Below are 52,736 nucleotides of genomic sequence, written 5' to 3' on the forward strand. Positions count from 1 at the left end.
AGCACTACTCGACGCGGCCTGCGTCGATTCCGCGGCCGCCGTCGTCGTGCTCGGCGAACCGGTGGGCGACGCGGACTCGGCCGGCTCCCCACCCCCGCCCCAGCAGGCGGTCACCGTGAGCGCCAGGCCGGCCGTCAGGGCCGCCGCCTTCACCCGCCGCTCCACAGGAGCGTTCTTCTCCGACAGTGTCATCAGCTTCCCCCTCAAGGAGACGTCCTGAACCGGAAGCACCACCCTGCAGCTGATCACACAGCTCTTCCCGTTCGCAGGAACGTGAGCGGCACCGTGACTCAGAGTCTACGCACACGCCCGCAGGTGTCCATACGTTCTCCACAGGCCGGCATCGCACCACCCCCGCACCCCAGCCCACCGCCCCCGCACCACACCCCACCCTCACAGCTCCCGAACCTGCCCACCCTCCACCTGCCAGCGGCGGTCCAGGCGCACGGCGTCCAGCATGCGGCGGTCGTGGGTCACCAGCAGCAGGGCGCCGTCGTAGGTCTCCAGGGCCTGCTCGAGCTGCTCGATGGCCTCCAGGTCCAGGTGATTGGTGGGCTCGTCGAGCACCAGCACGTTCACCCCGCGGGCCTGCAGCAGCGCCAGCGACGCGCGGGTGCGCTCGCCCGGTGAGAGCTCGCCGGCCGGCCGGGTCACGTGGTCCGCCTTGAGCCCGAACTTCGCCAGCAGGGTGCGCACGTCCCCGGAGCTCATCTCGGGCACCTGCGCCTCGAACACCTCGGCGAGCGGCCGGTCGCCGGTCAGCTGCCCGCGCGCCTGGTCGATCTCCCCCACGGCGACGGACACACCCAGGTGCGCGGCGCCGTCGTCGGGGGCCTGGTGGCCGAGCAGGCCCCGCAGCAGGGTGGACTTGCCGGCCCCGTTCGGACCCGTGATGCCGATCCGCTCCCCCGCGTTGACCTGCACGGACACCGGCCCGAGGGTGAACCCGCCCTGCCGGAACACGGCGTCGTTGAGGGTGGCCACCACCGAGGACGACCGCGGCGCCGCCCCGATGGTGAACTCGAGCCGCCACTCCTTGCGGGGCTCCTCCACCTCCTCGAGCCGGGCGATGCGGGACTCCATCTGGCGGACCTTCTGCGCCTGCTTCTCGGAGGACTCGCTGTTGGCCCGGGCGCGGAGCTTGTCGTTGTCAGGGGCCTTGCGGATGGCGTTGCGGGCCCCCTTGCTGGACCACTCCCGCTGAGTGCGGGCCCGGGAGACGAGGTCCGCCTTCTGCTCGGCGAACTCCTCGTACTTCTCACGGGCCTGGCGGCGCAGGGTGGCGCGCTCCTCCAGGTAGGCCTCGTAGCCGCCGCCGTACACGCGGTTGGAGTGCTGGGCGAGGTCCAGCTCGAGCACGCGGGTGACGGTGCGGGCCAGGAATTCGCGGTCGTGGGACACCAGCACGACGCCGCCGCGCAGCTCCCGCACGAAGGTCTCCAGACGCTCGAGGCCGTCGAGGTCGAGGTCGTTGGTGGGCTCGTCCAGAAGGACGATGTCGAAGCGGGAGAGCAGCAGCGCGGCCAGGCCCACCCGGGCGGCTTGGCCGCCGGAGAGGGAGGTCATGGCGGTGGCGTCCGGGCCAGCGGGCAGGTCCAGGCCGAGGTCGGCGAGGACGGCGGGCACACGCTCGTCGAGGTCTGCGGCACCGGAGGCGAGCCAGCGGTTCAGGGCGGTGTTGTAGCGGTCCGCGGCGGCGTCCGGGTCGGCCGGGTCGGCGAGGTCCTCGGCGGCGGCGTCCATCTCCGCCTGGGCTGCGGCGCAGCCGGTGCGGCGGCCGATGTACGCGGTGACGCTCTCCCCCGGCACGCGCTCGTGCTCCTGCGGGAGCCAGCCGACGAACGCGTCCGCCGGGGCGAGGCTGACCGTGCCCGCCTGGGGCGCGAGGTCCCCGCCGAGGATGCGCAGCAGGGTGGACTTGCCCGCCCCGTTGGCCCCGACGACGCCGACGACGTCCCCCGGCGCGACCGTGAGGTCCAGGCCCTCGAAGAGGGTGCGGTGGCCGTGCCCGCCGGCGAGGTGCGCGGCGACGAGGGTGGCGGTCATGAGGGGCTCCTGTTCGGAGAGGAGGTGACGGGTGCAGGCGGGCGGAGGGCCGGCGTCGTGGGGCTCAGGCGGCGGCTCCGTCACGCCTGGGGAAGCAGGTACGCCCTGGGCGCCGAGCATAACGCCACGCGTCAATAACGCTCCCCGTCATGCGCCGCCCCGACCCCCGTCGAGATCCGGGTGCGTGAACCTTCTACGATGAGAGCGACGACGCCGGCCCCCGCCGGCAGCCCGTCCACCCACCGGACGCCACGTCCCGGACGACGACCCGAGAGGATCCCCATGAGCACCCCGAACGCCGAGTCCCCGCAGGCCGCCCTCAAGAAGGGCCGGGCGAACATGCAGCGCGGCCTGGAGACCGCCGGCGGCCACCTGGAGCTGTTCGCGGACCGGCTCGTGTTCACCCCGCACAGCTTCAATGTGCAGTCCGACGCCGTGGAGGTGCCGCTGCGCGAGGTCCAGGGCACCCGCCCGGTGTGGACGAAGTTCCTCAATCTGATCCCGTTGGGCCCGAACTCCCTGGCCGTGGATCTGGCCGACGGCTCGGTGCGCTCGTTCGTGCTGCCGCGCCGCCTGGAGTGGAAGTCCGCCATCGACGACGCCGTCGCCGCCCTGCGCTGACCGGACGGTTCCGTCAGGGACTACTCAAGAGGGCGACTGCCTGCGGTCCAGCACAAAGCCGAGTTGATCAGCCATGGACGGCAGGTGCCGAGTGACAACCGACCACACAATGGCCTGGTCAATCACGCCATACTCGTGGGCAAGAATGTTGCGCATACCGATCGCCTGATCCACACCGTCGATGAGTTGCGCCGTCGCCAGGTCATCGCGGCGCAATCGGTTGAGGGCTTCGCCGAGGATCTCCAGCTGTCGCTCGACCGCTGAGCGGTGCAACGCACTCGCGTTGAACTCTTCCTGCGTCAGAGATCCGACGAAGGCGAGGGCCGCGAGACACGCCTCTCTCGCATCCCAGAGGTGCCCCTCAATCCTGCTGAACATAGACGTCCTCAGCCTGGCTCTCCACGTTCGCGCGGAAGTACGGGTTGCGGATGGCGCGACGGACGACGAGGTCCACCGGGCGCGCCATGATCCGGCTGAGTTCAGCATGCAGCGCCGTGTAGTCCTCGAAGGCGTCTGGACGACCGGGCAGGAAGTCCACCAGGAAGTCGACGTCGCTGTCGGGGCGAAGGTCTCCTGTCACGGCGGACCCGAAGATCTGCAGCCGCTCCACGCCATGGCGTCGCGCCGCGCGGGCGACCGCCGCGTGATCGAGCCTCACCATCGTCGTCATGGGCCAAGTATCGCAGGGCGGCCTCCAGGGCGCCCAAGTATCCACCGCCGCCGTCAGGGCGCGAGGATCCCGGCAGTCTCCCCCACGGCCCGGTACTCGGCGGCGAGCGCGTCCACGGTGGCGTGGGCGTTGAGCCCGCTCGGGTTGGAGGCGACGAACAGCCGGGTGCCCGGCCAGGGTGAGTCTTGCTCCCCCAGGCGCGCCTTCGGCTGCGCGAAGGCCTGCCGGTAGGCGGTCACTCCGAGGACGGCGACGACGGCGGGCGCGTGAGTGGCGACGAGCGCGTCCAGGCGCGCGGGGGCGGAGGCGAGTTCGGCCCGGGTGAGCTCGTCGGCGCGGGCGGTGGCCCGGGGCACGAGGTTGGAGATGCCGATGCCGCGCTCGTGCAGCTCGGCGAGGTCCTCGGGACGGTAGCCGGCGGAGGCATCGAAGGGGTGGGAGATGAGCCCGGCGCGGTGCAGGGCCGGGTAGAAGCGGTTACCGGGGCGGGCGAAGTGCGCCCCCGTGGCGGCGGTCCACAGGCTCGGGTTGATGCCGATGAAGAGCAGGCGGAGCGGGTGCGGCAGCAGGTCCGGGACGGTGCGGTCGCGGAACTGCTGGAGCTCGTCCCGGGTGAAGCGCATGAGGTGAGAGTACGGGGCGACGGGGCCCTGGCCGAGCGGCCCCGTTAGCGCTCGTTCATGAAGTGGACGGGGCAGACCGGGTGGTCAGCGGGACCGTCGGAAGGCCGGATGTCCGGAGGTTCTACCTACAGGTGCGCCCCGGATCGCAGCTGATGAGCGTCGGCCTCGAGAAGCAACAGGCTGACCTGATGGCGGAGACGATCGACGAGATGGACCAGCTCCCCCGAGCCGGAGTCCGAGGCGGTGCTGGTCCGGATGCCGGTGGGCGCCGCCCGAGCGTTCACGCGGCGCACCCGGGAGGTGGTGGACGCCGGACGACCGATCTGCTCGGACTGCGGCCACCCCATGGACCCTGACGGGCACGCCTGCACCCCGCCCGAGCTCCGATGACCGCGGAGGATGCGGTGAGCGAGGAGCCGCTGAGCGCCGAGCTGACGAGCGGTGATCTGAAACTGACCGGCCGCATCACGACGGCGTCCAACGCCACGTTCCTCGGCAGCATCGGGGACACCGTGGTGGTCTACAAGCCGGTGGCGGGCGAGGCGCCGCTGTGGGACTTCCCCGCCGGGACCCTGGCCCGGCGTGAGGTGGCCGCGTATCTGGTCTCCGAGGCCCTCGGCTGGGACCTCGTGCCGCGCACGTGGCTGCGTGACGGCCCGTTCGGCGAGGGCATGGTGCAGCTCTGGCAGGAGCAGGATCCAGCTCAGCAGGCGGTGGACCTGTTCCCGGCGGAGGAGATACCGGAGTCGGGCTGGCTGCCTGTGCTGGAGGGTGAGGACGAGGACGGGCGACGCGTGGTGCTGGCCCACGAGGACACGCCCGCGCTGCGCCGGATGGCCGTGTTCGACGTCATCGTGAACAACGCCGACCGCAAGGGCGCCCACATCCTCGCCATGCCCGCCGGGCACCGCCACGGCGTAGACCACGGGCTCACCTTCCATGTGGAGGACAAGCTGCGCACGGTGCTGTGGGGGTGGCTGGGTGAGGAGCTGAACGCCGAGGAGCGCGACGGCGTCGGGCGGGTGCTCGAGGAGATCGGCGGCCGACTCGGCCGGCAGCTCGGGGAGCTGCTCAGTGCCGAGGAGATCGGCGCTCTCGTCGCGCGGTGCGCGCGCCTGCTCGACGACGGGCGCTATCCGACGCCCAGCGGTCAGGGGCCCGCGCTGCCCTGGCCGCTCTGGTGATCCTCGAGAAGACTCGGGCGTCGCTGCGGTTCTACGCCCCACCGGGGGACGTGCGCACCCTCGATCGTCGACGGTGCGGGTGATGCCTCAATCGTCCGGAACCACCACGGTGAGTCCGACAGCCTGGGCGGCACCGGCGAGACGGTGGTCGTAGGTGAGCATCGCATCGACGTCCAGCCGCAGAGCGGTCTCGAGGTGAAGAGCGTCGAGCGAACGCAGGCCGGGGATGGGGAGCATTCCGGCACCCCGATAGACGGCGCGGTCGAGTGCTGCGAGGGCCACGCCGTCGAGGAGGCGTGTGACGCGAGCCTGGTCGATCCCCTCGCGTACAGCCAGACGCCGCAGTTCGGTCTCCAACAGGTCCCCGCTGACCAGCTCGGCGTCGGTGCCGTCGAGCCAGGAGATCACGGCGGCTCGGTGCGGCTCGTCGAGCAGCAGGGCCGCCAGGGCCGAGGTGTCCACGTAGACCCGTCTGCCGCTCACAGGCGCTCCGCGCGCAGCTCATCGAGCACCTCCGACGCCCGACGAGCCGATCTGTGGGCCTCGCCGGCCGCTTCGGCTCAACCTCCGGTCCGCCGCGCCGGCCGCACCGTCAACGAGTTCGCACCCGTCCCCTCGACGGGAATGAGGCGTCCGACGGGCGTGCCCGCGTTGGTGACCACGAAGGAGCGGCCGGCGGCGACGTCGCGCAGGACGCGCCCGGACTCGTTGCGCAGCTCGCGCTGGGTCAGGCTCCCCTCGATGCTCGTGGTCATGTCGACGAGCGTAGCACCCGTGCTACGCGCCGCGAGCGGACGGCGAGCGCCTCAGACGTTGAACCGGAGCTCCACCGGGTTCAGGCACGTACCAACCTCTAGGACGCACGCCCGCAGGCACGGATTCGCCGGCTTCGGCGTGGCTTGCTCTCCGATTGATAGCGTCGAGACATGATCACCGCCGCACTCCGACAGCTTATGGAGACCGCCGCTGCCCATGCGCAGCGGTGCAACGATGACAACGACCACACAGTCGCCGCCGCCTTGCTGACAAGGTCAGGTCAGACCGTACTTGGCTTGAACGCCTTCCATTTCCTCGGCGGTCCATGCGGCGAAATCTCCGCACTGGCCAACCACGCGGCCACATGCCCCGATGACCCCATTGTCACCGTGGTCGCGGTATACGGCCCGACAGGCCAAGTGATTTCTCCGTGCGGAAAGTGTCGTCAAGTGCTGTTCGATATCGACCCCGCCATCCAGTGCATTGTCCGCGGCAGCAACGGGCTCGAAGCGCTGTGCGTCTCCGATCTGCTTCCTCACGCCTATGACTGGCGCGCCATGGAACTCCCACAAAAGGTCTTCATGTGGGAAGGCTACGAGCCGGCCATCAGAGATGGGTCCAAGCGCCAGACCATCCGCGTCGACGATCCCTTCCAACCTGGGCCAGCACAGCTCGTCTTCGAAAAGGAGAGCGGCGAGGTCACTACCGTCGACGCGAAGGTCACCTCCGTGATTTCCACACGCCGTTGCGACCTCACCGAGGAACAAGCACAGCGTGACGGCTTCGCCTCATTGACCGAACTGCACAAAGCCCTCGACACGCACTATCCCGGTCTCGAAATGGAAGACAGCATCGACGTCGTGACTTTCGAATTGAGCAGTGCCGCAGAATGCGAATCCAACCCCAGAGGTTAGTTATTGAAGCGGAATTCGACCACGTCACCATGTGGATAACCGTCTGGGCTGCGACCTCAGTCGGGTGCATTTGCGCTGGTCGGATCGACATAGAGCGTTCAGAGGTCGCTTGATGCGTTCTCTTCGTCGAAGAGACCTTCAGGCAGGACGTCGCCGTGCCGCTCCCTCAGTCAACACCTGAGCAACATCCTCCGCCTACACCTTCGGCCGCTTCCCCGTCCTGGACGCTAGCCACATTGTGTGCTCACGACTGATGGCCTCCTCGGCATCAGCAACCACGCTCGGCCAGTCCTGCTCAGAGACAGACTCCAACTTGTCTGTCTGTATCGCCAGCTCCATCGCGGCCATAGAGTAGGCAGCCACTAGCGGCGAGAACTGTTTCACGCCCACCCATGCTGCGCCTGCCGCGATGAGAGCCGCCATGAGGCCTGCAAGGTCCACACGCCACCCTCCAACCGCGCGCAGGGAAGCGAGCACAAGGGCGACCACCTCGGCGCTCACGAGCGCAATCCGCCAGCCCGTAGCGTGCTTTCGATTGTCATTGGCCTTGGTCGCGTACCAACTCTGCTGATCCTTGGTACGGCCATTCAAGTAGGCCTCGCGACGCTCATGAAAGGGCGCGTCGCGCAAGGCCTGCATCCCCGAGGTTACGAGCGGCCCAGGCGCGGTGACCGTAACTCGTTCCGATACCTCCTCAGCGATCTTGGCCAGACGCTCGCGCAGCAGGTCCTTCGCCGCAGACTGGTCCAAAGAGACGGGGAATGGGTCGGCCCCCACAGCGTATCGCCATGCCAGTGTCTTGGCGGACTCAGCGAGCGCCCGACCGTCGTACCAACGTTCCGCCGGCTTGTGGGCCCATGCAGCGAGTTCGGCAATGAGCGCCACCATGAAACCAAGCAGGATCACCGATGCCGCCAGATCTACGCGCCCCACGGGGAGTGAGAATGCCGCCCCGAGGGCTGCCCCGATGCTCCCTCCCAGCCGCAGGCGCTCGTACCGCAGAGTCCACTTCTGCCCGCTCTGGGATGCAGCATCAGCATTCCGCCAGAACTCCGGCAGGTCCGCTTCGGTCAGTGGGCCAGGCATCAGCAGGAGGAGTTATAGGACCGAAGGTCACGGTTGTTGTCAACAAGGTGGGCCCGCGACGTGCGCGCGTCATAGGCTGTCTCGATGAGGTTCGCGAGGCTACTGGCGCTGCTGGGATATTTCCACCAGCGGGCGTATCCATCTTCACCACTGGCACCCATGATGTTGTCCCGCACACGTGCAGGCAACTTCTTGTCGTAGTAGTCAGCCGCCGAGGGTAGCGTGATAGCCAGCAGCCCACTCCGGCTGGCAGTTGAGGTGTTTCGCAATGAAGCAGCAACCTCCCAGTCCACGAACTTGCGAGCCCACGTGCATCTGCCCACAAGAACGATGGTCACGGTCGTATCGCGCAGGTACTTCTCGCGAATCCTCGCCTTGATGTAGTCCTCGTTGGTGCTATTGATGATGTCTCCGGCCATGCTCGCGCCGATGCCCCGCGCAATGAGGACGTCTTGGTCATGATCGAAGTCTTGAATGAACTGTTGCACCTCGTACTCATCATCGTGGTGATAGGAGATGAAGCACTTCCGTCGCGTGTGTTGCCCAAGTTCCATGAACGTTCCTCCTCTGGACCTGCCGCGGTGCAGACCCCTGCGCTAAGGATACGGATCTCCAGAGTTTCGATCGCCTGCGACCCACCGGCAGCACCGAGCGGAAGCTAGGGTCTCCACACCTCTCTGTCGACTTGGTCGCGCACGGAGTTCTGACTTGCCGCGAAGGGCCTCTCGGACGCTTTCCGGGCAGCCCCAATTCATGCAGAACGTTCACGGCGTGACTCGGCAGCGCCTCTACACGTTAGACGGCGAAACGAAAACTCACCACGTCACCGTCGCGCATGACGTAGTCCTTGCCCTCCATGCGCACCTTGCCGGCAGCCTTGGCCTCGGCCATGGAGCCGGCGGCCACAAGGTCGTCGAAGCTCACGATCTCCGCCTTGATGAAGCCGCGCTGGAAGTCGGTGTGGATCACGCCGGCGGCCTCGGGCGCCGTCGCACCGACCGGGATGGTCCAGGCGCGCGTCTCCTTCGGGCCCGCCGTCAGGTAGGTCTGCAACCCCAGAGTGGAGAAGCCCACACGCGCCAGCTGGTCCAGACCGGACTCGGTCTGACCGGCCATCTCGAGCATCTCGCGGGCCTCCTCCTCGTCCAGCTCCACGAGGTCGGACTCGAGCTTGGCGTCCAGGAACACGGCCTGGGCGGGGGCGACGAGTTCACGCAGCTCGGCCTGCTTGGCCTCGTCCTGCAGCACGCCCTCGTCCGAGTTGAACACGTAGATGAACGGCTTGGCCGTGAGCAGGTTCAGCTCCTTGAGCCGGTCCATGTCCAGCTTGTCCGTGTCCATGGCAGCGAAGATCGTGTCCCCGCGCTCCAGCACGGCCTGGGCCGCTTTCAGCGCCTCGAGGTCCGCGGGCTCCTTCTTCTTGCCCTTGACCTCCTTCTCGACGCGCGGCAGCGCCTTCTCCACGGTCTGCAGGTCCGCGATGATCAGCTCGGTGTTGATGGTCTCCATGTCCGAGGCGGGGTTCACGCGCCCGTCCACGTGGACGACGTCGCCGTCCTCGAACGCGCGCACCACCTGGGCGATCGCGTGCGCCTCACGGATGTTCGCGAGGAACTGGTTGCCCAGACCCTCCCCCTCGGAGGCGCCCTTCACGATGCCCGCGATGTCCACGAAGCTCACCGTGGCCGGCAGGATCCGCTCGGAGCCGAAGATCTTCGCCAGCTTCGGCAGGCGCTCGTCGGGCAGGTTCACCACGCCCACGTTCGGCTCGATCGTCGCGAACGGGTAGTTCGCGGCGAGCACGGTCTGGCGCGTCAGCGCGTTGAACAGGGTCGACTTGCCCACATTGGGCAGTCCCACGAATCCGATAGTCAAAGCCACGGGCCGAGTCTACCGGGGCGCCCACGGCCCCGGACGCAGACGAAGGGCCCGCGGCGGCCGTCTCCCGGTCGGGGGAGGCGACCGCCGCGGGCCCCAGCACGGGCGTCTCAGCCCTCCGTGCCCACGGCCTCGCCGGAGATCTGCCGGTCGGCCCCGCCGACCTTCACCTCGATCTTCCGCGGCTTGGCCTGCTCGGCCACCGGGATGGTCAGGGTAAGGACGCCGTCCTGGTAGTCGGCCTCGATCCTGTCCAGGGCGAGCCCCTGGCCGAGGGTCAGCTGGCGGGCGAAGGTGCCGGCGGAGCGCTCACGGGCGAGCCAGCGGCGGTCCTCGGCGGCGGGCTTCTCGCGGCGCTCAGCGCGGATGGTGAGGGTGCGCTCCTCGACGTCCACGTCGATCGTGGACGGGTCGACGCCGGGCAGCTCCACCTCGGCGACGAACACGTCGCCCTCGCGGTAGAGGTTCATCGGCATGGAGCCGGTCCCCGCCGCGGTCCGGGCGAAACCGTTCATGAAGCGCTCCATCTCGCGGAACGGGTCCACAACGTTGCGTGCCATTCTCGATCACTCCTTCAGTGACTCCTCGTCGTTCACCTCGAACGGCGTCTGACTCCTGCAACGCGGCCCGGCCGCGCCCTATTCCGCGAAGTTGAGTCAGTTCCGCTCAACTGACTCCAGGGCATCCCGGAACGCCTGCTCGGCGGCAGCGCCGAAGGGCACGAACAGCACCTCCTGGACGACGTCGCCCACCTCCTCGCGCATCGCCGCGCAGGTCTCGACGGCGATCCGCGCCGCATCCTCCATCGGCCACCCGTACACCCCGGCGGACACCGCCGGGAACGCGACCGTGCGCGCCCCGAGCCCGTGCGCCACCCGCAGGGACTCGCGGTAGCAGGAGGCGAGGATGTCCGACTTGTCGATGGTCTTCGCCCACACCGGCCCCACCGTGTGGATGACCCAGTGGGCGGGCAGTTCCCCGGCGGTGGTCGCCACCGCCTGCCCCTGCGGCAGCCCGTCCGGCAGGGTGGTCTCCCGCAGTCGCCGGCACTCGGCCAGGATCTGCTTGCCACCCCGGCGGTGGATGGCGCCGTCCACTCCCCCGCCGCCGAGCAGCGTGGAGTTGGCGGCGTTGACGATCGCGTCGGCCTGCGTGGCGGTGATGTCCCCGGGGGCGATGGTGAGCTTCATGCCCGCCACGCTAGGACGACGCCGGCCCCCGCCGACAGCCTCGGCGCCCGCCGTCCTGCCGGCACGGCGCCCTCATCCGTCCTGCCCATGACATCCGTCATGCCCACATGCTGACGTCTGCCGCATCCGCTCGCAGCCCCGACTCGGAAGACTCGAGGCATGAGCCTTCCTCCCAGCCCCGTCCCCACAGCCGACGCCGCTGAAGCCACCGACACCACCGAGGCGGCCGTCGTCGCCCGCGGAGTCCACCGCAGTTTCGGCCCGGTCCGCGCGGTGGACGGCGTGGACCTCGTGATCCCCCGTGGCACCGTCGTGGCCCTGCTCGGCCCGAACGGGGCCGGCAAGACCACCCTCCTGGACATGATGCTCGGCTTCACCCGCCCCACCTCCGGCACGCTCAGCGTGTTCGGCACGGACCCGCACACCGCCGTCGCCCACGGACGGGTGGGGGCGGTGCTGCAGACCGGCGGCCTGCTGGACAACCTCACCGTGGCCCAGACCATGGCCTACGTGGCCGGCTGCCACCGCCGGCACCTGCCGGTGGCCGAGGTCATGGATCGGGCCGGGCTGCTGCCCCTGGCGAACCGGCGGGTGCGCGCCTGCTCCGGAGGAGAACGCCAGCGCCTGCGCTTCGGTCTGGCCCTGCTGACCGACCCGGAGCTGCTGATCCTGGACGAGCCCACCGCCGGCATGGACGTCGGTGCCCGCGCCCGGTTCTGGGAGACCATGCACGCCGAGGCCGACCGCGGCCGCACCGTGGTGTTCGCCACCCACTACCTGGAGGAGGCCTCGGACGCCGCGGACCGGATCGTTCTGCTCCAGGACGGCCGCATCCGCGCCGACGGCACCGTCCGCGAGCTCACCGCGGCCGCCCCGCGCACCGTGGAGGCCACCTGGACCTCCGCACTGGACCCCGCCGCCGTGGCCGCCGAGCACGGCCTCCCGCACGACGCCGTCGCCCGCCACGGCGAGCGCGTCGCCTTCACCTTCACCGGGGCCGCGCAGGTCTCGGACCGGCTGATCGCGGACCTGCTGCACCGCGGTCTCGCCCGGGACATGGCCGCCCACCAGGCCACGCTCGACCATGTGTTCCTCGACCTCACCCGCTGAAAGGACCCGCACCATGAGCCTCACTCCCAGCCTCTCCTCCCCCTCCCTGGGGCCGGCCCGCCCGTGGGCCCGCCGCCTGGGCGCGTTCGTGGGCCGTGACCTGCTGCGCCAGCTGCGCATGGGCTCGTCTCTGTTCTTCATCGCGGTGCTGCCCACCGCCCTGTTCCTGATGTTCGGCACGCTGGGCGAGTGGAACGGGTTCCCCCTCGGCCACGGCAACGTGATGGCCAGCACCATGACCTCCATGGCCCTGTACGGGGCGGTCACCGCCACCACCGGTCTGGCCGGCACCGCTGCGGCGGAGCGTCAGGCCGGGTGGGGCCGTCAGCTCGCCCTGACCGCGCTGACCCCGCGGGACCACATGATCGGCAAGGCCCTGGTGGCCCTGGCCGTGGCGGTGCTGCCCGTGGCGCTGGTCTGCACGGTGGGGGCGCTCACCGGCGCGGAGCTGGACGGGCTCGGGCGGTGGGTGGCCACGGCGGCCCTCGCGCTGGTGGGCTCGCTGCCGTTCGCCCTCTACGGCCTGGCCGCCGCCCTGCTCTTCCGCTCGGAGACGGCCGTCTCCGCCGCCTCCGGCCTGCTGGTGGTGTTCGCGTTCTTCGGCAACCTGTTCATCCCGCTCTCCGGGGTGGTCCTGGACATCGCCCGCTTCACCCCGCTCTACGGTGCCGGGGTCCTGGCCCGCTGGCCGCAGATGGAGGGTACGGTCGTCTCCATGGACGCCACCGCCCGCACGGATTCCCTCGGCCTGGCCGTGGTGAACCTCCTGACCTGGACGGCCGTGTTCGCGGCGCTCGTGCTGCTGGCCCGCCGCCGGGGGACCGCCCGATGAGCGCACCACCGTGCCCGCGCCGCACCCTGCCGCGGGAGGAGTGGCCCCTGGCCCTCGGGTACTCCGGGGTGTGGCTGGTCTTCCTCCTGGCCGGCAAGGGATTCGCCCTCGCCGAGCTGACTGCCGCCGGCCGCCCGGGGACGGCGTGGGCACTGGCCGCCCTCACGGCGGCGTTCTGCATCGTGTACCTGACCGCGTTCGTGGCGCCCGCCCCGGTGCGCGCGCTCTCCGCCGTCGGGAACACCGTGGCCTACACGGCGGCCCTGGTGCTGATCGCCGTGGGGATGTCCGCCCTCCTCCCGCTCGCCGGGCCCATGACCACCCCGTATCTGGCCGCCGTGTGGCTGTTCACCCACCGGGGCCGCTGGCCGCTGCTGGTGGGGGCGGGCATCGGCCTGACCGGGCTGGCCGCCATCGGACTGCTGACCCCGGCCGGGCAGGGCACCGGGGCGCTCGCCGGCATCGGCCTGGCCCTGGCGATCATCATGATCGTCCGCACCACCACGGCCCGGGAGGACTCGCTGCGCCAGGCCCACGGCGAGCTCGCCCTGGCCCGCCAGCGCGAACAGGTGGCCCGGGACGTGCACGACGTCCTCGGGCACTCCCTCACCGCCGTCCACGTGAAGGCCCAGCTGCTGCACCGGCTCATCGACGCCGACCCGGCCCGCGCCCGGCGGGAGGCCGAGGAGATCATCACGCTCACCCGCAGCGCCATCGCGGAGGTCCGCAGCACCGTCGACGGGCTCTCCGCCCCCGAGCTCGGCCCCGAGCTGGCCCGGGCCCGCCGCGCCCTCGCGGACGCCGGCCTGCGCCTGGACGCCCCCTCCCCCGACGTCGTCGCCGAGGTCCCGCCCGCGCAGGCCGCCCTGTTCGCCTGGGTGCTGCGGGAGGCCGTCACCAATGTGCTGCGCCACGCGCACGCCCACACGGTGCGGGTCCGTCTGGCCCCGGGCCGGCTGAGCGTGACCGACGACGGCGTGGGCCCCTCCGCCTCCCGGTCCGCCTCCGCCGGGGCGCGCACCGGCCAGGGCCTGGCGGGCATGCGCGCCCGCGTGGAGCGCGCCGGCGGCACCGTGCACCTAGCCGAGGCCGAGCCCGGCCGACCCCGCCCCGGCACCCTGCTGGAGGTCACCGTCCCCGAGGAGACCCGATGAGCACCGCCCACCCCGCTGACCCGGCCCACCCCGCCGACCCGGCGCAGCCGCTGCGCCTGCTGCTCGCCGACGACCAGGCGCTCGTGCGCGGCGGCCTGGCCGCCCTGCTGGACCTCGAACCGGATTTGGAGGTCGTGGCCCAGGTGGGGGCGGGCACCGAGGTGGCCGCCGCCGTCGTCGAGCACCGGGTGGACGTGGCCCTGCTGGACATCGAGATGCCCGGCCTGGACGGGATCGAGGCCACCGTCGCCCTGCGCGAACAGGGCCTGGACTGCGCCGTGCTGATCGTCACCACCTTCGGCCGCCCCGGCTACCTCCAGCGGGCCCTCGCCGCCGGAGCCCAGGGGTTCGTGGTGAAGGACACCCCCGCCGAGCAGCTCGCCGACGCCGTGCGCCGTGTGGCCCGGGGCGAGCGCGTGGTGGACCCCTCCCTGGCCGTGGACACCCTCGCCGCCGGGTCCTCTCCGCTCACCCCGCGTGAGGCCGAGGTGCTGCGCGAGGCACTCACCGGGGCGACCGTCCGGCAGATCGCCGACCGGCTCTTCCTCTCCCCCGGCACCGTGCGCAACCACCTCTCCTCCGCGATCGGCAAGACCGGCACCGCCACCCGCGCCGAGGCCGCCGTGGTGGCCCGCGACCGCGGCTGGCTGTGACCGGCTCCGCCCGGCCCGGACGGGCCGCGCCCGGTAGCCTCGGCGCATGACCGAGCAGCCCTCCAGTCACGACGCCGCCCCCGCCCCGCCCAGCCACGAGATGCTCCCGCTGATCACGCTCGCGGTGGAGCACGTGTTCGACACGCTCACCCGGGAGCCCGCCTTCACTCCCACCCTGCTGGCCGTCACCGCGGACGACCAGCGCGGCATGTGGCCGATCCCCGAGCTCACCCCCGAGAACGCCGCCGAGGCCGTGGGGGCGATCTCCCCGACGCCGGCCCGCGCCGTGGCCGTGTTCGACGGCGAGGTCCAGACCCCTCTGGGCCCCCGCCTGGCCATCGCGATCGAGGCGTTCGACGCCTCCCGTCCCCGCTCCACCCGCCTGGTGGTGGAATACGCCCGGGCCGTGCCCGGCACCGACCTCGGCCCCCGCCTGACCGGTGAGCCCCAGGTGGTGGCCGAGGGCCCGAACCCGCTGGCGCCCCCGCCCCGCCGCCGCTACCGCCAGGAGGCCCGCGCCGCCCGAGCCGCCGCCGCGGCGAAGGCCCAGGCCGAGGCTGCGGCCGGGGCCGGGGCCCCGCAGCCTCGCCAGGAGCGGTGACAGCATGAGCCCGGTGACCACCCTGCTGGCCCTACTCCTCGGCCTCGTGGCCGGAGCCATCCTCGGCGCCTGGCTCATGTGGCGGCGCGGCACCGCCACCGGGGACGGCGCCGCCGTCGCCCAGCTGGAGGCCCTGCGCACCGAGCACGCCGGCGTCCGCGAGGAACTCGCCGCCGCCCGCGCCGAAACCCGCGCCCTCACCCAGCAGCGCGCCGAGGACGCCCGCCGCGGGGAAGCCGAGTCCCGCGTGCTGCAGACCCTCGCCCCCCTGGGCCACCAACTCGCCGCCCTGCAGAAACAGGTGGGCGTGCTCGAACGCGACCGCGTAGAGCAGTTCGGCCAGCTCGGCGAGCAGCTGCGCACCGCCGCCGCCACAGACCGCGACCTGCTCAACCAGACCACCTCCCTCATGGCCACCCTGAAGTCCACAAGCGCCCGCGGGCACTGGGGCGAAGCCCAGCTGCGCCGCGTGGTCGAGGCCGCCGGCATGCTCCACCACGTGGACTTCACCGAACAGGCCACCCTCACCGGTGCCGACGGCGAACGCCTGCGCCCGGACCTCGTGGTCGCCCTCCCCGGCGGCAAGACCCTCGCCGTCGACGCCAAGGCACCCATCGGGGACGCCCTCGCCGCGGAGGCGCTCGCGGACGAGCCCGGCCAGGAAGCCGCCGAACGCCGGGCCGAACTCGCCGCCCGCCACGCCACCGCCGTGCGCCGCCACGTGGACGCCCTGGCCTCCAAGGCCTACTGGACCGGCCTTGACCGCTCCCCCGAGCTCGTGCTGTGCTTCCTGCCGGCCGAGTCCCTACTGGCCGCCGCCCTCGACGCCGACGCCGGCCTGCTGGACCACGCGTTCTCGAAGAACGTGGCCCTCGTGGCCCCGGTGTCCCTGCTGACAGCCCTGAAGTCCGTGGCCTACGCGTGGCGGCAGGAACGCCTGGCCGAGAACGCCCAGTTCATCGTCACCAGCGCCCGCGAACTCTACGAACGGCTCGGCACCCTGGGCACCCACCTGGACCGCATGGGCGGCTCCCTGCGCCAGGCCGTGGACGGCTACAACCGCCTGGTGGGCAATGTGGAGTCCCGGGTGCTGCCGGCCGCCCGCAAGCTCAAGGACGCGGACCCGGGCCTGCCGGAGCTGCCCGAGATCCGCAGTGTGGAAGCCGCGCCGCGTCCACTCACCGCACCTGAACTCGTGGGCCCCGGCCAGGGCCCGAACAACGCCACGGACGAGGACGCCCCGCGCTTCGTCGACCAGCCCCTGTTCGGCGTGGAGCAGGAGGGGACCGACGGCCCTCGCTGATCCCGGCGCGCCGCCCTCGTGCCCGGCTCAGCCCTGGGAGCGCCGCCGCCCGCCCAGGGAGCGGGACTCATCGCCGACCTTCTTCAGCTCGGCCCGCAACTCCTTGGGCAGGGAGAACATGATGTCCTCCTCCGCGGTGACCACCTCGTCCACCTGCGTGTAGCCGTACTCGGCGAGCAGGGCGAGCACCTCCTGCACGAGCACCTCGGGCACGGAGGCCCCGGAGGAGACGCCCACGGTGGCCACTCCCTCGAACCAGGCCTCATCCACCTGGCTGGCGTAGTCCACGCGCTCGGCGCGGGTGGCCCCGTACTCCTGGGCGACCTCCTTCAGGCGCACCGAGTTCGAGGAGTTCGCCGAGCCGACGATGATCACCAGGTCGCACTCCGGGGAGATGGACTTGATCGCGGCCTGCCGGTTGGAGGTGGCGTAGCAGATGTCGTCCGAGGGCGGGTCCTGCAGGTTCGGGAAGCGCTCGCGCAGCACGGAGACGATCTCCAGGGTCTCGTCCACGGAGAGCGTGGTCTGGGACAGCCAGATCAGGTTCTCCGGGTCCGGCACCTGCACGGTGCGCGCCTCGGCGACGTCGTTGATCACCGTGGTGTGCTCAGGCGCCTCCCCGTAGGTGCCCTCAACCTCCTCGTGGCCCTCGTGGCCGATGAGCAGGATGTGCTTGTCCTGGCGGGCGAAGCGCACAGCCTCACGGTGCACCTTGGTGACCAGCGGGCAGGTCGCGTCGATGGTGCGCAGGTCCCGCCGGCCGGCCTCCTCGACGACCGCCGGGGACACCCCGTGCGCGGAGAACACGGTGAGGGCACCCTCGGGGATCTGGTCGAGCTCGTCCACGAACACCACGCCGCGCTCGGTGAGGGTGTCCACCACATGCCGGTTGTGCACGATCTCCTTGCGCACGTACACCGGCGCCCCATGGTGCTCCAGGGCCTTCTCCACGGCGACGACGGCGCGGTCCACCCCGGCACAGTAGCCGCGGGGGGCGGCCAGCAGGACGCGCTTGTCCCCGGAGACGGGGGCGGCGGCCTCCACCTCGGCGCGGGAACGGCGGGTGCGGGGCACCTGCGGCATCCCCAGGCCCACGGTGGGGCGGGACGCGGAGGCGGACACGGGGCTGGACGCGGTGGCGGACATGGCGTCCATGCTATCGGCCGGTCAGCGGGCCGGGCGGGTGCTCCTGCCACGGCCGGCCAGCAGTTCGAGGGCGAACAGCACGAGCCCGCCCGCGAGCGCCACCGCTGCCCCGGCGACGAGGGCGTCGGGGTAGGGGCGGACGGCGTCGGCGACGGCCGGGCGCAGGGCCTGCTCGACCTGCCGCACGAGGGTGACCACGCCGTGGGGCGAGCCTTCCGGGGCGGTGAGGGCGAGGTCCTCGGGGCCGAGCATGGAGCGCAGCAGCAGTCCGCCGGCGAGGGTCACGACGCCGGCCAGGGCGAGGGCGGGGCCGCGCCACCGCATCGGGGCGGTGAGGGCGGCGGCCACCAGGAGCACGGCGGCCAGGGCCAGGGCCCAGCGCCAGTGGACGGAGGCGGCGACGCCGCGGGCCACCTGGGTGCGGTCGATCTCGCGGAGGGCGTCGACCTGCACGGTCATGCGCAGGTCGGTGGCGTCACGCAGGGCGGCGGCACGGTCGTACATAGGGGCGACGATGGTGTCCGCCGCCCAGTCGCCGACGTCCATGCCGACGATGCGCTCGAGCAGGCCCTGGCCGGGCAGGTTGTAGCGGTTCTCGCGCAGGTCCGTCTCCACGTCCCCGAGGGCGGCGGCGACGCCGGTCTGGGCGACGGGGCCGAAGGGGATGGTGAAGTCGCCGCCGGGCACGGGCTCGGGGGTCCGGCGGGCCTCGGCGAGGTCCAGGAGCCAGGCGCGGCGGGCCTGGTCGGCGGTCTCGCCCCAGCTGCGGGCGACGTCCGGGTCCTCGGCGACGCGCTGGGCGATGGGGCGGACGATGTCCTCGGCGACCTGGGTGAGCTGGTCGGGGATCTGGTCCGGGACGGCGTCCTCGAGGACGCCGGTGACGGCGCCGGGGATCGCCGCGCGCACGTCCGGGTCCTCGGCGACGGTCTCGGCGATGCCGCGGATCATCTCGGGGCGGCGGGCGGCCTCCTCGACGAGTGCGCCGGTGCCCGCGAGCACGGCGGCCAGGCCGGCCAGCAGGGCCGCGAGGAGGGCGAGGACAGTGCGGAGCACGCGCATGGGGTTCCCTTCGGGACGGTCGGTCACCGGCGGCGCCCCTGTGGACGGTGGGGCCGGCCTCCGAGCCGGGCGCTACCGTGTCCCAGGGTAGTGACACACTCGAGGTGTGGCCGTACCGGGCCCCACCCCGACAGTGAGGAGAGCGCGTGGACCACCCCGCCCAGGACGCCGGCGCACGGGCCGAGGCCCCGGCCGCCGTCGTCGTTCCCGAGCGTGCGGCCGAGACCAGCGCCGAGCGCCCCTGGCCGCTGCACCGGCTCTCGGAGAACCTCAAGCTGCACATCGAGCGCGCCCCCGCCACGTGGATCGAGGGGCAGCTGATCGAGTACAAGAACAACCGCGGCAACGTGTACATGACCATGCGGGACCTCGAGCAGGAGGTCTCCCTGCCGGTGACGGCCTGGCGCAGCGTGGCGGCCACCTTCGAGGGCACCGTGCAGCAGGGCTCACGGGTGGTGGCGCGGGTGAAGCCGAGCTTCTGGCTCAAGGCCGGGCGACTGTCCATGACGGTCCAGGAGCTGCGCCCGGTGGGCCTGGGCGATCTGCTGGCCCGAGTGGAGCTGCTGCGCCGGGCCCTGGCCCAGGAGGGGCTCACCTCCCCCGCCCGCAAGCGTCCGCTGCCGCTGCTGCCGGGCATGATCGGCCTGATCACCGGCCGGGACTCGGACGCGAAGAAGGACGTGCTGCGCAACACGCTGCTGCGCTGGCCGGCGGCACGGTTCGAGGTGCGCGAGGTGGCCGTGCAGGGCACGGACGCCCCCCGGCAGGTGGCGCAGGCCCTGTCCGAGCTGGACGCGAACCCGGCCGTGGAGGTCATCGTGATCGCCCGCGGCGGCGGCGCCCTGGAGGAGGTTGTGCTCCCCTTCTCGGATGAGGCCCTCGTGCGGGCCGTGGCCGCCGCGCGCACCCCCGTGGTCTCGGCGATCGGCCACGAGGCGGACCGGCCCGTGCTCGACGACGTCGCCGACCTGCGCGCCTCCACCCCCACGGACGCGGCCAAGCGGATCGTTCCCGACGCCGCCGTGGAGTCCGCAGGGATCGCCGACGCCCGGCTGCGCCTGGCGGCCGCCGTCGAGCGCCGGGTCCGCACCGAGCAGGAGGGCCTGCAGGCCTTGCGCACCCGCCCCGTGCTGGCCCGCCCCGAGGTGATGGTGGACGGCCGCGAGGAGGACCTCGGCCGCTGGCGTGAGCGCGGCCGGGCCGGGCTCGGCCACCGGCTGGTCCGCGAGGCCGAAGCCGTGGCCCAGCTCCGGGCCCGGGTGCGAGCCCTCTCCCCCCAGCAGACCCTGGACCGCGGCTACGCGGTGATCCAACACCGGGGGGCCCTCGTGCGCCGCGCCCAGGACGCGGCCCCCGGGGACCGCCTGGACATCCTCGTGGCCGCCGGCCGGATCGGCGCCCAAGTCACCGACACCACCCCCACCGACGGACCGGCCGGCACCGCCCCGGCCGCACCCGAGAACGAGAGGACACCCGCATGAGCACGTCGTCGCAGCAGGAGCAGGGCCAGGCCGGGGTGGAGGGATTCACCTCCGCGGACACCTCGGATGTGGCCCGCATGAGCTACGAGCAGGCCCGCGCCGAGCTCGTGGAGACCGTGGGCCGCCTGGAGACCGGCGGCGCCGGCCTCGAGGAGTCCCTGGCCCTGTGGGAGCGGGGCGAGGCCCTCGCGGACCGCTGCCAGTCCTGGCTCGACGGCGCGCGCACCCGCTTGGAGCAGGTGCGCGCACAGACCGCCGAGGGCGGGGCCGACGTCGGCCGCTGAGCCGGGCCGGCTGCGGCCGCTCAGCCCGGCCGCATGCGGCCGCTGAGCCCGGCGTCGGGACCGGTCAGTTCTCCTGGCCGGTGCGGCGGCTCTCGCCGAAGGCCTCCACGAGTGCGGCGTTGAACGCGGGCAGGTCTCCCGGGTTGCGGGAGGTCACCAGGGCCTCGTCCACCACGACCTCGGCGTCGCGCCAGTGGGCGCCGGCGTTCTTCAGGTCGGCCTCGAGGGTCTTGTAGGAGGTCAGCTCGCGCTCCTCGGCCACCCCGGCGTTGATCAGGATCCACGGGGCGTGGCAGATCGCGGCCACGGGCTTGTGCTGCTGGAAGAAGGCCTTCACGAACGCCACCGCGTCCACGTCGCCGCGCAGGGCGTCGGCGTTGAGCGTGCCGCCAGGCAGCACCAGGCCGTGGTAGTCCTTGGCCTGGGCGGCGAGCACCTGGACGTCCACGTCGAAGGAGTCGCCGTGGTTCCAGTCCGCGTTCATCGCGGTGATCGAGTCCGCCTGCGGGGACACCAGCACGGGGGTGCCGCCGGCGGCCTCGATGGCCTCCCAGGGGGAGGTGAGCTCGATCTGCTCCACGCCATTGGTGGCGAGGAACGCGATGGTGCGTCCGGACAGGGGCTTGGGCGTGCCAGCCATGGGGTGCTCCTTCGGTCGGGTCCAGGAGTGCGCGCGGGCCCTTCGCCCGCAGCGTTGTCCGCCGACGCAATCACACCCCGCCCCGGGCGGACAAGGGGCCGCCGACCGGGGCCGGCACCGTCCCGGTCCCCGCCACGGCGCTCAGGAGGCGGCCAGGCGGGCCCGCTGCTCGGCGACGTCGAAGTCCGCCTCCGGCCAGCGCAGGTGCAGGCCCTCGAGCGTCTCGATCAGCAGCTCCTGCACGGCCAGGCGGGCGTACCACTTGCGGTCCGCGGGGACGATGAACCACGGGGCGTCGGTGGCGTCCGTGCGGTACAGCGCCACCCGGTAGGCCTCCATGTACTCGTCCCAGAGGGCGCGCTCGTCGATGTCCCCGGGGCTGAACTTCCAGTGCTTGTCCGGGCGGTCCAGGCGCTCGGCCAGGCGCTCGCGCTGCTCGTCCTTCGAGATGTGCAGCATGACCTTCACCACCTGCGTGCCCGAGGCGGCCAACTCGGCCTCGAACGCGCGGATCGCCCCGTAGCGCCGCTCGATCTCGGCGGCGTCGGCGAGCTGCCGCACCCGGCCGATGAGCACGTCCTCATAGTGGGAGCGGTCGAACACGGCCACCTCGCCCGGACCGGGCAGGTGGGGGCGCACCCGCCACAGGAAGTCGTGCCGGAGCTCGTCCGGCGTGGGGGCCTTGAACGCCGCGACCTGCACGCCCTGCGGATCCATCTGCCCCACCACGTGCCGCATGATCCCGCCCTTGCCGGCGGTGTCCATGGCCTGCACCACCAACAGCAGCGAGGGCACCGGCGCCCGCCCGGAGGCGGGCGTCCGGGTGGACTGGGCGTAGAGGAGCTCCTGCAGCTCGGCCAGACGGCCGGCACGGGCCGCGAGCGCGGCGACGCCGTCGTCCTTGCCGGCCTCGACCCCGGGCGTGGCATGGGGGTCGACGTCGGCCGGACCCACGGGGGCGCCGTCGGCCCGGCGGGCGCGCAACAGGGTGCGGGCCGGGGCGCTGAACGGCCCCGGCCCGGTCTCAGCCACGGCGCTCCCGCCAGTCCTGGAGGAAGTCCTCCAGACGGTCTAGGGCGATGGTCAGGTCCTCCACGCTGGGCAGGGTCACCAGGCGGAAGTGGTCGGTGTCCGTGTGGTTGAAGGCCCGGCCGTGCGAGACCAGGATCTTCTTGGACCGCAGCAGCTCGAGCACGAAGCGCTCATCGTCCTTGATGCCGTAGACCTCCGGGTCCAGGCGGGGGAACAGGTAGAGCGCGCCCTGGGCGGGGTGCACGGTGACGCCGGGCATCGCGGCCAGGCGACGCTGGGCGTAGTTGCGCTGCTCGAGCAGGCGCCCGCCGGGGCGGATGAGGTCGTTGATGGACTGGTAGCCGCCCAGGGCCACCTGGATCGCGTGCTGGGCGGGCACGTTGGCGCACATGCGCATGTTGGACAGCAGGGTCAGGCCCTCAAGGAAGTCCCGGGCGCGGTGCTTCGGGCCGGAGACGGCCACCCAGCCCGAACGGTACCCGGCCACCCGGTAGGCCTTGGAGAGCCCGGAGAAGGTGAGGGTGACGACGTCGTCGGAGAGGCTGGCCGTGTTGATGTGCTCGGCGTCGTCGTAGAGGATCTTCTCGTAGATCTCGTCCGAGAGCAGCAGCAGGTTGTGGCGGCGGGCCACGTCCACGAGGGCCTCGAGCACCTCACGCGAGTACACGGCACCGGTGGGGGTGTTCGGGTTGATGATCAGCAGGGCCTTGGTGCGCTCGGTGACCAGCGACTCGATGTGCTCGATGTCCGGCTCCCAGCCCTGCTCCTCGAGGCAGCGGTAGTGCATGGCACGGCCACCGCAGAGCGTGGTGGCCCCGGTCCACAGCGGGTAGTCGGGGGCGGGGATGAGGACCTCATCGCCGTCGTCCAGGAGGGCCTGCAGCACCATGGCGATCATCTCGGACACGCCGTTGCCGATGAACACGTCCTCCACACCGATGTCCCGGATGCCACGGGACTCGTAGTACTGGGAGACGGCGGTGCGCGCCGAGTAGATGCCCTTGGAGTCCGAGTAGCCCTGCGCGTGCGGCAGGTGCTGGTACATGCCCTGGAGGATCGCGTCCGGGGCCTCGAAGCCGAACGGGGCCGGATTGCCGATGTTCAGTTTCATGATCCGGTGCCCGGCCGCTTCCATCCGCTGGGCCTCCTCCAGGATCGGGCCGCGTACGTCGTAGCGCACGTTCAGCAGCTTGGAGGACTGACGGATCTGGCGGGGATCGGAGGTGACCATGCACACCATCATGGCACTGCGGAGCGCGAAAGAGTGCTCTTTGTCACCCTTCAATCTCGGCGGCGGGCGTGCAGGCCCCGGCCGGCGGGCCTCAGAACCAGGAGCCCTGCGGGGCGATCCACCCCTCAGGCGCCACCTCGAGCCCCTGTGTGACGAGCCAGTACTGGGCGGCGTCCTCGGCCGAGAGGGCGTCCGGGCCGGAGGTGACCCGGGCCAGGACGGTGAGGGCCTCGGCGTCGAGGGCGTCCAGCACCTCCTTCAGGGCGGCCTGGGCGTCGGCGTCGAGGGCCTCGGGCTGGGCGAGGGCGGCGATCCGCCCACTGGGCAGCACACCGGTGGCGTCGCCGAGGAGGACGAGGGCGGAGGGGTCGAGCTCCGGGTCCGTGGTGTACACCAGCCCGGCCCGGGCCTCGTCCACGATCAGGGGGGCGGTGACGTCCTCGGCCGCGGTGGACCACGACGCCGGCCGGCACCCGGCGAGCGCGCCCAGGCGCTCGTACAGCAGGGAGGTGGCGCGTTCGAGCTCCGGGGCCTGGCCCAGGTGTGTGGGCACCGCGACGGTCTGCTGCACGCAGTGGCCGTTGAGGTCGTCCATGGAGTCCATCTGCCCGCGGGCGGCGGTGGCCGCGGTGACGGCCACCCCGAGCTGCAGGACGGCCGGGCTGGAGGCCAGCACCTCGGGGGCCTGCTCCCGGCCCGGCAGGGTCGGCTTCGGGGACGGGGACGCGGAGGCCTCGGCGCTGCCCGGGGGCAGGGCGACGTCCACGCCAGCGGCAGCACGGGCCAGACCGGCCTCCACCACACGCTCGGCCTCCTCTGGACCACCGGCACGGGGGGCCCGCCCCAGGGGCAGTGGGGAGGGCGAGGCTGTGCCGGAGGCGGGCACAGACGGGGCCGCCGGTGCCCCGGTGGCCGAGCCGGCCGCCGTGGGGGCCGGGAGCATGCCCGCCGGGTCCGCCTCGAGGGCCAGGCGCAGGGTGTCCACCACGGCCACGGAGCCCTCCCCGGACACCGTCCACGGGCTCGCACCCTCCGGGGCGGCCTGCACCGGGTGCCCGCGGTGGCGTAGATGACGCTCGACGACGGCCGCCACGGCCTGCTCCAGGCGGGTCTGACCCGCGGTGACCGTCACCGGGGAACCGGTGGGGGCCGCCGTCGTGGGGGCCGGGGCGGGACGGCCGCACCCGGTGAGGACCAGCGCACCGGCCAGGGCCAGGGCCGCAGGGCGGGCCAGGAGGCGCGCGGCGGACGGGCCGCCGCTCATGCGGTCCTTCCCCCACCGGGCAGGGCGACACCGGCCAACGCCAGCGCACTGGTGACCCACCAGACAGTGGGCAGGGAGGGGACCTCGGCCAGGGGGAACCAGCGGGCGTCCACGGTGGAGCCCTCCGCCTCCGGGCAGAGGGTGCCGCCGGTCAGGCGCGCACCGAAGTACACCTGCACGGTCAGCAGCGGCAGCTCCTTGTGGCCCAGGCGCCGTGCCGCCGGGACGTCCCCGGTGGTCACGCCCAGCAGGCCGGTGAGCTCGGCGCTGAAGCCGGTCTCCTCGAGGACCTCCCGCACGCAGGCCTGCTCCGGGCTCTCGCCCAGCTCGATGCCGCCGCCGGGCAGGGTCCACCGCAACCCGTCGGGGCCGCGCCAGGCGGTGAGGAGGACGGCGTCGTCCTGCAGGACGAGCGCATAGGCACCCGCCCGCGTCTCGAACGCGGGCGGCGGGGCGGGGGAAGTCTCCGGGCGGGGCACGGCGCCCAGTGTAGGCGCATATTCCCGCCCGGGGCAGGGGGCTCCGGGTGGCGGGGTCAGGAGGCCCTGCGGCGGGCCAGCACCGAGTCCAGGTCCAGGGCGGTGACCTCGGCGGAGTCCTGCTCCTCGGCGAGGCGGTCCGCCTCGGCACGGGCCTCAGCCTGGGCGCGCTCGGCGACGATCCGCTCGCGGTGGTCGGCGCCGGCGCCATCCTTGAGGCGGGCTGTGGCGGCGGGCACCGGCTCGGCGGCGTAGGGCTCGGGCACGGCGCGCTCCACCACGGGTGCATCCAGGTAGGTCGGGCGGGGCACGGAGGTCACGGCCACGGCGGGGGCCGGAGCTGGGGCAGCGGCCGGACGTTCCGCGGCGGCCACGGGAGTGGGGGCGGCGGCCGTGGCGGGGGCGGCAGGCTCGTCCCGCAGGGCCAGGACGGTGTCGAGGATGCGGCGGTCCCGGGCCGGGTCCGCCGTGGGCCCCGCTGCGGGGGCGTCCGCGGGGGCGGCGGCCTCGTGGGCCTGCTCGGCGGGGGCGGCACCGGAGTCCCGAGAGATCAGGGCGGCGAGCGTGCCGCCGGCGGCGAGGGCCACCACCCCGGCGACGACCGCCACGGAGGTGAGCGAGACCCCGGTCAGTGCGGCCACCGCGGTGACAGCCGCCACCGTGAGGGCGAGGACGGCCACCGCGGCCAGCGCGGTGCGCTCCCAGCGCACGTGGAAGCCCCGGCCTCGCCGGTGCGTGTCAGGGGTGTCAGTCATCTCGGTCCTCTCGAACGACGACGTCCGAGCCGCCCGGGCGGCGGCGCGGTCACGCAGCAGGGACGACAGGCGCCAGATGCCCACCGTCAGGGTGGCGAGGATGACGGCGGCGGCGTTCACGCTCGCCTCGCCGAACACGCCGAGGGCATCCCTCAGCTGTGCCCACAGGGTGTCCCACGCGTCCATGGGTCTCAGCCTACCGGCCGTGAGGCCAGCCATCGGGCGAGCAGGCCCTCGGGCACCTCCTCGGCGGTGACGGCGAAGCTGCGGTGGTCCCGCCAGGCGCCGTCCACGTGGAGGTAGGCGCGGCGCAGCCCCTCCTCCCGGAGCCCCAGCTTCTCCACCACGCGCAGGCTGGCGCGGTTCTCCGGGCGGATGTTCACCTCGACCCGGTGCAGGCCCAGCCCGTGCAGGGCCCAGTCCACGCACATGGCCACGGCGGTGGGGGCGATCCCCTGGCCGGCGTGACGGCGGTCGATCCAGTACCCCACAGCCCCCGAGCGCACGGAGCCGTACTGCACCCCGCCCAGGCTGAGCAGGCCGATGAGCCGGTCCCTGCCGGGGGCGTCCTCGTCCAGGGCGATCCCCCATGTGTAGGAGGTGCCGGCCCTGGCCTGGCGGCCGTGCCAGCGCACAATCTGCGCGAAGCTCGCCGGGGCCGTCCCCGGCACGGGGCTGGTGGCGTCCCAGGGGGTGAGCCAGTCCGCGTTCACACGGCGCTGCTCCTCCCAGGCCCGGCGGTCGCGACGGGTCAGCGGCCGCAGGGTGAGCGTCCCGTGCCGCAGAGCGACGGGCCAGGACGCATGCCGGGAGGAGCCGTTCAGGGTCATGCGCCCGATCCTAGGTGTACCCGGCCTGCCCGTTCCCCGGCGGACCCGGCAGGATGGTCCTGTGCCACCCGTTCCCCCCGTCAGCCCTCCCTCCCCCGCATCCGTGCCCACGCCCGAGCCCATGCCCGCGCCCACGCTCATGCCGGCGCAGGCCGGGGACGACGTCGCCGCCGCCAAGGCGGCCCTGCGCACCCGGGTGCGGGCCCGGCGTCGTGCGCAGGACCCGGGTGTGCGTGCCGCCGAGGCCGAGGCCGCCGCAGCCCACCTGATGGGCTGGCTCGGCCCGCGCCTAGCCGCCGCGGCCGCGCAGGGTGGGGGCCGGCCCACCGTGGCCACCGTGCTGCCGATGCCCACCGAACCGGACACCGGCCCGCTGCGGGCCAGACTGCACGCGGCCGGGGCACGGATCCTGGTGCCCGTGATCGCCCCGGAGCGCGGCCTGCTCTGGACCCCGTGGACGCCGGGCGTGCCGGTGGCCCGGGCCCGGCTGGCCCCCGTGGACGAGCCCGTCGGCCCGCGCCTGGGCCCGGAGTCCCTCGCCGGGGCCGTGGCCCTCGTGCTGCCCGGGTTGGCCGTGGACGGCGCCGGGATGCGCCTGGGCCAGGGCGGCGGCTACTACGACCGCCTGCTGGCCGGGATGGACGCCGCCGTGCCGCGGATCGCGCACGTGTTCTCCCACGAGGTGTTCCCGGCCGGGGCCGTGCCCACCGAGGCCACCGACGCCCCCGTGGACGCCGTGGTGACCGCGGCGGGCCTGCACTGGTTCGGCGGAGGCCACCTCGGTTCCGGGGACGGTGCCGGCGCGGAGTAGCATCGGGGGCTGTTCTGTCTCCGCACCGCCGCCACGAGCGCGGCCACCCGCCCAGAGAGGCCCGCCATGCCCACCTACGCCTACCGCTGCAGGGACTGCGGCCACGCGTTCGACGCCGTGCAGTCCATCACCGAGGACGCCCTGACCGAGTGCCCCGTGTGCGGGGGCACGCTGCGCAAGCACTACGGCTCCGTGGGCGTCACTTTCAAGGGCTCGGGCTTCTACCGCACCGACTCCCGGGGCGGCACCGGCGGCTCCGGCGCGTCCACGACGTCGTCCGCCGCCTCCGGCTCCTGACGCACCCCATCCCTGCCCCGGCGCGGCGTTCGGCCCGCCCGGGCGGGGGGCCGGTCACCCCCAGTGCGGGGGGCGCTGCGCCAGCAGCCACCGGCCCCGCTCGTCCAGGGCGGCAGGCTCCTCGGCCACACCCGCCCCGGTCAGCGCACCTGCCGCCGGCTGAGCGCCCGGCAGCACCGGCTCAGGCCCATCCGCCGACGCCGGCCCCGTGCCGGGTGCGTCCGCGCGCCGGGGGCCCCGCCGCCGTCGCCCCGCCGGGGTTTGTGGCCCCTGCGCGGTCAGGTGCCTGCGCTCGTCTGCGGGCCCCGGCATGCCTCCGGGCTCGCTCCCGGACCGGGCGTCAGTCGGCATCCGAGGCCGCCGCGGCGTCGTCGTCCTCGTCCGGCTCCTCCAGCGGCAGCCCCAGGCGCTCGGCGAGCCGGTCGGCCACGGCCTCCGGGTCCGCGAACACGTCGATCGCCCACAGGGTCACCGGATCCCAGCCGCGCTCCTCGAGCCGCTCAGGCAGGCGACGGGAGCGCTCGCGCACGCTCATCGCCCGGTAGGCGTCGCCGCCGTCGCCCAGCAGGGCCAACGGGCGGGACCGCCCCCGCGGGCCCCGGGCGTCCGCGGCCGCCAGATCCATGAACCCGGCGTGACGCGCCGCCACCACGGCCCCGTGCTCCACCAGGCGGTCGCGCAGGTCCGTGAGCAGCGGATCCCGGGTGGTCCCCGGCTGCACCGAACGCTCCTGGCCCAGGTACACCTCCAACAGGCGCAGGAACCACAGGGCCCCGCCGTCCAGGCGCTCCTCCTCCAGGTCCGAAGCCCGCAGCGCTGAGACCAGGTGCAGACGGGTCCGCGCCCGGGTCAGGGCGATCGTGAGCATGCGCTCACCGCCCGGATCCGAGACCGCCCCGAAGTGGTGCACCACCCGCCCGTGCGGGGTGCGTCCATAGCCGGGGGTGAGGAGCACGGCGTCGCGCACCACCGACGCGGCACGGGTCACCGGGACGATCACGAACGGCTCCCCCGGGGCGGCGTCCTCACCCCGGCCACGGGAGAGGAACTCCGCCGCCCACGGCGCCTGAGCCGCGGTGGCCTGCACAGCAGCGGCCACCCGGCGGGCATGCTGCTCGGATACCGTGACCACCGCCAGGGACTCCTCCGGGCGGTCCCGGATGTGCTCGAACACGCGCCGCACGGTGCGGGCCACTTCGGCGTCCGTGGACTCGACCACGTCCCCACCGGTCATCGGGATGCCGATGCCGTCCTCCACGTACTCCGCGGTGACGTTCCGCCCCCGGTCCGTGAACTCCCCGGCCGAGGGGACGGCGTCGAGCTCGTTGCCGTAGGCGAGGGCGGAGACCAGGCGGACCAGGCTGCGCTCCAGCGGCCGGTGCACCTGGCGCAGGGTCAGGCGCGGCAGCACCTCGGCCAGCCCGGCGTGGGCCGAGCGCAGCGGGCGCAGCGGCCCCGCGGTGGCGGTCGGGTCCACGGACACCTGGAAGGACTGGGGCCGGCCGATGGCCGGGTCGCCGAACGCCACCACCTGCGGGGCTCGGGTGAGGGCGCCCACGACTGCGGCCAGCGCGGACACGTCCGCCTCCAGCAGGATCACCACGTCCGCCTGCCACTCGGCGGGGAACGCCGTCAGGGCCATCGGGGAGGTCGTCACCACGGGCACGAGCGGCTGCAGCACCTCGGGGGCCAGGGTGGCCAGGGCCTCCACGGTGGGACGGCCCTGGCGCAGCAGCGAGCGCAGCACGGAGGCGTCCGCCCGGTAGGTGCCCAGCGCCGCACGCCAGCGCTCGGCCAGCACCGCACCCAGCCGCTGGGCGCCGGCGGCGAGGTGGGCGCGGTCGGCCTCGCGGAAGTCCCGCTCCGCGGCGGCGAGGTCGTCCCCGCTCATCATGGCCAGGAAGTCGTCCCCGGAGATCATGGCCTCAAGGGCGGACTGCCACCAGGCCAGCTCGAGCTCGCCGCGCAGCCGGTCCGCAGGGACCTCGCGGGTGTGGAGGTCCTCCAGCAGCTCGGCCAGCCCGTGGTCGCGCAGCTGGTCCAGCACGAGGGTCCGCTCGGGCAGGGTGGTCAGCGTGGGGCGGTCGGCCACGAGGCCGTCCACCACGGCCATGAGCTCGTCCAGGCCCCGGTCCGTCAGGGGCGTGCGGGCGGTCGCCTCGGGGGCGAGCACCGCGGCCAGGCGGTCCAGCCGGTCCACCACCTCGGCCACGGACTCCCGGGCCCGCTCACCCTGGTCCGGGACCGCCGGCAGGGAGGAGGGGTCCGCGGCGAGGCGACGCCAGTCGGCGAGCACCTCCTCAACATCCAGCATCTCCTGGTGCAGGTCCGGGGGCTGGTGCCCCGGGCGCACGGCGTCCTTGGCCTGGCGGCGCAGGCGGGAGCGGGCCACCGAGGACATCTCCACGAGGTTCGTCCGGCGCCACTGGCTCGAGGCGGTCGCGGCCACCAGCTGCGGCACGTCCAGGGTGAAGACCTCCGGGGACATCATCGCCAGGCAGCGGGCGGTGCGGGCGTACAGGTCCACATGCTCGGCCCAGTCGGCCACGGTGCGCGGACGGCGCAGACCGGCCTGCTCGGCGGCGGTCTCCACGGTGCGCCGGGTGGTGTGCAGCAGGGCCGAGAGCTCCTCGACCAGCTCCCCGGCCACCTCCGTCTCCTGCACGTTGCGCACACGGGCGCCGAACCAGCGGCTCCGGGTGGCGTCGTGGTCGAAGGCGCCGAGCTCGCCGGCACGCACCAGCTGCTCGGCCACAGCCTGCCGGTTCACGGTGGCGTCCAGCACGGAGCGCTTGAGGCGCACGGTGGTGGACGGCGGCGTGTCCAGGCCGGTGAGCGCGGCCAGGGCCTGCATCGCCTGGAACGGGGAGCAGCCCCAGCGCGGGCGCACATGGTGCAGGGACTCGACGTGCTCGCGCAGGCGGCGGCGGCGCTCCACCAGCTCGACGTCGGCCCGGGCGCGGTCCGGTTCGGAGGCCCGCTCGGCGCGCAGGACGCCGGCCACGAGCTGGGCGCGCAGGCGCTCCGGGTCCGCGTGGGCGGGCACATCCAGCACGATGTCCCGCAGGCCCGCCTCGGCGAGGCGGTCGTGGACGTCGCTGAGCGCGGTGGCGCGCTCGGCCACCACGAGCACCCGACGCCCCTCCCAGGCCAGCGCGGCCGCCAGGTTCGCGGCGGTCTGGGTCTGGCCGGTGCCGGGGGCGGCATCCACCACGAGGGACCGGCCGGCGAGGGCGTGGTCGAGCACGCCCTGCTGGGAGGTGTCGGCGTCGAGCACCAGGCGCTCCTGGGCGGGCTCGCGCTCGTCCACCGGGGGGAGGTCCGTGGAGCCCAGGGCGGGCGGGCGCGGCACCATGCCCGTGCCGGCGTCGTAGAGGGCCTGCACCACCGGCAGCTCTTCCAGGGACTCCGGCAGGGAGGCGGTGTCCCCGAGGTCCGCGAACGTGGACACCAGCAGGCGGTCGGTCACCTGGAGGTCCTCGATGGCCGCGGCCTCCTCGCGCAGACGGGCCAGGGCCGGGGCCGGCTCCATGCGGGCCATCGCATAGGCGGCATCCCGGTAGGCCTCCGCATCCAGACGGATGCCGTGGTGCCGGCGCAGGTTGCGCTGCAGTGCCGGGTTCAGACGCGCCGGCTCGGTGATCTGCAGCTCCACCTCGTCCCGGCCGCGGGCCCCGCGGCGCACAGTGAACGCCAGACGCGCCAGGAGCACGGGCGCGGTGCGCCGCTCCCGGCGGCCGTCCTCGTGCGCGCTCCAGGTGGCCACGCCCACGGCGAGCGCGCCGACGTCGATCCCCCGCTCCTCCGAAAGACGACGCACGGCCGAGCGCAGGGCGTGGGCGACCTCCTGGGCCTGGTCCAGGGCCGGTCCGGCCGGCAGCAGCGTGGACAGGCGGGTGCGGCGGCCGAGCAGCAGCTGGGAGAGCCCGGAGGTGGAGGCATCCGTGAGGTCGATGCTGTTCGCGGCCGAGGGGGCGAAGCGCAGCATGGTGTCGCTCTCGGCCCCCGTGCCCAGCGAGGCCACCCACGCGGCGGGATCGGGGCGCACAGTCTCCTCGGCGGGCCTCGCCGCGGCACGGGCTCGGGCCAGGCGCGGGAACTCCTGATCGGTCACGTGGGGTCCTTCCTCTGCGGACCCGGCCGGGGACGTCCGGCCGGGCTGCTGCTCGTCACAGGACCGGGGCGGGCCCGGCCGGGGGTGCGGGCCGGCCCTGAGGCCGGCCCGCACGCGGCGTCAGGCGCCGCTCACTCCCACTCGATGGTTCCCGGGGGCTTGCTGGTCACATCGAGCACCACCCGGTTGATGCCGTCCACCTCGTTGGTGATCCGGTTGGAGATCCGGGAGAGCACCTCGGCGGGGATGCGGGCCCAGTCGGCGGTCATCGCGTCCTCGGAGGTGACCGGGCGCAGCACGATCGGATGGCCGTAAGTGCGGCCGTCACCCTGCACGCCCACCGAGCGCACATCCGCCAGCAACACCACCGGGCACTGCCAGATCTGCCGGTCCAGGCCGGCGGCGGTCAGCTCCGCCCGCACGATCGCGTCCGCCTGGCGCAGCAGGTCCAGGCGCTCCTGGGTGACCTCACCGATGATGCGGATGCCCAGGCCCGGGCCCGGGAACGGTTGACGGTGCACGATGCCCTCGGGCAGGCCGAGCTCGGCACCCACGGCACGGACCTCATCCTTGAACAGGGCGCGCAGCGGCTCGCAGAGCTCGAACTCGATGTCGTCCGGCAGACCGCCCACATTGTGGTGCGACTTGATGTTCGCGGCACCGTCGCCGCCGCCGGACTCCACGACGTCCGGGTACAGGGTGCCCTGCACGAGGAAGCGGACCTCGGTGGCGTCCGGGTCGTGCTCGGACTCCAGCACGATGTCCGCCTGCGCCCGCTCGAAGGTGCGGATGAACCGCTCACCGATGATCTTGCGCTTGCGCTCGGGATCCGTGACGCCCTCCAGCGCGGAGAGGAAGTCCTCACGGGCGTCCACCATCACCAGGCGGGCACCGCCGTGGGCCTCACCGAACGCCTGCTCGATCTCCGCAGACTCACCCTCACGCATGAGGCCGTGGTCCACGTAGACGCAGGTGAGACGGTCACCGATGGCACGCTGCACCAGGGCCGCGGCCACAGCGGAGTCCACACCGCCGGAGAGACCGCAGATGGCGCGCTTGTCCCCGATCTGCTCACGGATGCGGGCGACCTGCTCCTCAATCACGTTCTCGGCGGTCCAGTCCGAGGCGAGGCCGGCGCCGTCGTGCAGGAAGTGCTCGAGCACCTCCTGGCCGCGCTGGGAGTGGCCCACCTCCGGATGCCACTGCACACCGAAGATCCGGCGCTCGCGGTCCTCGAAGGCGGCCACGGGGGCGCCGGCGGTAGTGGCGGTCACCGTGAAGCCCTCGGGGGCGGCGGTGACGGCGTCCCCGTGGGACATCCACACGACCTGGTCGAGGTCCTGACCGGCGAAGAGCACGGAGTCGGCGTCCATCTCAGTGAGGCGGGTGGAGCCGTACTCGCGGGTACCGGTGCGGGCCACGGTGCCGCCGAGCGCGTGCGCGATCGACTGGAAGCCGTAGCAGAGGCCCAGCACGGGCACGCCGGCCTCGAGCAGGGCGGGGTCCAACTGGGGGGCGCCGGCCTCGTATACAGAGGAGGGGCCCCCGGAGAGGATGAGCGCGGCGGGCTTGCGCGCGAGGACCTCGTCGGCGGGGGTGGAGGCGGGCACCACCTCCGAGTAGACATTGGCCTCGCGGACACGCCGGGCGATGAGCTGGGCGTACTGCGCGCCGAAGTCCATCACCAGGACGGTGGGCAGGGTCTCGCTCAGCGGGGCGGGCTGGTCCGGGGTGGGTGCGGTCTCGGTCACCCGACCAAGGATAGTCGAGGGCGTCAGTACCGTCGGGCGGCCTCGGGGCGCTCGGCCAGCTCGCGCCGGACCGCGGCCGTCATACGCTTCTCCACGATGAACGAGAGGAAGGGCACGACGCCGCCGCCGGCCATCGCCAGCAGGCGCATCGGCTCCCAGCGCATCAGCGACCACAGCCGGAATGAGGCCAGCAGGTAGCCGACGTACATCCAGCCATGGGCGATGAGGATGAGCAGGGAGAGGTTCACTCCCCCGGTCACCGAGTCCTCGGGGTGGAGGCCGAGGGTCACCGGGTCCCCGTCCACGGTGGTGCCGCCGGCGTAGAGCTCGAGCCCGAACCCGTGCTTGAACACCATCTCCCCCACCAGCAGCAGGAGCATGACGCCGGTGATCCACGCGCAGACCACGTAGAGCCCGGAGGCCGAGCGGATCTGCTGGGGTGTGCCAGCGAACCGGCGCCGCTCCCGCCCGGGCCGCGGGGGCGGTTCGGGCAGGTCGGCTTCGGTGATGTCCTCGGGGTCCGGCAGATGGGCCGGGTCAGGATGCGGGGTGGTCATCGGTTCTGCTCCTCTCCTGGGCCTGCAGGGCCCTCTGCTTGGCCTGGCGTGCCGCCTCCCGGCGTCGGGCCAGCTCCTCGGCGCGCCACTGCGCGGCCCACTGCTCGTCCAGCTCGATCTCCCGCAGCTCGCGCTCGTGGTCGTCCCGCACGAACCGCCACCACAGGAACAGGGCGAAGCCCGCGAAGAGCACCCATTCGACCCCGTAGAAGACGTTGAGCCACACGACCTGCCGCTCCTCCGGCTGCGGGGCCACCCACACGGGCTCCAGGCCGCCGGCCGCGGCACCGGCGCCCATCTCGGCCCCGGCATCTCCCTCTGCCCCGGAGGGGCCGGTCACGGAGAAGGCCGCCACATAGGCGGCGTAGGCGGGCATGTCCCAGGCGTTCACCAGCTGCGCTGGGGAGAGCGTGGCGTACAGCGGCCGGCCGGCGGTGTCCTCACCGGGGGCGGGGGCCGGCTGCGGGGCGTCCGGGGGCAGCAGGCGCCCGGTCACGCGCACGGTCCCGGCCGGGGCGGGGTCCACGACGTCGGCCCGCGCGGACCAGCCGCGCACCACCGGCACGGTGCGTCCGTCCTCAGCACCGTCCACCCGGAAGGCGGTGACGGTCCAGTACCCGTCCTCGCCGTCCCGCAGGCGGGAGCCGATCAGCACGTCTGTGCCGGGGAGGAACTCGCCGTCCACCCACACCACCTGGTCTGCCTGGGCACCCGTGACGGGCTCACCCGGGCGCAGGTGCCCTGTGAGCGGCACGGCGTTCTCGGTCTGGGCCCGGGGCGGGGGTGCGGCGGACTCGGCCGCCTCGAACTGCCACCGGGACAGCCCCACAAACACACCCGCAGCCGCGAGGGCCAGCAGCAGGCTCAGCAGCCACACGGGCTTGAGGGCGGTGCGCAGCAGCGGTATCAGCCCCTTCGGGTGGCGGGCGGTCGGGGGTCAGGCGGTGTGGCCGGGGGTCAGGCGGTGTGGCCGGGGGTGACGAGCACCTCGACCTTCTGGAAGTCCTTGAGCTCGGTGTACCCGGTGGTGGCCATGGCACGCTGCAGCCCGCCCATGAGGTTGGAGGTGCCGTCGGCGTGGTGGCTGGGGCCCCACAGGACCTCCTGGAGCGGGGCGACCTGCCCCACGTGGGTGCGGTGCCCGCGGGGCACCTCGGGGTGGGCGGCCTCCATGCCCCAGTGCCAGCCGCGGCCGGGCGCCTCCTCAGCGCGGGCCAGGGCGGCGCCGAGCACGACGGCGTCCGCACCCATGGCGATCGCCTTGACGATCTCGCCGGAGGTGCTCACACCGCCGTCGGCGATCACGTGCACGTAGCGGCCGCCGGACTCGTCCATGTAGTCGCGGCGGGCCTCGGCGATGTCCGCGATGGCGGTGGCCATGGGGACGCGGACCCCCACGGCGCGGCGCGTCGTCCGGGAGGAGCTGCCGCCGAAGCCGACGAGCACGCCCGCCGCGCCCGTGCGCATCAGGTGCAGGGCCGGGGTGTAGCCGGCCACGCCGCCGACGATCACGGGCACGTCGAGCTCGTAGATGAACTTCTTCAGGTCCAGGGGCTCGTTCGTGGTGGACACGTGCTGCGCGGACACCGTGGTGCCCCGGATCACGAACAGGTCCACGCCGGCGGCCAGGACGGTGTCGGAGAACTCGCGGGTGTTCTGGGGGGTCAGGGAGCCTGCCACCACCACGCCGGCTTCGCGCATCTCAGCCAGACGGCGGGTGATCAGCTCGGCCTGGATGGGGGCGGCGTAGATCTCCTGCAGCCGGCGGGTGACGGCGGAGGGGTCGGTCTGCGCGTCGAGGGAGGCGATCTCCTCGAGCAGCGGGGCCGGATCCTCGTGGCGGGTCCACAGGCCCTCGAGGTTCAGCACGCCGAGGCCGCCGAGGCGGCCCAGGGCGATGGCGGTCTCCGGGCTCATCACCGAGTCCATCGGTGCGCCGATCACGGGCATGCCGAACGTGTAGGCGTCGATGCGCCAGGACAGGTTCACGTCCTGCGGGTCCCGGGTGCGCCGCGTGGGCACCACCGAGACATCATCGAAGGAGAAGGCCTGTCGCGCGCGCTTGCCGCGTCCGATCTCGATCTGGTTCGTCACCGTCCCAGCGTAGCCCAGCCCCTGGCACCAACGGCCCGGTGGTCGGCGCGGGTCCCGGGTCCGCCCTGTTGCGTGAGACTCGCCGAGGAAGCCTGGCCACAGACCGGGGGCCTCGGTAGGGTCGGCGACCGAACCCCGTGTCACCTCCGTGAGACGCCCCCGCCCGCCATCGCCTCCGCGCCGCGGACGGGGGCGTCCGCATGTGGCCGCGGGTTCACCGCCTCCTCGTCGGTCGTCGGTCTTTCCGGCTCGACGAGGCCACGTCCGCCACCCTCCCGGATCTCTCTGGTCCGTCCATCCCCTAGGAGCTCTCGTGACCTCGTTCGCCTCTCGTCTCTCCGGCGGCCTCGCCGCCCTCACCCTGCTCGCCGGCGGTCTCACCGCCACCGCTCTCGCACCCGAGGCCTCCGCCGCCCGGGCCTGCACCGGGACGCTGTCCTCCACGGTGGTCTCCGGTGACCTGCATGTACCTGCCTCCGCCCGCTGCACCCTGAACGGCGTCACCGTGCGCGGCAACGTGACCGTCGCCCGCGGCGCCACCCTCGACATGACCGGCGGCCGCGTCGACGGCAACGTGCAGGCCACCGGCCAGCGCCTGCTGCGCGCCCACGCCACCCGCGTCGACGGCGACGTCCAGGTGGAGCGCGGCGGCACCGTGACCACCACCCGCCTCCGTGTGGGCGGCAACGCCCAGTTCAGCCGCATGGGCGGCACGGTGTCCCTCTCCTGGGCCCGCATCTCCGGCGACATCCAGCAGGACTCCTCCCTGCGCAACCGCCTGATGGCCCGCTCGTCCGTGGTGGGCGGCAACATCCAGGTGAAGGAGTCCGGCCACGCGGCGGTGGGCCGCAATACCGTGGGCGGCGACGTCCAGGTGGAGAAGAACGGCGGTTCCCTGTACATCCAGGGGAACCGCGTGGACGGCAACCTCCAGTGCACGGAGAACCGCTACGCCCCCACCGGCGGCGGCAACGTGGTCCGCGGCTCCAAGGAAGGCCAGTGCCGCGGCCTCTGACCCCGCGAGAGCCGGCCTGACCCCGCGTGAGCGCGCCTGATCCGGAGCGGACTCCGCACAGCACGGCGCCCCCGTCCACCAGGGACGGGGGCGCCGTGCTGTGCTGCGCGCGTCAGCGGTGCAGCGCGCGGTGTCGGGCCGCGTGCCGGACCGTGGTCAGCGGGTCCGGTAGTTCGGGGCCTCGACGGTCATCATGATGTCGTGCGGATGGGACTCCTTGAGCCCGGCCGCGGTGATGCGCACGAACCGGCCGTTCTCCTTGAGCTCGTCCACCGTGGAGGCGCCCGTGTAGAACATGGTCTGGCGCAGGCCACCCACGAGCTGGTGCACCACGGAGGCCAGCGGGCCGCGGAAGGGCACCTGCCCCTCGATGCCCTCGGGGATCAGCTTGTCCTCGTCCGGCACGTCGGCCTGGAAGTAGCGGTCCTTGGAGAAGGAGCGCTTGCCGTTGCGGGTCTGCATGGCCCCCAGGGAGCCCATGCCGCGGTAGGCCTTGAACTGCTTGCCCTGGTAGAACACGAGATCGCCCGGGGACTCGGCGGTGCCGGCCAGCAGGGAGCCGAGCATCACGGACTCGGCGCCGGCCACGAGGGCCTTGCCGATGTCGCCGGAGTGCTGCAGGCCGCCGTCGGCGATCAGCGGGACCCCCGCCGGGCGGGTGGCCTTCGCGGCCTCATAGATGGCGGTGACCTGGGGCACGCCGACGCCGGCCACCACGCGGGTGGTGCAGATCGAGCCCGGGCCCACGCCCACCTTCACGGCGTCCGCGCCGGCGTCCACGATGGCCTTGGCGCCAGCGTAGGTGGCCGCCTGGCCGCCGATGACGTCCACGTGCGCGGCCGCCTTCTCCTTCTTCAGGCGGGCGATCATGTCCAGCACGCCGTGGGTGTGGCCGTTGGCGGTGTCCACCACGAGGGCGTCCACACCGGCCTCCACGAGGGTCATGGCGCGCTCCCAGCCGTCACCGAAGAAGCCGACGGCACCGCCCACGCGCAGGCGGCCGTCGTCGTCCTTGGCGGCGTCAGGGTACTTCTCGGCCTTGTCGAAGTCCTTGATGGTGATCAGGCCGGTGAGTCGGCCGTCGCCGTCCACCAGGGGCAGCTTCTCCACACGGTTCTTGGAGAACAGGTCCAGGACCTCGTCTCGGGTGATGCCGTCGCGGGCGGTGACCAGCGGCATCGGGGTCATCGCGGTGTCCACCGTGCGGGTCTGCCACTGCTCGTGGGGGATGAAGCGGGTGTCCCGGTTGGTGATGATGCCCAGCAGGGTCATGTCCGCGTCCACCACGGGCAGGCCGGACACGCGGTACTGGGCGCACAGCTCGTCGAGCTCGGCGAGGGTGGCCTTCGGACCGATGGTCACCGGGTCGGTGATCATGCCGGACTCGGAGCGCTTGACAGTGTCCACGTGGCGGGCCTGGTCCTCGATGGACAGGTTGCGGTGGATGATGCCCATGCCGCCCTGGCGGGCGATCGCGATGGCCAGCGGGGCCTCGGTAACGGTGTCCATGGCCGCGGACACCACGGGGATGTTCAGGCGGATGTTGCGCGTGAGCTGGGTGCTCGTGTCCGCCTCGGCCGGGATCACGTCGGTCGCGCTCGGCAGCAGCAGGACGTCGTCGTAGGTGAGGCCGAAGAAGCCGAAGGGGTCGGCGGCGGAGTGGACGGGCTCGGAGGACGGGCCGGTGCTGGTGGGGTTCACGCGGGGCCTTTCGCTTCAGGGGTGGGCATGCGCCCATCCAGTCTAGGCCCGTCGGGGTTCCGGAGCGTGGGCGGAGCCACGGTGGGAGGCAGGTGCGGACGACGGGATCGGCGCGAGACCGGCGTCACACGTGTGTCACAGTGAGACGGCGCTGATCCGACCCATGGTAATGGAGGGCCTAGTCTCATGCGATGACTTCACGCACGCTCCCCTCCGCGGAGGGCACGACGCCGGCCCCGGCGGCCCGCCGTCGCCTTCCCTCTTGGACCACGAACTTCGGCACGCAGATCGCTGCGGCCCTCGTGCTCGGCCTGCTCCTGGGACTGGCCGCACGGGGCATGGGCCACACCGAGGACTCCCCCGTGTGGCTTGGCGAGACCCTCTCCCTGATCGGCTCGGTGTACGTGAGCCTGCTCAAGGCCGCCGTGATCCCGTTGGTGTTCTTCGCCGTCGTCGCCTCCATCGCGAACCTCGCGCAGGTGACGAACGCCGCGCGCCTGGCCGCCAAGACCCTGCTGTGGTTCGCCGTGACCAGCCTGATCGCCGTGCTCATCGGCCTCGTGCTCGGTGTGGTCATGCAGCCCGGGGTGGGCACCGGGCAGAGCGCCCCGGACTCCTACCAGCCCCGGGCCGTGGGCTGGCTGGATTTCCTCACCTCCATGGTGCCGGCGAACTTCCTGGGCCTGTCCGTGCGCGCCTCCGCCGGGGACGGCGGCGCCCTGACTGCCACCCCGTCCTTCAATGTGCTGCAGGTGCTGGTGATCGCGATCGCCGTGGGCGTGGCCGCCCTGAAGGTGGGCGAGAAGGCTGAGCCGTTCCTGGTGTTCTCCCGCTCCGTGCTCGCGGTGATCCAGAAGGTGCTGTGGTGGATCATCCGCCTCGCCCCCATCGGCACCGTCGGCCTGCTCGGGCACGCCGTGGCCACCTACGGGTGGTCCACGATGGGCACCCTCGCGAAGTTCGTGCTGGCCGTGTACCTGGGCCTGGCCCTCGTGATGCTCGTGGTGTACCCGCTGCTGGCACGCCTGCACGGGCTCTCCGCGCGGCAGTTCTTCACGGGTGTGTGGCCCGCGTTCCAGATGGGCTTCGTCTCCCGCTCCTCGCTGGGCACCCTTCCCGTGACCCAGCGGGTGACCGAGCGCAGCTTCGGCGTGCCCACCGGCTACGCCTCCTTCGCCGTGCCGCTCGGGGCGACCACCAAGATGGACGGGTGCGCGGCCATCTACCCGGCCGTGGCAGCCGTGTTCGTGGCGCAGTTCTACGGGATCGAGATGACCCTGGGCCAGTACGCCCTGGTGGTGCTCGTCTCCGTGCTGGGCTCCGCCGCGACTGCCGGCACCACGGGCGCCACCGTGATGCTCACCCTGACGCTGTCCACCACGGGCCTGCCCCTGGAGGGCATGGCACTGCTGCTGGCTGTGGACCCGATCGTGGACATGGGCCGCACCGCCGTGAACGTCGCCGGCCAGGCGCTCGTGCCCACCCTCGTGGCCAGCCAGGAGGGCATCCTCGACCGCAGCCGCTACGACGCCCCGCGCACCGACGTGATGGCAGACGAAGAGGAGGGCATCGTGGAGGCCCGGCCGGAGCAGGCGGCCGGGCGGGAGCCGGAGCGCACCGCGGGGACCGTGGGGTGATTCACAGAAGGTCCGCTCTGGATACGTTCGAGGACAGGTCGGGTATACTGAATCGGGTGAGCGGGCTGTGACGCCGGCTCTCACCCTTGACCGCCACCTCGAGGCGGCGTTTCCTCGCGACCTGAGAAGGAATCCTATGACTCAGAACATCTCCCGCCGCTCCGTGGCCAAGGGTGCGGCCTGGTCCGTGCCGGCCGTGGCTGTGGCCGTGTCCTCCCCCGCCCGCGCCGCTTCGCCTTCGCCGGTGCTCGGCTGCTCCGCCGCGAGCGTCGCCGCGATCGACCAGGCCTTCACCAACGCTCTGGCCGCGGCACAGGCCGTGACCACGCCCCTGTTCGAGCTGAACTTCTACCACCCCGGCAGCCAGCTGGACGGGAGCGACCAGCACGTGTACCTCAACGTGAAGAACATCTCGGGCGTGGAGCAGCAGATCGACTACACCAACCGCCTGGCCTTCACGGTCGAGACCCGCGCCGCCGCCACCGCTCCCAACGCCAACGACACCCGTGACGGCCGCGCCGTGAACTACATCACCTCCTCGTGGGGGCAGTTCCAGGTCAACGGTGGCCAGTGGCGCCCCGCGAACACCTACGCCAACAACACGAATGACACGAAGCAGCCCAACGTGCGGGACAGCTCGTGGGTGCAGGCCCAGGACGCCCTCGAGCAGCGCATCCTGTGGGAGTTCTACGGCGGCTCCCTCGCCGCCAGCGGCGGAGCTGCGGAGATGGACCTCGACATCTACTTCCTCTACGGCGACGAGTGGAAGGGCGGTCGGTTCTACAACAATCCGCAGTACATCCAGGTCACCCCGACCGTCAACCCCGCGGTGGCCCTGGCTCCGACCCTGGCCGAGACCGGTGCCGAGGCTGCCTGCCAGGCGTACTACGACCAGAAGCTGGCCGAGTTCGACGCCGCCACGCAGGGCACCCCGGCTTCCCGCTTCGTGATCAACGGCCCGATCTCCGGATCGCAGCAGATCAACGTGGGCGACACCTTCGACTCCCGCACTACCGGCAACTTCGCCCCGTCCGCGCTGAACGGCGCGAAGAACGGCATCTTCTGATCCGTCCGCGCTGAGCCGCCCGTCCCACGGAGCGGCGGAGCACGCAGGTCAGGGCCCTGCACACCGTCAGGTGTGCGGGGCCCTTCCGCATGCCCGCGCCCAGGCCCCGATCACCGCACCTGAACACAGCCACGGCCCCGCCCCTGATCAGGTGCGGGGCCGTGCTGCACTCCGGGCCGGTGGGGCCCGGAGCAGGAAAGGGGGTCAGTGCTGGTGACCGGCCTCAGCCTCCTCGGCGGGCTTGTCCGCCACGAGGGTCTCGGTGGTGAGCACGAGCGCCGCGATGGAGGCGGCATTGGCCAGCGCGGAGCGGGTCACCTTCACGGGGTCGATCACACCGTCGGCGATGAGGTCCCCGTACACGCCGGTCTTGGCGTTGAAGCCGTGGTTCGGCTCCAGCTCGGCCACCTTGGAGACCACCACGTAGCCGTCCTCACCCGCGTTCTGGGCGATCCAGCGCAGCGGCTGCTTCAGAGCCTTGCGGACGATCTCCACACCGGCCGCGGCGTCGCCCGTGAGGGCCTGGACGTCAGCGTCCTCGTCGAGCACGGCCAGCGCGTTGATCAGGGCGGTGCCGCCGCCAGCGACGATGCCCTCCTCCAGGGCCGCACGCGTGGAGGACACGGCGTCCTCGATGCGGTGCTTGCGCTCCTTGAGCTCCACCTCGGTGGCGGCGCCCACACGGATCACACCGATGCCACCAGCGAGCTTGGCCAGGCGCTCCTGGAGCTTCTCACGGTCCCAATCGGAGTCCGTGGCAGCCACCTCGGCCTTGATCTGGGCGACGCGGGCATCCACGTCGGCCTTCTCGCCGCCGCCGTCCACGATGGTGGTGTTGTCCTTGGACACGGTGATGCGGCGGGCGGAGCCGAGCACATCGAGGTCCGCCTGGTCCAGCTTCATGCCGAGATCCGGGGAGACCACGGTGGCGCCGGTGAGGATCGCGATGTCCTGCATCATGGCCTTGCGGCGGTCGCCGAAGCCCGGGGCCTTCACGGCCACCACGTTCAGGGTGCCGCGGATCTTGTTCACCACAAGGGTGGACAGGGCCTCACCCTCGACATCCTCGGCGATCACGAACAGCGGCTTGTTGGCCTGCAGCACCTTCTCCAGCAGGGGCAGCAGCTCCTGCACGTTGGAGATCTTGCCGGAGTTGATCAGCACGTAGGCGTCCTCGAGCACGGCCTCCTGACGCTCGGCGTCGGTGACCATGTACGGGGAGAGGTAGCCCTTGTCGAACTGCATGCCCTCGGTCACGTCCAGCTCGGTGGAGGTGGTGGAGGACTCCTCGATGGTGATCACGCCGTCCGTGCCCACGGTGTCGAAGGCGCGGGCCAGCAGCTCGCCGACCTCGTCGTTCTGGGCGGAGATGGCGGCCACGTGGGCCACCTCCTTGCCCTCCACGGGGCGGGCGTTCTCCTGCAGACGGGCCTCGACGGCGGCCACAGCGGCCTCGATGCCCTTCTTGACCTCGTTCGGGGCGGCACCGGCGGCCACCTGGCGCATGCCCTCGTTCACGAGGGCCTGGGCCAGCACGGTGGCGGTGGTGGTGCCGTCGCCGGCGATGTCGTTGGTCTTGGTGGCGACCTCCTTGGCGAGCTGGGCGCCCATGTTCTCGTACGGGTCCTCGAGCTCCACCTCGCGGGCGATGGTCACGCCGTCGTTGGTGATGGTCGGGGCACCCCACGCCTTGTCGAGGACCACGTTGCGGCCCTTGGGGCCGAGGGTCACCTTGACGGTGTCGGCGAGCTTGTCGATGCCGGCCTGGAGGGCACGGCGCGCGTCATCGTTGAATGCCAGCTGCTTGGCCATGATGTGCGCTCCTTTCGGTGCTGCGGATCTGAGGAGTTCGGGGGCTCACCGCGCCGGGCGCGGGAGCACGGACGCGTGGGGCCCGGGCCGTGAACCGGTCCCGGGCCCCACGCGGAGCATCACTTGGCGACGACGGCCAGGACGTCGCGGGCGGAGAGGACCAGGTACTCCTCGCCGCCGACCTTGACCTCGGTGCCGCCGTACTTGGAGTAGAGGACGACGTCGCCCTCGTTCACGTCCACGGGCACGCGGTTGCCGTTCTCGGCCACACGGCCCGGGCCCACGGCCACGACCTGGCCCTCCTGCGGCTTCTCCTTGGCGGTGTCCGGGATGACCAGGCCCGACGCGGTGGTCTGCTCGGCCTCCAGCGGGCGGACGACGATGCGGTCCTCGAGGGGCTTGATGGAGACAGACATGGCTGCACACTCCTTCTGTTCGTCGTGCGACGACGGCGGCAGGGCCGGCGTCGCGGTGTCAGGCTTGCGGGTGCCAGGACGGTGAGACCCGGCGTCGTCGCGGTGCCGCTGGGCCCTTCCTCAGGCTTGGCACCCGGTCTGCCCGAGTGCCAATGCCGACTCTAGCGCGGGGTTGGCACTCGCACCAAGCGACTGCCAGGGTTCTGCCAGGGGCGGAGCCGGAAGCCTCCCCCGAGACCCGGTGAGGCCGGGGCACTCAGCGAGCGCCGCCGTCGTCCAGGGGCTCAACCTCCAGCGCGTACCGGCCCTCCCCCACCCGGGCGAGCACGAGGGTGGCGTGGCGGCCACCGCGCGAACGCCCCGAGCCGAGCACCCGGGCACGCACCTGCTCCGGGGCCAGGGCCACCCCGCGCTTCTTCACGTCCAGGCGGCCCACCCCGGTCTCCGCCGCCCACCGCTTGAGCGCCTTGAGGTTGAGGTCCTGGACGGCCAGCACACGGTAGCGCCGGGCAAGCGGATGCGCGGGCACCTCCGGGGCCGTCAGATAAGCCAGGTGCTCGTCCAGCAGACGCACCTCGGGCCCGAGCCCCACCGCGAGATCCGTCACCAGGCCCGCCCGGATCACAGCACCGTCCGGCTCGAGCAGCAGGTGCCCCACCAGCCCCGCCATACCCTCCTCCCCCACCGCGGAGACCGCCGGGGACCCCCCAGGCGGTTCAGCGCTGACAAGCTCCGCGGAGCAGACCTGACCCCCGCGGGTGTCCAGGGCGAGGGCGGCCCGGCGCACCCCGGGGCGACGGGCCGCACCGAACCACAGCACCGCCTCCGTGACGTCCCCGTCCACACTGACCCATTGGGCCTCGGCCTCCGGGGAGAGCGCCTCATGCGGGATGCCGGGGCCGAGCTTCACGCCCACCGTGCAGCCGCGGGCGGCGAGGGCCTCCACGAAGGACAGCGGAGGGGAGAACGCCTCCGGGTCGAACACCCGGGCCGTGCCGCCCCCACCGATGCGCCGCCGGGCCGGGTCGAGCCACACCGCCTCCCCGGGAGCGGGCTCGGCCAGGTGCTCGCCGGCCCACGCGACGGCGTCACCGGTCTCCACATGCGCGCCCGCGTGTGCGGCGAGGTTCGCCGCCGCGGCTGCGGCCACCGTGGGATCCTTCTCCACCGCGGTCACCTCGAGCCCGGCACGGGCGAAGGCGAGGGAGTCCAGGCCGAGCCCACAGCCGAGATCTGCCACACGCCGGGCGCCCGCCTCGCGCAGACGCTGAGCGTGCACCCGGGCGACCACCGGGCGGGTGGCCTGCTCCAGGCCGTCCCGGGTCAGGAGCAACCCGGCGGCGTCCTCCCCCAGCTTGGCCCGTGCGCGGGCCCGGAGCCCGGCCTGGGTGAGCACTGCGGCCACCACGTCCGCAGAGTGTCCCAGAGCCCGCAGGCGTGTGGACACAGCCAACGGATCCTGGCCGGAGACATCCCCGAGCTCATCGAGCAGCGCCCGACCCTCCGACGTCAGCACCGGTTCCAGGCGCGTGGGGTCCGCCTCCGACTCGGCGGCCCGAGGCCCTGCGGCGGGGGTGCGGCGCGAGGGACGAGAGGCGCGGGAGGCGACTCCACGGGACCGGCGGCCTGGGTGTGAGGGAACCATGCCACCCACCCTAGGATGACGGCATGACCCTTCCCTTCGCCGACTCCGCCCAGTCCACGCTCGGCATCGAGTGGGAACTCGCCCTGGTGGACGCCGTCACGGGCGACCTGCGGCCGGAGGCGCCCGACGTCATCGCCTCCGCACTGGAGGCCGCCGGCCTCGGCCCCGACGACGATCACCCGCACGTCACCGCCGAGATGCTCCAGAACACTGTGGAGTTGGTCACAGGTGTGCACCGGACCGTGGGCGACGCCGCCGAGGAGCTGCGCGGAATCGCCGAGGGGATCCTCGACGCCGCCGAACGGCGCGGCATGCACCTGTACTGTCAGGGCTCCCACCCGTTCGCCGAGCCGAATCTGCAGCCGGTCACCGACCACGACCGCTACAACCGTGTGGTGGAGATCGCCCAGTACTGGGGCCGACAGATGCTGATCTTCGGTGTGCACGTTCACGTGGGTCTCGACGACGTCTCCAAGGCCATGCCCGTGGTGAACGGGCTGGTCAACCGCTTCCCGCACTTCGTGGCCCTCTCCGCTTCCTCCCCGTTCTGGGCCGGGGCGGACACCGGCTACGAGTCTCAGCGCACCCAGGTGTTCCAGCAGCTGCCCACCGCCGGGCTGCCCCACCAGTTCGAGGAGTACGCGGACTTCGAGCACTGCATCGACCAGATGGTGAAGGTCGGCATGGTGGACGACGCCACCGAATGCCGCTGGGACGTGCGCGCCGTGCCGCGCCTGGGAACCGTGGAGATGCGCGCCTGCGACGGCATGTCCACCATCGAGGAGATCGCCGCCGTCACCGCCCTCACCCAGTGCCTCGTGCACGACCTCTCCACAAACCTGGAGCGGGGGGCGGACGCCCCGGCGATCCTCCCGCCGTGGTACGTGCAGGAGAACAAGTGGCGGGCCGCCCGCTACGGCATGGAGGCCCGGGTGATCCTCGACCCCTCCGGCACCACCGCCCCGGTGGCCGAGCACCTGGCCGAGGAGCTGGACCGCCTCGCCCCCACCGCCCGCGAACTGGGCTGCGAAGCCGAGTTGGAGCACGTGCGCGTGATGATGGCCCAGGGCCCCGCCGCGGACCGTCAGCGGCGCATCGAGCGCGAGGCCGCCGCCGCCCTGCCTGCAGAGAGCGCAGACCTCTCCGACCCGGTCGCCCCGCTGCGGGCCGTCGTCCTCGACGCCGCCGGCCTCACCCGGCGCTCGGTGCGCGGCCGGGCCGACTGAGGACGGCGCGGCCTCGTGGGCTGGTCACGGCGCGGCTGAGCGCGGCCGGGGCTGAGCGTAGCCCCCGGCACAGCCCGTCAGCGGCTGACGACGCCCACCGGCTGGCCCGGGTCCGCCCCGAAGGCCAGGTCCGAGGGCGGCACCCCGTCCGCAACGAGCCGCGCCCCGAGCGCGGCAACCATCGCCCCATTGTCCGTGCAGAGGTTCACCGGCGGGACCACCAGCTCAATGCCCGCAGAACGGCACCGATCCGCCAGCAGAACCCGCAGCCGGGAGTTCGCCGCCACGCCACCGCCCAGCAGCAGATGCGTGAGCCCCTCCTCACGGCACGCGCGCACCGCCTTGGCCGTGATCACATCCGCCACCGCCTCCTGGAAGGAGGCCGCGATGTCCGCACGCGGCACCTCCAGGCCGCGCGCCTCGAACTGCTCCACCGCCCGGGACACCGCAGTCTTCAACCCGGAGAACGACCAGTCGTGCCGGTGCGGGCCAGGCTCCTGCACCGTGCCCACGAACTTGCCAGCGGTCAGCCCGCGCGGGAAGCGGAAGGCCTTCGGGTCCCCCTCGGCGGCGAGCCTGTCGATCACGGGTCCGCCGGGGTATCCGGCGCCGATCAGTCGGGCGACCTTGTCATAGGCCTCGCCTGCGGCGTCGTCGATGGTGGAGCCGAGCAGGCGGACGTCCCCGCTGATCCGCCCCACACGCAGCACCTCGGTGTGCCCGCCGGAGACCAGCAGCGCTCCGAGATCCTCGGGCAGGCCGTCCCAGTCGGCCGGGCGCACACCGTCCAGCAGGCCCACGCCCACATGCGCGACCAGATGGTTCACGCCGTAGACGGGCAGGCCGGTGGCAGCACCGAGCGCCTTGGCCCCGGCCACGCCCACCATGAGCGCCCCGGCCAGGCCGGGCCCGGAGGTCACGGCGATCGCATCGAGGTCCGTCAGCCCCACCCCGGCGGTCTCGAGCGCCCGGCGCACCGTGGGCACGAGGGCCTCCAGGTGGGCGCGGGCGGCGATCTCCGGGATCACCCCGCCGAACCGGACGTGCTCCTCCACGGAGGAGGCGACCTCGTGGGCGAGCAGCTGCGCGCCGCGCACGACGCCGACGCCGGTCTCATCGCAGGAGGACTCGATGCCGAGCACGAGGGGGGCGGAGGCGGTGGCGGACATGCGCCCCATCCTAGTGAGCGGCCAGCGGGCGGCGCATGACGACGGCATCCTCCCCGCCCGGGTAGTAAGCACGGCGCACGTCGATCGCGTCGAAGCCCGCGCGCCCGTACAGGCGCCGGGCGGCGTGGTTGGAGGCGCGCACCTCCAGCAGCAGCGCCTCGGCTCCGCGCAGGGCCGCCTCCTGCACCATCCAGTCCAGCTGGGCGGCGCCGAGACCACGCCCGCGCACGGCCGCGACGGTGCCGACGGTCTGCACGTCCGCGAGGCCACCGAGCACCATGATCCCGCCGTAGCCGACGATCTCCCCCGGCTCACCCTGCCCGCCGCTGCCGGTCTCGTCCCGCACCACCACCCGGTAGTCGCGGGTGGCGGGGCGGCCGTGGGCGTCCAGACCCCCGGCAGGGCCGGCTTGGGCCAACTCCTCCTCGTAGAACCGCGCCGGCCAGGCGTCCAGGGGGAACAGGGCAGGCTCGTGCTGGAGCACCTCGGGCACGTCCCACAGGGTCATGGGGCGGATCAGGAACCCGTCCGGCACCGCCGCGCTCATGCGCCGGCCCGGCGGCGGGGAGCCGGCACCTTGGCGTCCGACTCCCGCAGGTACAGCGGCGTCGGGGGCAGGATGCCGCGCCCACGGCGCAGGGCGAGCTCGGCCACCTGCCCCAGGGCGACGGCGTCGGGCACCTCGCCCTCCCAGCCCGCCACCGCGTGCAGGCGGTCCCGGTAGAGGCCGGCCCCGGCACCATAGGCAGGCAGCGGGGTCACATGCTCCGCAGCGGTGACGAAGGGGCCGTGCAGCAGGGTGGGCTGCCCCCCGACCTGCGCGTAGTGCGCCCAGTACACCTCACGGCGCCGGGCGTCGGTGGCCACCACGAACTCCTCGGTGCCGTGCTCGAAGGCGTCCACACCGGCCCGGTGGGCGAGCGCGTCGAGGCTGCGGACGCCGTGCACGGGCACCTGCCACGCGAAGCCGAGCGCCTGCGCGGTGGCCAGCCCGGCCCGCAGCCCCGTGAAGGGCCCCGGGCCCACACCGACCACGACGGCGTCCAGCTCCGCGCCGGACACCCCGGCCTCCGCCAGGGCCTGCGTCACCGCCGGGGCGAGGGCCTCGGCGTGGCTGGTGGTGTCCTCCGTGGACCACACCGCCTGCGGGCGGCCGTCCGCGAGGACGGCCACGGAGGCGGCGGCGGACGTGTCGAGCGCGAGCAGCAGGGCCATGCCGGCCAGTCTACGGAAGGCGCACGCCAGCCCACCGGGGCCCGTAGCCGGTCACGACGGCGGTGCGCACCTCCTGGTCTCCCTCGCCCTCCTCGTCGGAGAAGTCGGTGACGATCCCCGCCTCCGAGGCGGGACCGGCGTCGTGGGAGGCCTCAGGCTCCGCGCCCCCGAGGGCACGGACCAGCTCGATGTCCAGCCAGGAGGCCTGCGGATCCTCGGGGAAGCCCGCGAGGGACTCGGCCAGGCCGCGCCCCCACTCCACCACGGTGACCGATCGGTCCGCGGTCGCCTCGATGTCCAGGTCCGTGAGCTCCCCGCCCGAGCGCAGACGGTAGGCGTCCACGTGCACGAGATCCGGGCCGTCCCCCGGGGTGGGGTGGATGCGGGAGAGCACGAAGGTCGGGGAGATCACGCCGCCGGGCACGCCCAGGCCCTCGCCCAGGCCCTGGGTGAAGGTGGTCTTCCCGGCGCCGAGCTCCCCGGTGAGGATCAGCAGGTCCCCCGGGCGCAGCACGCCCGCCAGGGAGGCGGCGAACGCACGGGTGCCGGCGGCGCCGTCGAGCCGGACCTGCGCGGTGAGGGTGGGGGTGGGCGGCAGAGGGGTCACGGATGGTCCTTCCCGGAGGTCGCGGAGGTCTCGGAGTCCACATGCAGGCGGGGCACCCGGGCGCCCAGGCGGGTGACCAGCTCATAGTTGATGGTGCCGGCGGCCTCGGCCCAGGCGTCCGCGGAGATCCCCGACGCCGGGCCGAACAGCTCCACCGGGTCCCCCACCTGCTCGGTGGCCTCGGGGCCGAGGTCCACCACGAACTGGTCCATGGCGATACGCCCGGCCACCCGGAGCCGGCGTCCCGCGACCTCCACCGGGGCGCCGTCGGCGATGCGCGGCACGCCGTCGGCGTACCCGAGGGGCACCAGGCCCAGGCGGGTGGGCCGCTCGGTGCGGTAACGGAACCCGTAGGACACGCCCTGCCCAGCCGGGACGTGCTTGACGTTCGCCAGGGTGGTGCGCAGGGACATGGCCGGGCGCAGGCCGAGGCTCTCGGGAGAGCGGCCGGGGAAGGGGCTGAGCCCGTACAGGCCCAGGCCCACACGGACCATGTCCAGGTGCAGGTCCGGCCGGGTGAGGGTGGCCGGCGTGTTGGCCAGGTGCCGCACGCGCGGGGTGAGCCCGGCGGCCCGCAGCGTGGCCTCGGCCGCAGCGAACGCCTCACGCTGGGCGTCCGTCTCAGCAGCCCGGTCCAGCTCGTCGGCCACACCGAGGTGGGAGAACAGACCCTCCACCCGCACGAGGCCGGCCGCCTCGAGCTCGGCAGCTCGGCGGGCCACCGCGGGCAGGGTCTGGGCCGTGGCCCCGTTGCGGCCCAGCCCGGTGTCCGCCTTCACATGCACGAGGGCGGGTCTGCCCACCGTGCGGGCGGCCTCGGCCACGTGCTCCAGCTCCCAGCCGGAGACGCCCAGGGCCACCTCGGCGGCGACGGCGGCGGCGAAGTCCGTGCCCGCAGTGTGCAGCCAGGCCAGCACCGGGGCCTGGACTCCGGCCTCACGCAGCGCCAGGGCCTCGGTGACGTGCGCGACCCCGAGCCGGTCGGCCCCGGCATCCAGGGCGGCACGGGCCACGGGGATGGCGCCGTGGCCGTAGGCGTCCGCCTTCACCACGGCCATCAGCTCGGGGCCGGTTCGGTCCGGCAGGGAGGTTCCGCCCGGGTGGGAGGCTCCGTCCGGGTGGCGCAGCCGCTCCCGCAGGGCCCGCACGTTGTGGCGCACCGCCGCCAGGTCCACGACGACGGCCCGTTCCGGCAGCGCGTGCCCAGTCGGGGTGCAGGGGCGCTCGGAGGCGGTGGGGGCGGCGGTGCGGCAGGGGTCGGTCACAGCAGTCCATCCTCGCACTCGCCGGACCCTGCGGTCCCCCACCAGGCGTCGGCGAGCACCCGGCTCACCGCCTCCGGCAGGGTGCCGGCCCGTGCCCGGCCGTGCCGGGCCTGCCAGGCGCCGGCACGGGCATGCCACCACGCCCCCGCGGCCGCGAGCGCCGCCAGGGAGGGACGCGATGCTCCAGAGCCGGGGGCGGCGCCCGAGGCACCACCGGTCTGGACGGCGCCGGGCTGGACGTCGCCGGACCGGATGTCGCCGGGCGGGGCGTTGCGGAGCGGCGTGCCAGGGGCCTGGATGCGGGCGGCCTCGGCCGCGAACACGGCGCCGAGGACCCCGGCCAGGACGTCCCCGGACCCTGCCACGGCCAGTTCGGGGCCGCCGTCGTCCATGAGCCAGGCCTCGCCGTCGGGAGCGACCACGAGGGTGCGCGGGCCCTTCAGGAGCACACTGACCCCGTGGGCGGCGGTCCAGGCGCGCAGGCGCTCGATCTCTCCGGCGCCGTCGGCGGTGACGGTCACGGCGTCGGCGGCGGGCACGGGCAGGCGCTCGCGCAGGCCCGCCCACTCCCCCGTGTGCGGCGTGAGCAGCACGCGGGCACCGGCACGGCGGAAGGCGGTGAGGTCCTCGGCGGTCAGGAGCGTCAGGGCGGACGCGTCCACCACCAGCGGCGTGCCCGGGTGGGCCACCACAGCGTCCCGGACCCGGTCGAGGGCGGCGCGGGCGTCGGCGTCGGCGTCCAGGCCGGGGCCGAGCACCCAGGCTGCGGTCCGTTCTGGGGCCGGTCCCTGCTCCGAGGCGAGCGCCTCCGGGTGGGCTGCCAGCACGAGCGCGCGTGCAGCCGGGTGGCCGGCGTGATGGGCCATGCCTGCCCCACCGGCGAGGGCCCCGCCGACCGTCAGCACCGCAGCCCCCGGGTAGCGGGCCGATCCGGCCGCCACACCCACCAGGCCCCGGGTGTACTTGTGCGTCCCGGCATCGGGGCGCGGGTGCAGGGTCTCAGCGGTGGCCGCGTCCATCCGGTGCAGGCCCGTGTGCGGGGCGGTGGGCAGGTGGGGGCCCAGACCAATGTCCACCAGGTGCACCCGACCGGCCGCTCGGGCCCCTTCCCCCAGCAGCAGGCCGGTCTTGAGGGCGCCGAAGGTGACGGTCCGCTCCGACGGGAGCGTCTTCCCCGGCACGGCACCGGTGTCCGCGTCCACGCCCGAGGGCACATCGCAGGCCACCACCGCGGCGTGCTCCGGCAGGTGCCGGGCGGCGTCCGGGAGGGTGAAGGGGCCGCGGGCTCCCGTGCCGAGCATCGCGTCCACCACGACGTCGGCCCGCCCCGGCAGGGTCTCGGCCCGCCGCCCGCCTGCGGCCGTGAGCGCGGCCCAGCCCTCGGCGTGCCACACCGGGGTGCCGTCGCTGCCGGTGCGCCCCGGCACGGCCCCCGCCTCCACCCCGCGGGCGCGCCGGAACGCGAGGGCGAACAGGGCCTCGCCGCCGGTGTTGCCCCGGCCGACCCGGGCGG

General features: G+C 73.2%; 53 protein-coding genes and 1 pseudogene. 19 read left to right on the forward strand and 35 right to left on the reverse strand.

The features are described from left to right. The coding region (locus SPI96_RS07885) for a hypothetical protein (protein ID WP_321080835.1) at window positions 1-220 on the forward strand (220 nt) is incomplete at its 5' end. Between the two features lie 173 nt (window positions 221-393). On the opposite strand, the gene SPI96_RS07890 is transcribed toward SPI96_RS07885, so the two are convergent. After that, on the reverse strand, window positions 394-2,046 hold the full coding sequence (locus SPI96_RS07890) for an ABC-F family ATP-binding cassette domain-containing protein (protein WP_321081819.1): 1,653 nt from the start codon (window positions 2,044-2,046) through the stop codon (window positions 394-396). 282 nt (window positions 2,047-2,328) lie between these two features. Here SPI96_RS07890 and SPI96_RS07895 point away from each other — a divergent pair, with 282 nt between their 5' ends. Beyond that, the gene (locus SPI96_RS07895; RefSeq protein ID WP_321081820.1) at window positions 2,329-2,667 is read left to right on the forward strand and encodes a hypothetical protein; all 339 of its coding nucleotides are present in this window, start codon (window positions 2,329-2,331) and stop codon (window positions 2,665-2,667) included. A 24-nt stretch (window positions 2,668-2,691) separates the two neighbouring features. On the opposite strand, the gene SPI96_RS07900 is transcribed toward SPI96_RS07895, so the two are convergent. From SPI96_RS07900 to SPI96_RS07910, 3 genes are read right to left on the reverse strand one after another with little or no spacing between them, the layout of a single operon-like run. Then, a complete protein-coding gene (locus SPI96_RS07900) occupies window positions 2,692-3,045 on the reverse strand; it encodes a DUF86 domain-containing protein (protein ID WP_321081821.1) in 354 nt (117 codons plus the stop codon). Continuing rightward, a complete protein-coding gene (locus tag SPI96_RS07905) occupies window positions 3,029-3,337 on the reverse strand; it encodes a nucleotidyltransferase family protein (RefSeq protein WP_321081822.1) in 309 nt (102 codons plus the stop codon). Before SPI96_RS07905 ends, SPI96_RS07900 begins: the two co-directional genes overlap by 17 nt. A 53-nt stretch (window positions 3,338-3,390) precedes the next feature. Then, a complete protein-coding gene (locus tag SPI96_RS07910; RefSeq protein ID WP_321081823.1) occupies window positions 3,391-3,960 on the reverse strand; it encodes a mismatch-specific DNA-glycosylase in 570 nt (189 codons plus the stop codon). 62 nt (window positions 3,961-4,022) lie between these two features. Between SPI96_RS07910 and SPI96_RS07915 the strand changes: the two are divergent. Next, window positions 4,023-4,350, forward strand: a pseudogene (locus tag SPI96_RS07915) (DUF3090 family protein). After that, window positions 4,347-5,144, forward strand: a complete 798-nt coding sequence (locus SPI96_RS07920; protein WP_414601931.1) for an SCO1664 family protein — start codon at window positions 4,347-4,349, stop codon at window positions 5,142-5,144. Before SPI96_RS07915 ends, SPI96_RS07920 begins: the two are co-directional and overlap by 4 nt. A gap of 87 nt (window positions 5,145-5,231) precedes the next feature. Here SPI96_RS07920 and SPI96_RS07925 read toward each other — a convergent pair whose 3' ends face one another. Next, window positions 5,232-5,627: a type II toxin-antitoxin system VapC family toxin gene (locus tag SPI96_RS07925; RefSeq protein WP_321081825.1), complete on the reverse strand. Its 396-nt coding sequence runs from the start codon at window positions 5,625-5,627 to the stop codon at window positions 5,232-5,234. 77 nt (window positions 5,628-5,704) lie between these two features. Beyond that, window positions 5,705-5,899: a type II toxin-antitoxin system prevent-host-death family antitoxin gene (locus SPI96_RS07930; protein ID WP_321081826.1), complete on the reverse strand. Its 195-nt coding sequence runs from the start codon at window positions 5,897-5,899 to the stop codon at window positions 5,705-5,707. Window positions 5,900-6,070: 171 nt separating this feature from the next. On the opposite strand from SPI96_RS07930, the gene SPI96_RS07935 reads away from it, so the two are divergent. Beyond that, a complete protein-coding gene (locus SPI96_RS07935) occupies window positions 6,071-6,814 on the forward strand; it encodes an ASCH domain-containing protein (RefSeq protein WP_321081827.1) in 744 nt (247 codons plus the stop codon). A gap of 195 nt (window positions 6,815-7,009) precedes the next feature. Here SPI96_RS07935 and SPI96_RS07940 read toward each other — a convergent pair whose 3' ends face one another. The 5 genes from SPI96_RS07940 to SPI96_RS07960 form a co-directional block, all read right to left on the reverse strand. Next, window positions 7,010-7,900 (reverse strand): DUF4231 domain-containing protein, encoded by an 891-nt coding sequence (locus SPI96_RS07940; RefSeq protein ID WP_321081828.1) that lies wholly within the window; start codon window positions 7,898-7,900, stop codon window positions 7,010-7,012. Further along, window positions 7,900-8,454 carry a TIR domain-containing protein gene (locus SPI96_RS07945; RefSeq protein ID WP_321081829.1) on the reverse strand — a complete coding sequence of 185 codons (555 nt, stop codon included), beginning with the start codon at window positions 8,452-8,454 and terminating at the stop codon, window positions 7,900-7,902. Before SPI96_RS07945 ends, SPI96_RS07940 begins: the two co-directional genes overlap by 1 nt. A gap of 241 nt (window positions 8,455-8,695) precedes the next feature. Beyond that, window positions 8,696-9,781, reverse strand: a complete 1,086-nt coding sequence (gene ychF, locus SPI96_RS07950) for a redox-regulated ATPase YchF (protein WP_321081830.1) — start codon at window positions 9,779-9,781, stop codon at window positions 8,696-8,698. A 107-nt stretch (window positions 9,782-9,888) separates the two neighbouring features. Further along, the gene (locus SPI96_RS07955; protein ID WP_321081831.1) at window positions 9,889-10,338 is read right to left on the reverse strand and encodes an Hsp20/alpha crystallin family protein; all 450 of its coding nucleotides are present in this window, start codon (window positions 10,336-10,338) and stop codon (window positions 9,889-9,891) included. A gap of 96 nt (window positions 10,339-10,434) precedes the next feature. Next, window positions 10,435-10,968, reverse strand: a complete 534-nt coding sequence (locus SPI96_RS07960) for an O-acetyl-ADP-ribose deacetylase (protein WP_321081832.1) — start codon at window positions 10,966-10,968, stop codon at window positions 10,435-10,437. 159 nt (window positions 10,969-11,127) lie between these two features. On the opposite strand from SPI96_RS07960, the gene SPI96_RS07965 reads away from it, so the two are divergent. Genes SPI96_RS07965 through rmuC form a run of 6 tightly spaced genes read left to right on the forward strand, consistent with a single transcriptional unit; the run spans window position 11,128 to window position 16,621 of the window. After that, entirely contained in the window at window positions 11,128-12,078 is a 951-nt protein-coding gene (locus SPI96_RS07965) for an ABC transporter ATP-binding protein (protein WP_321081833.1), read from the forward strand. 13 nt (window positions 12,079-12,091) lie between these two features. Beyond that, window positions 12,092-12,910: an ABC transporter permease gene (locus SPI96_RS07970; protein ID WP_321081834.1), complete on the forward strand. Its 819-nt coding sequence runs from the start codon at window positions 12,092-12,094 to the stop codon at window positions 12,908-12,910. Continuing rightward, entirely contained in the window at window positions 12,907-14,064 is a 1,158-nt protein-coding gene (locus SPI96_RS07975; RefSeq protein WP_321081835.1) for a sensor histidine kinase, read from the forward strand. The genes SPI96_RS07970 and SPI96_RS07975 overlap by 4 nt, the downstream gene beginning before the upstream one ends. Beyond that, window positions 14,061-14,717: a response regulator transcription factor gene (locus tag SPI96_RS07980; RefSeq protein ID WP_321081836.1), complete on the forward strand. Its 657-nt coding sequence runs from the start codon at window positions 14,061-14,063 to the stop codon at window positions 14,715-14,717. The genes SPI96_RS07975 and SPI96_RS07980 overlap by 4 nt, the downstream gene beginning before the upstream one ends. A gap of 46 nt (window positions 14,718-14,763) precedes the next feature. Then, window positions 14,764-15,318: a hypothetical protein gene (locus SPI96_RS07985; protein ID WP_321081837.1), complete on the forward strand. Its 555-nt coding sequence runs from the start codon at window positions 14,764-14,766 to the stop codon at window positions 15,316-15,318. A gap of 4 nt (window positions 15,319-15,322) precedes the next feature. Continuing rightward, a complete protein-coding gene (gene rmuC / locus SPI96_RS07990) occupies window positions 15,323-16,621 on the forward strand; it encodes a DNA recombination protein RmuC (RefSeq protein ID WP_321081838.1) in 1,299 nt (432 codons plus the stop codon). 27 nt (window positions 16,622-16,648) lie between these two features. On the opposite strand, the gene SPI96_RS07995 is transcribed toward rmuC, so the two are convergent. Beyond that, window positions 16,649-17,767, reverse strand: coding sequence for a 4-hydroxy-3-methylbut-2-enyl diphosphate reductase (locus SPI96_RS07995; protein ID WP_321081839.1), 1,119 nt, complete (start codon window positions 17,765-17,767; stop codon window positions 16,649-16,651). 21 nt (window positions 17,768-17,788) lie between these two features. Next, entirely contained in the window at window positions 17,789-18,823 is a 1,035-nt protein-coding gene (locus tag SPI96_RS08000; RefSeq protein WP_321081840.1) for a hypothetical protein, read from the reverse strand. Between the two features lie 152 nt (window positions 18,824-18,975). On the opposite strand from SPI96_RS08000, the gene xseA reads away from it, so the two are divergent. Then, on the forward strand, window positions 18,976-20,310 hold the full coding sequence (gene xseA / locus SPI96_RS08005; RefSeq protein WP_321081841.1) for an exodeoxyribonuclease VII large subunit: 1,335 nt from the start codon (window positions 18,976-18,978) through the stop codon (window positions 20,308-20,310). Continuing rightward, window positions 20,307-20,594, forward strand: coding sequence for an exodeoxyribonuclease VII small subunit (locus tag SPI96_RS08010; RefSeq protein WP_321081843.1), 288 nt, complete (start codon window positions 20,307-20,309; stop codon window positions 20,592-20,594). The genes xseA and SPI96_RS08010 overlap by 4 nt, the downstream gene beginning before the upstream one ends. A 64-nt stretch (window positions 20,595-20,658) precedes the next feature. On the opposite strand, the gene SPI96_RS08015 is transcribed toward SPI96_RS08010, so the two are convergent. The 7 genes from SPI96_RS08015 to SPI96_RS08045 all read right to left on the reverse strand — a co-directional run bounded on the left by SPI96_RS08015 (window position 20,659) and on the right by SPI96_RS08045 (window position 26,825). Beyond that, window positions 20,659-21,234: a type 1 glutamine amidotransferase domain-containing protein gene (locus tag SPI96_RS08015; protein WP_321081844.1), complete on the reverse strand. Its 576-nt coding sequence runs from the start codon at window positions 21,232-21,234 to the stop codon at window positions 20,659-20,661. Window positions 21,235-21,375: 141 nt separating this feature from the next. Further along, window positions 21,376-22,221 carry a PPK2 family polyphosphate kinase gene (locus SPI96_RS08020; protein ID WP_321081869.1) on the reverse strand — a complete coding sequence of 282 codons (846 nt, stop codon included), beginning with the start codon at window positions 22,219-22,221 and terminating at the stop codon, window positions 21,376-21,378. A gap of 37 nt (window positions 22,222-22,258) precedes the next feature. After that, window positions 22,259-23,497 (reverse strand): pyridoxal phosphate-dependent aminotransferase, encoded by a 1,239-nt coding sequence (locus SPI96_RS08025; protein ID WP_321081845.1) that lies wholly within the window; start codon window positions 23,495-23,497, stop codon window positions 22,259-22,261. Window positions 23,498-23,588: 91 nt separating this feature from the next. After that, window positions 23,589-24,761 carry a glycine betaine ABC transporter substrate-binding protein gene (locus tag SPI96_RS08030; RefSeq protein WP_321081846.1) on the reverse strand — a complete coding sequence of 391 codons (1,173 nt, stop codon included), beginning with the start codon at window positions 24,759-24,761 and terminating at the stop codon, window positions 23,589-23,591. Beyond that, window positions 24,758-25,240, reverse strand: coding sequence for an NUDIX hydrolase (locus SPI96_RS08035; protein WP_321081847.1), 483 nt, complete (start codon window positions 25,238-25,240; stop codon window positions 24,758-24,760). The genes SPI96_RS08030 and SPI96_RS08035 overlap by 4 nt, the downstream gene beginning before the upstream one ends. 56 nt (window positions 25,241-25,296) lie before the next feature. Then, window positions 25,297-26,181 carry a hypothetical protein gene (locus SPI96_RS08040; protein ID WP_321081848.1) on the reverse strand — a complete coding sequence of 295 codons (885 nt, stop codon included), beginning with the start codon at window positions 26,179-26,181 and terminating at the stop codon, window positions 25,297-25,299. Window positions 26,182-26,186: 5 nt separating this feature from the next. Continuing rightward, window positions 26,187-26,825, reverse strand: a complete 639-nt coding sequence (locus tag SPI96_RS08045) for a GNAT family protein (RefSeq protein WP_321081849.1) — start codon at window positions 26,823-26,825, stop codon at window positions 26,187-26,189. A 121-nt stretch (window positions 26,826-26,946) separates the two neighbouring features. Between SPI96_RS08045 and SPI96_RS08050 the strand changes: the two genes are divergently transcribed. Beyond that, window positions 26,947-27,636, forward strand: a complete 690-nt coding sequence (locus SPI96_RS08050) for a 5-formyltetrahydrofolate cyclo-ligase (RefSeq protein ID WP_321081850.1) — start codon at window positions 26,947-26,949, stop codon at window positions 27,634-27,636. A gap of 66 nt (window positions 27,637-27,702) precedes the next feature. Continuing rightward, window positions 27,703-27,933 carry an FmdB family zinc ribbon protein gene (locus SPI96_RS08055; protein WP_321081851.1) on the forward strand — a complete coding sequence of 77 codons (231 nt, stop codon included), beginning with the start codon at window positions 27,703-27,705 and terminating at the stop codon, window positions 27,931-27,933. Window positions 27,934-28,273: 340 nt separating this feature from the next. On the opposite strand, the gene SPI96_RS08060 is transcribed toward SPI96_RS08055, so the two are convergent. From SPI96_RS08060 to SPI96_RS08080, 5 genes are all read right to left on the reverse strand, one after another. Then, window positions 28,274-32,047 carry a hypothetical protein gene (locus SPI96_RS08060; RefSeq protein ID WP_321081852.1) on the reverse strand — a complete coding sequence of 1,258 codons (3,774 nt, stop codon included), beginning with the start codon at window positions 32,045-32,047 and terminating at the stop codon, window positions 28,274-28,276. Window positions 32,048-32,178: 131 nt separating this feature from the next. Next, entirely contained in the window at window positions 32,179-33,798 is a 1,620-nt protein-coding gene (gene guaA / locus SPI96_RS08065; protein WP_321081853.1) for a glutamine-hydrolyzing GMP synthase, read from the reverse strand. Window positions 33,799-33,821: 23 nt separating this feature from the next. Further along, complete coding sequence (locus SPI96_RS08070) at window positions 33,822-34,355, reverse strand: DUF3817 domain-containing protein (RefSeq protein WP_321081854.1); 534 nt, start codon at window positions 34,353-34,355, stop codon at window positions 33,822-33,824. Then, on the reverse strand, window positions 34,336-35,232 hold the full coding sequence (locus SPI96_RS08075; RefSeq protein ID WP_321081855.1) for an SURF1 family protein: 897 nt from the start codon (window positions 35,230-35,232) through the stop codon (window positions 34,336-34,338). The genes SPI96_RS08070 and SPI96_RS08075 overlap by 20 nt, the downstream gene beginning before the upstream one ends. 80 nt (window positions 35,233-35,312) lie before the next feature. Beyond that, window positions 35,313-36,449: a GuaB3 family IMP dehydrogenase-related protein gene (locus SPI96_RS08080; RefSeq protein WP_321081856.1), complete on the reverse strand. Its 1,137-nt coding sequence runs from the start codon at window positions 36,447-36,449 to the stop codon at window positions 35,313-35,315. Between the two features lie 313 nt (window positions 36,450-36,762). Between SPI96_RS08080 and SPI96_RS08085 the strand changes: the two genes are divergently transcribed. Continuing rightward, window positions 36,763-37,464, forward strand: coding sequence for a hypothetical protein (locus tag SPI96_RS08085; protein WP_321081857.1), 702 nt, complete (start codon window positions 36,763-36,765; stop codon window positions 37,462-37,464). Between the two features lie 156 nt (window positions 37,465-37,620). On the opposite strand, the gene guaB is transcribed toward SPI96_RS08085, so the two are convergent. After that, complete coding sequence (gene guaB / locus SPI96_RS08090) at window positions 37,621-39,165, reverse strand: IMP dehydrogenase (RefSeq protein WP_321081858.1); 1,545 nt, start codon at window positions 39,163-39,165, stop codon at window positions 37,621-37,623. Window positions 39,166-39,356: 191 nt separating this feature from the next. On the opposite strand from guaB, the gene SPI96_RS08095 reads away from it, so the two are divergent. Together SPI96_RS08095 and SPI96_RS08100 are read left to right on the forward strand one after the other, a co-directional pair. Beyond that, the gene (locus tag SPI96_RS08095; RefSeq protein ID WP_321081859.1) at window positions 39,357-40,802 is read left to right on the forward strand and encodes a dicarboxylate/amino acid:cation symporter; all 1,446 of its coding nucleotides are present in this window, start codon (window positions 39,357-39,359) and stop codon (window positions 40,800-40,802) included. Window positions 40,803-40,938: 136 nt separating this feature from the next. Further along, window positions 40,939-41,868, forward strand: coding sequence for a hypothetical protein (locus SPI96_RS08100; RefSeq protein ID WP_321081860.1), 930 nt, complete (start codon window positions 40,939-40,941; stop codon window positions 41,866-41,868). A gap of 204 nt (window positions 41,869-42,072) precedes the next feature. Here SPI96_RS08100 and groL read toward each other — a convergent pair whose 3' ends face one another. The 3 genes from groL to SPI96_RS08115 form a co-directional block, all read right to left on the reverse strand. Then, window positions 42,073-43,680 carry a chaperonin GroEL gene (gene groL / locus SPI96_RS08105; protein WP_321081861.1) on the reverse strand — a complete coding sequence of 536 codons (1,608 nt, stop codon included), beginning with the start codon at window positions 43,678-43,680 and terminating at the stop codon, window positions 42,073-42,075. Window positions 43,681-43,799: 119 nt separating this feature from the next. Beyond that, window positions 43,800-44,096, reverse strand: coding sequence for a co-chaperone GroES (groES, locus tag SPI96_RS08110; RefSeq protein WP_321081862.1), 297 nt, complete (start codon window positions 44,094-44,096; stop codon window positions 43,800-43,802). A gap of 256 nt (window positions 44,097-44,352) precedes the next feature. After that, on the reverse strand, window positions 44,353-45,741 hold the full coding sequence (locus SPI96_RS08115; RefSeq protein ID WP_321081863.1) for a class I SAM-dependent methyltransferase: 1,389 nt from the start codon (window positions 45,739-45,741) through the stop codon (window positions 44,353-44,355). A 23-nt stretch (window positions 45,742-45,764) separates the two neighbouring features. Between SPI96_RS08115 and SPI96_RS08120 the strand changes: the two genes are divergently transcribed. Continuing rightward, a complete protein-coding gene (locus tag SPI96_RS08120; protein ID WP_321081864.1) occupies window positions 45,765-46,967 on the forward strand; it encodes a glutamate--cysteine ligase in 1,203 nt (400 codons plus the stop codon). A gap of 77 nt (window positions 46,968-47,044) precedes the next feature. On the opposite strand, the gene tsaD is transcribed toward SPI96_RS08120, so the two are convergent. The 6 genes from tsaD to SPI96_RS08150 form a co-directional block, all read right to left on the reverse strand. Further along, a complete protein-coding gene (gene tsaD / locus SPI96_RS08125) occupies window positions 47,045-48,136 on the reverse strand; it encodes a tRNA (adenosine(37)-N6)-threonylcarbamoyltransferase complex transferase subunit TsaD (protein WP_321081865.1) in 1,092 nt (363 codons plus the stop codon). Window positions 48,137-48,146: 10 nt separating this feature from the next. Continuing rightward, window positions 48,147-48,683 carry a GNAT family N-acetyltransferase gene (locus SPI96_RS08130; RefSeq protein ID WP_321081866.1) on the reverse strand — a complete coding sequence of 179 codons (537 nt, stop codon included), beginning with the start codon at window positions 48,681-48,683 and terminating at the stop codon, window positions 48,147-48,149. Further along, window positions 48,680-49,351, reverse strand: coding sequence for a tRNA (adenosine(37)-N6)-threonylcarbamoyltransferase complex dimerization subunit type 1 TsaB (tsaB, locus tag SPI96_RS08135; RefSeq protein ID WP_321081867.1), 672 nt, complete (start codon window positions 49,349-49,351; stop codon window positions 48,680-48,682). The genes SPI96_RS08130 and tsaB overlap by 4 nt, the downstream gene beginning before the upstream one ends. A 10-nt stretch (window positions 49,352-49,361) precedes the next feature. Next, window positions 49,362-49,958, reverse strand: a complete 597-nt coding sequence (gene tsaE, locus SPI96_RS08140) for a tRNA (adenosine(37)-N6)-threonylcarbamoyltransferase complex ATPase subunit type 1 TsaE (RefSeq protein ID WP_414601932.1) — start codon at window positions 49,956-49,958, stop codon at window positions 49,362-49,364. Next, the gene (gene alr / locus SPI96_RS08145) at window positions 49,955-51,154 is read right to left on the reverse strand and encodes an alanine racemase (protein ID WP_321081871.1); all 1,200 of its coding nucleotides are present in this window, start codon (window positions 51,152-51,154) and stop codon (window positions 49,955-49,957) included. Before alr ends, tsaE begins: the two co-directional genes overlap by 4 nt. 65 nt (window positions 51,155-51,219) lie before the next feature. Continuing rightward, window positions 51,220-52,736 (reverse strand): bifunctional ADP-dependent NAD(P)H-hydrate dehydratase/NAD(P)H-hydrate epimerase (locus SPI96_RS08150; RefSeq protein WP_321081868.1); only part of this gene is annotated, 1,517 nt, incomplete at its 5' end.

The sequence above is a fragment of the Micrococcus sp. genome, from assembly GCF_034179925.1.
Taxonomy (GTDB): domain Bacteria; phylum Actinomycetota; class Actinomycetes; order Actinomycetales; family Micrococcaceae; genus Micrococcus.

What these genes read in the sequence shown, in the direction of transcription:
- SPI96_RS07890 (WP_321081819.1), bottom strand. Translation starts at nt 2,046, where the DNA reads ATGACCGCCACCCTCGTCGCCGCGCACCTCGCCGGCGGGCACGGCCAC.
- SPI96_RS07895 (WP_321081820.1), top strand. Translation starts at nt 2,329, where the DNA reads ATGAGCACCCCGAACGCCGAGTCCCCGCAGGCCGCCCTCAAGAAGGGC.
- SPI96_RS07900 (WP_321081821.1), bottom strand. Translation starts at nt 3,045, where the DNA reads ATGTTCAGCAGGATTGAGGGGCACCTCTGGGATGCGAGAGAGGCGTGT.
- SPI96_RS07905 (WP_321081822.1), bottom strand. Translation starts at nt 3,337, where the DNA reads ATGACGACGATGGTGAGGCTCGATCACGCGGCGGTCGCCCGCGCGGCG.
- SPI96_RS07910 (WP_321081823.1), bottom strand. Translation starts at nt 3,960, where the DNA reads ATGCGCTTCACCCGGGACGAGCTCCAGCAGTTCCGCGACCGCACCGTC.
- SPI96_RS07920 (WP_414601931.1), top strand. Translation starts at nt 4,347, where the DNA reads ATGACCGCGGAGGATGCGGTGAGCGAGGAGCCGCTGAGCGCCGAGCTG.
- SPI96_RS07930 (WP_321081826.1), bottom strand. Translation starts at nt 5,899, where the DNA reads ATGACCACGAGCATCGAGGGGAGCCTGACCCAGCGCGAGCTGCGCAAC.
- SPI96_RS07935 (WP_321081827.1), top strand. Translation starts at nt 6,071, where the DNA reads ATGATCACCGCCGCACTCCGACAGCTTATGGAGACCGCCGCTGCCCAT.
- SPI96_RS07940 (WP_321081828.1), bottom strand. Translation starts at nt 7,900, where the DNA reads ATGCCTGGCCCACTGACCGAAGCGGACCTGCCGGAGTTCTGGCGGAAT.
- SPI96_RS07945 (WP_321081829.1), bottom strand. Translation starts at nt 8,454, where the DNA reads ATGGAACTTGGGCAACACACGCGACGGAAGTGCTTCATCTCCTATCAC.
- SPI96_RS07955 (WP_321081831.1), bottom strand. Translation starts at nt 10,338, where the DNA reads ATGGCACGCAACGTTGTGGACCCGTTCCGCGAGATGGAGCGCTTCATG.
- SPI96_RS07960 (WP_321081832.1), bottom strand. Translation starts at nt 10,968, where the DNA reads ATGAAGCTCACCATCGCCCCCGGGGACATCACCGCCACGCAGGCCGAC.
- SPI96_RS07965 (WP_321081833.1), top strand. Translation starts at nt 11,128, where the DNA reads ATGAGCCTTCCTCCCAGCCCCGTCCCCACAGCCGACGCCGCTGAAGCC.
- SPI96_RS07970 (WP_321081834.1), top strand. Translation starts at nt 12,092, where the DNA reads ATGAGCCTCACTCCCAGCCTCTCCTCCCCCTCCCTGGGGCCGGCCCGC.
- SPI96_RS07975 (WP_321081835.1), top strand. Translation starts at nt 12,907, where the DNA reads ATGAGCGCACCACCGTGCCCGCGCCGCACCCTGCCGCGGGAGGAGTGG.
- SPI96_RS07980 (WP_321081836.1), top strand. Translation starts at nt 14,061, where the DNA reads ATGAGCACCGCCCACCCCGCTGACCCGGCCCACCCCGCCGACCCGGCG.
- SPI96_RS07985 (WP_321081837.1), top strand. Translation starts at nt 14,764, where the DNA reads ATGACCGAGCAGCCCTCCAGTCACGACGCCGCCCCCGCCCCGCCCAGC.
- rmuC (WP_321081838.1), top strand. Translation starts at nt 15,323, where the DNA reads ATGAGCCCGGTGACCACCCTGCTGGCCCTACTCCTCGGCCTCGTGGCC.
- SPI96_RS07995 (WP_321081839.1), bottom strand. Translation starts at nt 17,767, where the DNA reads ATGTCCGCCACCGCGTCCAGCCCCGTGTCCGCCTCCGCGTCCCGCCCC.
- SPI96_RS08010 (WP_321081843.1), top strand. Translation starts at nt 20,307, where the DNA reads ATGAGCACGTCGTCGCAGCAGGAGCAGGGCCAGGCCGGGGTGGAGGGA.
- SPI96_RS08015 (WP_321081844.1), bottom strand. Translation starts at nt 21,234, where the DNA reads ATGGCTGGCACGCCCAAGCCCCTGTCCGGACGCACCATCGCGTTCCTC.
- SPI96_RS08025 (WP_321081845.1), bottom strand. Translation starts at nt 23,497, where the DNA reads ATGGTCACCTCCGATCCCCGCCAGATCCGTCAGTCCTCCAAGCTGCTG.
- SPI96_RS08030 (WP_321081846.1), bottom strand. Translation starts at nt 24,761, where the DNA reads ATGAGCGGCGGCCCGTCCGCCGCGCGCCTCCTGGCCCGCCCTGCGGCC.
- SPI96_RS08040 (WP_321081848.1), bottom strand. Translation starts at nt 26,181, where the DNA reads ATGGACGCGTGGGACACCCTGTGGGCACAGCTGAGGGATGCCCTCGGC.
- SPI96_RS08045 (WP_321081849.1), bottom strand. Translation starts at nt 26,825, where the DNA reads ATGACCCTGAACGGCTCCTCCCGGCATGCGTCCTGGCCCGTCGCTCTG.
- SPI96_RS08050 (WP_321081850.1), top strand. Translation starts at nt 26,947, where the DNA reads ATGCCCGCGCCCACGCTCATGCCGGCGCAGGCCGGGGACGACGTCGCC.
- SPI96_RS08055 (WP_321081851.1), top strand. Translation starts at nt 27,703, where the DNA reads ATGCCCACCTACGCCTACCGCTGCAGGGACTGCGGCCACGCGTTCGAC.
- SPI96_RS08070 (WP_321081854.1), bottom strand. Translation starts at nt 34,355, where the DNA reads ATGACCACCCCGCATCCTGACCCGGCCCATCTGCCGGACCCCGAGGAC.
- SPI96_RS08095 (WP_321081859.1), top strand. Translation starts at nt 39,357, where the DNA reads ATGACTTCACGCACGCTCCCCTCCGCGGAGGGCACGACGCCGGCCCCG.
- SPI96_RS08100 (WP_321081860.1), top strand. Translation starts at nt 40,939, where the DNA reads ATGACTCAGAACATCTCCCGCCGCTCCGTGGCCAAGGGTGCGGCCTGG.
- groL (WP_321081861.1), bottom strand. Translation starts at nt 43,680, where the DNA reads ATGGCCAAGCAGCTGGCATTCAACGATGACGCGCGCCGTGCCCTCCAG.
- groES (WP_321081862.1), bottom strand. Translation starts at nt 44,096, where the DNA reads ATGTCTGTCTCCATCAAGCCCCTCGAGGACCGCATCGTCGTCCGCCCG.
- SPI96_RS08115 (WP_321081863.1), bottom strand. Translation starts at nt 45,741, where the DNA reads ATGGTTCCCTCACACCCAGGCCGCCGGTCCCGTGGAGTCGCCTCCCGC.
- SPI96_RS08120 (WP_321081864.1), top strand. Translation starts at nt 45,765, where the DNA reads ATGACCCTTCCCTTCGCCGACTCCGCCCAGTCCACGCTCGGCATCGAG.
- tsaD (WP_321081865.1), bottom strand. Translation starts at nt 48,136, where the DNA reads ATGTCCGCCACCGCCTCCGCCCCCCTCGTGCTCGGCATCGAGTCCTCC.
- SPI96_RS08130 (WP_321081866.1), bottom strand. Translation starts at nt 48,683, where the DNA reads ATGAGCGCGGCGGTGCCGGACGGGTTCCTGATCCGCCCCATGACCCTG.
- tsaB (WP_321081867.1), bottom strand. Translation starts at nt 49,351, where the DNA reads ATGGCCCTGCTGCTCGCGCTCGACACGTCCGCCGCCGCCTCCGTGGCC.